This window comes from Chitinophaga sp. XS-30 (genome assembly GCF_008086345.1).
GTDB lineage: Bacteria > Bacteroidota > Bacteroidia > Chitinophagales > Chitinophagaceae > Chitinophaga.
Window position 1 is genome coordinate 5,940,165 of sequence record NZ_CP043006.1, and the last position, 57,671, is coordinate 5,997,835.

Annotated in this window: 54 protein-coding genes and 1 pseudogene (2 of these 55 cut by a window edge); 23 read left to right on the forward strand and 32 right to left on the reverse strand. The window is 52.2% G+C overall.

The annotated features are described in order from the left end of the window. From FW415_RS23885 to FW415_RS23900, 4 genes are all read left to right on the forward strand, one after another. Window positions 1-413, forward strand: partial view of a 1,4-dihydroxy-6-naphthoate synthase gene (locus FW415_RS23885; protein ID WP_148389616.1) — the 3' portion only. The gene continues 400 nt to the left of window position 1, outside the view; the window shows 413 of its 813 coding nt (coding positions 401-813); its start codon lies off the left edge, out of view; the stop codon is at window positions 411-413. A gap of 268 nt (window positions 414-681) precedes the next feature. Beyond that, a complete protein-coding gene (locus FW415_RS23890) occupies window positions 682-1,419 on the forward strand; it encodes a hypothetical protein (RefSeq protein WP_148389617.1) in 738 nt (245 codons plus the stop codon). A 7-nt stretch (window positions 1,420-1,426) separates the two neighbouring features. After that, window positions 1,427-2,464, forward strand: a complete 1,038-nt coding sequence (locus FW415_RS23895) for a hypothetical protein (protein WP_148389618.1) — start codon at window positions 1,427-1,429, stop codon at window positions 2,462-2,464. Between the two features lie 75 nt (window positions 2,465-2,539). Further along, the gene (locus FW415_RS23900; protein ID WP_148389619.1) at window positions 2,540-3,256 is read left to right on the forward strand and encodes a hypothetical protein; all 717 of its coding nucleotides are present in this window, start codon (window positions 2,540-2,542) and stop codon (window positions 3,254-3,256) included. 52 nt (window positions 3,257-3,308) lie between these two features. Here the strand turns inward: FW415_RS23900 and FW415_RS23905 are convergent, their stop codons facing one another. The 9 genes from FW415_RS23905 to FW415_RS23945 form a co-directional block, all read right to left on the reverse strand. Continuing rightward, the gene (locus FW415_RS23905) at window positions 3,309-4,631 is read right to left on the reverse strand and encodes a deoxyribodipyrimidine photo-lyase (RefSeq protein WP_246858850.1); all 1,323 of its coding nucleotides are present in this window, start codon (window positions 4,629-4,631) and stop codon (window positions 3,309-3,311) included. A 19-nt stretch (window positions 4,632-4,650) separates the two neighbouring features. Continuing rightward, window positions 4,651-5,454 carry an aminotransferase class IV gene (locus FW415_RS23910; RefSeq protein ID WP_168208961.1) on the reverse strand — a complete coding sequence of 268 codons (804 nt, stop codon included), beginning with the start codon at window positions 5,452-5,454 and terminating at the stop codon, window positions 4,651-4,653. Window positions 5,455-5,496: 42 nt separating this feature from the next. Next, window positions 5,497-6,153, reverse strand: a complete 657-nt coding sequence (locus FW415_RS23915) for a 3-oxoacid CoA-transferase subunit B (protein ID WP_148389621.1) — start codon at window positions 6,151-6,153, stop codon at window positions 5,497-5,499. Window positions 6,154-6,157: 4 nt separating this feature from the next. After that, window positions 6,158-6,850 (reverse strand): CoA transferase subunit A, encoded by a 693-nt coding sequence (locus tag FW415_RS23920; protein ID WP_148389622.1) that lies wholly within the window; start codon window positions 6,848-6,850, stop codon window positions 6,158-6,160. Between the two features lie 81 nt (window positions 6,851-6,931). Further along, window positions 6,932-7,384 carry a DUF4296 domain-containing protein gene (locus tag FW415_RS23925; RefSeq protein ID WP_148389623.1) on the reverse strand — a complete coding sequence of 151 codons (453 nt, stop codon included), beginning with the start codon at window positions 7,382-7,384 and terminating at the stop codon, window positions 6,932-6,934. An 11-nt stretch (window positions 7,385-7,395) separates the two neighbouring features. Then, window positions 7,396-8,325 (reverse strand): DUF4835 family protein, encoded by a 930-nt coding sequence (locus FW415_RS23930; protein WP_148389624.1) that lies wholly within the window; start codon window positions 8,323-8,325, stop codon window positions 7,396-7,398. Beyond that, window positions 8,318-9,514, reverse strand: coding sequence for a bifunctional phosphopantothenoylcysteine decarboxylase/phosphopantothenate--cysteine ligase CoaBC (coaBC, locus tag FW415_RS23935; protein WP_148389625.1), 1,197 nt, complete (start codon window positions 9,512-9,514; stop codon window positions 8,318-8,320). Before coaBC ends, FW415_RS23930 begins: the two co-directional genes overlap by 8 nt. 67 nt (window positions 9,515-9,581) lie before the next feature. After that, window positions 9,582-9,923: a DNA-directed RNA polymerase subunit omega gene (locus FW415_RS23940; RefSeq protein ID WP_148389626.1), complete on the reverse strand. Its 342-nt coding sequence runs from the start codon at window positions 9,921-9,923 to the stop codon at window positions 9,582-9,584. Further along, a complete protein-coding gene (locus tag FW415_RS23945; protein WP_246858851.1) occupies window positions 9,892-10,695 on the reverse strand; it encodes an outer membrane protein assembly factor BamD in 804 nt (267 codons plus the stop codon). Before FW415_RS23945 ends, FW415_RS23940 begins: the two co-directional genes overlap by 32 nt. Before the next feature lie 389 nt (window positions 10,696-11,084). On the opposite strand from FW415_RS23945, the gene mraZ reads away from it, so the two are divergent. From mraZ to ftsZ, 13 genes are all read left to right on the forward strand, one after another. Then, window positions 11,085-11,555: a division/cell wall cluster transcriptional repressor MraZ gene (mraZ, locus tag FW415_RS23950; protein ID WP_148389628.1), complete on the forward strand. Its 471-nt coding sequence runs from the start codon at window positions 11,085-11,087 to the stop codon at window positions 11,553-11,555. Between the two features lie 9 nt (window positions 11,556-11,564). Continuing rightward, a complete protein-coding gene (gene rsmH, locus FW415_RS23955; RefSeq protein ID WP_148389629.1) occupies window positions 11,565-12,473 on the forward strand; it encodes a 16S rRNA (cytosine(1402)-N(4))-methyltransferase RsmH in 909 nt (302 codons plus the stop codon). Window positions 12,474-12,538: 65 nt separating this feature from the next. Next, window positions 12,539-12,904: an FtsL-like putative cell division protein gene (locus FW415_RS23960; protein WP_246858852.1), complete on the forward strand. Its 366-nt coding sequence runs from the start codon at window positions 12,539-12,541 to the stop codon at window positions 12,902-12,904. A gap of 34 nt (window positions 12,905-12,938) precedes the next feature. Next, window positions 12,939-15,041 (forward strand): penicillin-binding protein, encoded by a 2,103-nt coding sequence (locus tag FW415_RS23965; protein ID WP_148389630.1) that lies wholly within the window; start codon window positions 12,939-12,941, stop codon window positions 15,039-15,041. A gap of 41 nt (window positions 15,042-15,082) precedes the next feature. Continuing rightward, window positions 15,083-16,549: a UDP-N-acetylmuramoyl-L-alanyl-D-glutamate--2,6-diaminopimelate ligase gene (locus FW415_RS23970; protein ID WP_148389631.1), complete on the forward strand. Its 1,467-nt coding sequence runs from the start codon at window positions 15,083-15,085 to the stop codon at window positions 16,547-16,549. Window positions 16,550-16,567: 18 nt separating this feature from the next. After that, entirely contained in the window at window positions 16,568-17,821 is a 1,254-nt protein-coding gene (mraY, locus tag FW415_RS23975) for a phospho-N-acetylmuramoyl-pentapeptide-transferase (protein ID WP_148389632.1), read from the forward strand. Next, window positions 17,821-19,155, forward strand: a complete 1,335-nt coding sequence (gene murD, locus FW415_RS23980) for a UDP-N-acetylmuramoyl-L-alanine--D-glutamate ligase (protein ID WP_148389633.1) — start codon at window positions 17,821-17,823, stop codon at window positions 19,153-19,155. The genes mraY and murD overlap by 1 nt, the downstream gene beginning before the upstream one ends. A gap of 20 nt (window positions 19,156-19,175) precedes the next feature. Beyond that, entirely contained in the window at window positions 19,176-20,342 is a 1,167-nt protein-coding gene (locus FW415_RS23985) for an FtsW/RodA/SpoVE family cell cycle protein (RefSeq protein ID WP_148389634.1), read from the forward strand. 44 nt (window positions 20,343-20,386) lie between these two features. Then, window positions 20,387-21,481 (forward strand): undecaprenyldiphospho-muramoylpentapeptide beta-N-acetylglucosaminyltransferase, encoded by a 1,095-nt coding sequence (murG, locus tag FW415_RS23990; protein ID WP_148389635.1) that lies wholly within the window; start codon window positions 20,387-20,389, stop codon window positions 21,479-21,481. A gap of 27 nt (window positions 21,482-21,508) precedes the next feature. Next, window positions 21,509-22,867, forward strand: a complete 1,359-nt coding sequence (gene murC / locus FW415_RS23995) for a UDP-N-acetylmuramate--L-alanine ligase (protein WP_148389636.1) — start codon at window positions 21,509-21,511, stop codon at window positions 22,865-22,867. Between the two features lie 13 nt (window positions 22,868-22,880). Further along, window positions 22,881-23,918: a cell division protein FtsQ/DivIB gene (locus FW415_RS24000; RefSeq protein WP_148389637.1), complete on the forward strand. Its 1,038-nt coding sequence runs from the start codon at window positions 22,881-22,883 to the stop codon at window positions 23,916-23,918. Window positions 23,919-23,935: 17 nt separating this feature from the next. Further along, window positions 23,936-25,342, forward strand: a complete 1,407-nt coding sequence (ftsA, locus tag FW415_RS24005; RefSeq protein ID WP_148389638.1) for a cell division protein FtsA — start codon at window positions 23,936-23,938, stop codon at window positions 25,340-25,342. A 113-nt stretch (window positions 25,343-25,455) separates the two neighbouring features. Continuing rightward, window positions 25,456-27,216: a cell division protein FtsZ gene (ftsZ, locus tag FW415_RS24010; protein WP_148389639.1), complete on the forward strand. Its 1,761-nt coding sequence runs from the start codon at window positions 25,456-25,458 to the stop codon at window positions 27,214-27,216. A gap of 108 nt (window positions 27,217-27,324) precedes the next feature. Here ftsZ and FW415_RS24015 read toward each other — a convergent pair whose 3' ends face one another. From FW415_RS24015 to FW415_RS24025, 3 genes are all read right to left on the reverse strand, one after another. Further along, entirely contained in the window at window positions 27,325-29,070 is a 1,746-nt protein-coding gene (locus FW415_RS24015; RefSeq protein WP_148389640.1) for a DUF4091 domain-containing protein, read from the reverse strand. A 60-nt stretch (window positions 29,071-29,130) separates the two neighbouring features. After that, window positions 29,131-31,101 (reverse strand): KUP/HAK/KT family potassium transporter, encoded by a 1,971-nt coding sequence (locus FW415_RS24020; protein WP_148389641.1) that lies wholly within the window; start codon window positions 31,099-31,101, stop codon window positions 29,131-29,133. Between the two features lie 177 nt (window positions 31,102-31,278). After that, a complete protein-coding gene (locus FW415_RS24025; protein ID WP_148389642.1) occupies window positions 31,279-32,823 on the reverse strand; it encodes an OmpA family protein in 1,545 nt (514 codons plus the stop codon). Between the two features lie 248 nt (window positions 32,824-33,071). Between FW415_RS24025 and FW415_RS24030 the strand changes: the two genes are divergently transcribed. After that, window positions 33,072-34,037, forward strand: coding sequence for a polyprenyl synthetase family protein (locus tag FW415_RS24030; protein ID WP_148389643.1), 966 nt, complete (start codon window positions 33,072-33,074; stop codon window positions 34,035-34,037). A gap of 96 nt (window positions 34,038-34,133) precedes the next feature. Beyond that, window positions 34,134-35,876, forward strand: coding sequence for a single-stranded-DNA-specific exonuclease RecJ (gene recJ / locus FW415_RS24035; protein WP_246858853.1), 1,743 nt, complete (start codon window positions 34,134-34,136; stop codon window positions 35,874-35,876). A gap of 134 nt (window positions 35,877-36,010) precedes the next feature. On the opposite strand, the gene FW415_RS24040 is transcribed toward recJ, so the two are convergent. Then, the gene (locus tag FW415_RS24040) at window positions 36,011-36,778 is read right to left on the reverse strand and encodes a hypothetical protein (RefSeq protein ID WP_210420785.1); all 768 of its coding nucleotides are present in this window, start codon (window positions 36,776-36,778) and stop codon (window positions 36,011-36,013) included. Between the two features lie 126 nt (window positions 36,779-36,904). Then, window positions 36,905-37,519 carry a DUF2306 domain-containing protein gene (locus FW415_RS24045; protein ID WP_168208962.1) on the reverse strand — a complete coding sequence of 205 codons (615 nt, stop codon included), beginning with the start codon at window positions 37,517-37,519 and terminating at the stop codon, window positions 36,905-36,907. A gap of 151 nt (window positions 37,520-37,670) precedes the next feature. On the opposite strand from FW415_RS24045, the gene FW415_RS24050 reads away from it, so the two are divergent. Then, window positions 37,671-38,108, forward strand: coding sequence for a helix-turn-helix domain-containing protein (locus tag FW415_RS24050; protein ID WP_148389645.1), 438 nt, complete (start codon window positions 37,671-37,673; stop codon window positions 38,106-38,108). A gap of 1 nt (window position 38,109) precedes the next feature. Here the strand turns inward: FW415_RS24050 and htpG are convergent, their stop codons facing one another. Then, the gene (htpG, locus tag FW415_RS24055; protein WP_148389646.1) at window positions 38,110-39,936 is read right to left on the reverse strand and encodes a molecular chaperone HtpG; all 1,827 of its coding nucleotides are present in this window, start codon (window positions 39,934-39,936) and stop codon (window positions 38,110-38,112) included. A gap of 335 nt (window positions 39,937-40,271) precedes the next feature. On the opposite strand from htpG, the gene rpsF reads away from it, so the two are divergent. The 3 genes from rpsF to rplI are packed head-to-tail and all read left to right on the forward strand — an operon-like array spanning window position 40,272 to window position 41,348. Beyond that, window positions 40,272-40,625, forward strand: coding sequence for a 30S ribosomal protein S6 (rpsF, locus tag FW415_RS24060; RefSeq protein WP_148389647.1), 354 nt, complete (start codon window positions 40,272-40,274; stop codon window positions 40,623-40,625). 3 nt (window positions 40,626-40,628) lie between these two features. Further along, window positions 40,629-40,895 carry a 30S ribosomal protein S18 gene (rpsR, locus tag FW415_RS24065; RefSeq protein WP_148389648.1) on the forward strand — a complete coding sequence of 89 codons (267 nt, stop codon included), beginning with the start codon at window positions 40,629-40,631 and terminating at the stop codon, window positions 40,893-40,895. Between the two features lie 6 nt (window positions 40,896-40,901). Then, window positions 40,902-41,348: a 50S ribosomal protein L9 gene (rplI, locus tag FW415_RS24070; RefSeq protein WP_148389649.1), complete on the forward strand. Its 447-nt coding sequence runs from the start codon at window positions 40,902-40,904 to the stop codon at window positions 41,346-41,348. 163 nt (window positions 41,349-41,511) lie between these two features. On the opposite strand, the gene FW415_RS24075 is transcribed toward rplI, so the two are convergent. From FW415_RS24075 to FW415_RS24150, 17 genes and pseudogenes are all read right to left on the reverse strand, one after another. After that, the gene (locus FW415_RS24075; protein ID WP_148389650.1) at window positions 41,512-42,786 is read right to left on the reverse strand and encodes an ABC transporter permease; all 1,275 of its coding nucleotides are present in this window, start codon (window positions 42,784-42,786) and stop codon (window positions 41,512-41,514) included. Window positions 42,787-42,976: 190 nt separating this feature from the next. Continuing rightward, the gene (locus tag FW415_RS25615) at window positions 42,977-43,324 is read right to left on the reverse strand and encodes a proton-conducting transporter membrane subunit (RefSeq protein ID WP_371417067.1); all 348 of its coding nucleotides are present in this window, start codon (window positions 43,322-43,324) and stop codon (window positions 42,977-42,979) included. 76 nt (window positions 43,325-43,400) lie between these two features. Further along, window positions 43,401-44,351, reverse strand: a pseudogene (locus FW415_RS25810) (NADH-quinone oxidoreductase subunit N); the annotation flags it as partial. Between the two features lie 29 nt (window positions 44,352-44,380). Next, window positions 44,381-45,826 (reverse strand): NuoM family protein, encoded by a 1,446-nt coding sequence (locus tag FW415_RS24085; RefSeq protein WP_148389651.1) that lies wholly within the window; start codon window positions 45,824-45,826, stop codon window positions 44,381-44,383. Window positions 45,827-45,850: 24 nt separating this feature from the next. After that, window positions 45,851-47,737, reverse strand: coding sequence for an NADH-quinone oxidoreductase subunit L (nuoL, locus tag FW415_RS24090; protein ID WP_148389652.1), 1,887 nt, complete (start codon window positions 47,735-47,737; stop codon window positions 45,851-45,853). A 24-nt stretch (window positions 47,738-47,761) separates the two neighbouring features. Further along, the gene (nuoK, locus tag FW415_RS24095) at window positions 47,762-48,079 is read right to left on the reverse strand and encodes an NADH-quinone oxidoreductase subunit NuoK (RefSeq protein WP_146861078.1); all 318 of its coding nucleotides are present in this window, start codon (window positions 48,077-48,079) and stop codon (window positions 47,762-47,764) included. Between the two features lie 10 nt (window positions 48,080-48,089). Beyond that, complete coding sequence (locus tag FW415_RS24100; protein ID WP_148389653.1) at window positions 48,090-48,584, reverse strand: NADH-quinone oxidoreductase subunit J; 495 nt, start codon at window positions 48,582-48,584, stop codon at window positions 48,090-48,092. 15 nt (window positions 48,585-48,599) lie between these two features. Continuing rightward, entirely contained in the window at window positions 48,600-49,124 is a 525-nt protein-coding gene (nuoI, locus tag FW415_RS24105) for an NADH-quinone oxidoreductase subunit NuoI (RefSeq protein ID WP_148389654.1), read from the reverse strand. 26 nt (window positions 49,125-49,150) lie between these two features. Next, window positions 49,151-50,200, reverse strand: coding sequence for an NADH-quinone oxidoreductase subunit NuoH (gene nuoH, locus FW415_RS24110; protein WP_210420786.1), 1,050 nt, complete (start codon window positions 50,198-50,200; stop codon window positions 49,151-49,153). A gap of 8 nt (window positions 50,201-50,208) precedes the next feature. Further along, window positions 50,209-51,324: a 2Fe-2S iron-sulfur cluster-binding protein gene (locus tag FW415_RS24115; RefSeq protein WP_246858856.1), complete on the reverse strand. Its 1,116-nt coding sequence runs from the start codon at window positions 51,322-51,324 to the stop codon at window positions 50,209-50,211. Window positions 51,325-51,358: 34 nt separating this feature from the next. Continuing rightward, window positions 51,359-52,726 carry an NADH-quinone oxidoreductase subunit NuoF gene (gene nuoF / locus FW415_RS24120; RefSeq protein ID WP_148389655.1) on the reverse strand — a complete coding sequence of 456 codons (1,368 nt, stop codon included), beginning with the start codon at window positions 52,724-52,726 and terminating at the stop codon, window positions 51,359-51,361. 117 nt (window positions 52,727-52,843) lie between these two features. Beyond that, window positions 52,844-53,338 carry an NAD(P)H-dependent oxidoreductase subunit E gene (nuoE, locus tag FW415_RS24125; protein ID WP_148389656.1) on the reverse strand — a complete coding sequence of 165 codons (495 nt, stop codon included), beginning with the start codon at window positions 53,336-53,338 and terminating at the stop codon, window positions 52,844-52,846. Between the two features lie 71 nt (window positions 53,339-53,409). Further along, entirely contained in the window at window positions 53,410-54,630 is a 1,221-nt protein-coding gene (locus tag FW415_RS24130; protein WP_246858857.1) for an NADH-quinone oxidoreductase subunit D, read from the reverse strand. A gap of 24 nt (window positions 54,631-54,654) precedes the next feature. Next, window positions 54,655-55,176, reverse strand: coding sequence for an NADH-quinone oxidoreductase subunit C (locus FW415_RS24135; RefSeq protein WP_148389657.1), 522 nt, complete (start codon window positions 55,174-55,176; stop codon window positions 54,655-54,657). Between the two features lie 19 nt (window positions 55,177-55,195). Continuing rightward, window positions 55,196-55,759, reverse strand: a complete 564-nt coding sequence (locus FW415_RS24140) for an NADH-quinone oxidoreductase subunit B (protein WP_148389658.1) — start codon at window positions 55,757-55,759, stop codon at window positions 55,196-55,198. A 72-nt stretch (window positions 55,760-55,831) separates the two neighbouring features. After that, entirely contained in the window at window positions 55,832-56,164 is a 333-nt protein-coding gene (locus FW415_RS24145; RefSeq protein WP_246858858.1) for an NADH-quinone oxidoreductase subunit A, read from the reverse strand. A gap of 306 nt (window positions 56,165-56,470) precedes the next feature. Continuing rightward, window positions 56,471-57,671, reverse strand: the 3' portion of a protein-coding gene (locus FW415_RS24150; RefSeq protein ID WP_148389660.1) for a tetratricopeptide repeat protein. It continues 524 nt past the right edge of the window; 1,201 of the gene's 1,725 nt are visible here — the last part of the coding sequence; its start codon lies off the right edge, out of view; the stop codon is at window positions 56,471-56,473.

Below are 57,671 nucleotides of genomic sequence, written 5' to 3' on the forward strand. Positions count from 1 at the left end.
AGGCCGTGCTGAGCGGAGAAGTGGATGCCGGCGTGATCATCCACGAGAACCGTTTCACCTATCAGCAGAAAGGACTGGTAAAACTGATGGACCTGGGCGAGTTCTGGGAAACCAAAACCGGCCAGCCTATCCCGCTCGGCGGCATCTTCATCCGGAAAGACATCCCCGAAAATATCCGCCGGCAGGTGGACCAGCTCATTCACCGCAGCCTGCAGCAGGCATTCGCGCAATACCCCGTATTATCCCCCTACGTCAAAGCGCATGCACAGGAAATGGACGAGGACGTGATGCGCCAGCATATCGATCTCTATGTCAATGCATTCAGCCTGGACCTGGGCGAAGATGGCCGGACGGCTATTGAAAAACTGAAAGAAATGAGCAGCGGCGCCGTTGCGGCAGGCAGCGGTGCCTGACGGCCTTATCCATCCCCACATCATCGTACGGAAGCATAAGCCTTACACAAGGCCATAAGGTGTTGTTCCCGACCTCAACCGCGGAGCACCTGCGAATGTACCCCATTCACCCCCTCTCCCACTTACCACCACACGCCCACTCCTTACCCCAAACGGAGATTTACACCCCGTTTCCCGCTATGGTTCGCATTTCTCCCTTAGTGGTCGGCTGATGTACGCAACTTTGTGCATCATTTATATCACAGACCAAAAATTCTGATAGCAGACAATGAACAAACATCTACGATCCCTGGTGTTGGCATGCAGCTTTGGCATATTGCTGGCAACAGCTTGTACAAAAACCGACACCATTGCCCCGCCGGAGCTTTCGCAAAGCAGGATACTGGAATACAAGATCGTGAACGTGCAGGGCGATCCCATTGCCGGCACCATCGATCATGCGGACAGCAGCATTACCGTGTATATTCCTTTCTATCTGCAACTCGTCACACTGGAACCGCAGATCACCGTTGCCACAGGCGCTACCGTAACACCGGCCAGCGGAACCCTGATAGAAGATCTCATGGATGTATTCCGGAACGGCCGCGATATAAAATATATCGTAACCGGGAAAGACGGGAACAAGAGCACATACACATTGAAAATCGCCGTGCAGCAGCCGCCCGTAGTGCTGAAAGAATTGTCCACTGCAGACAATATCAGGAACTACAATATCCGCGCCGCCGCTACCTCTCTGCGCATTGTGCTGGAAGGTTCGGGTTTTAACGAGAACAGGGATCTGATGAAACTGGAGATGGTGGATGATGAAGGCAATGTCTACCCGCTGGGGATCGCTGCCAATGCTTTCAATGATACTTACAGCATAAACATCACCCTGTCAAAGAACCAGCCGGACGGCGCCGCCGTATTCAACAGCTTCGAGACCACGAAGACCTTCCGCATAAGAGTGTACAACTATGCGCGGCAAGCCATCACACAATATCCCATCCAGATCACCAAAACCTGATTATTACATGCGCACTTATATATCCATCCATATTACTTTACTCGGCATCTGCCTGCTGACCTTCGTTTCCTGCAAAAAGGAAACCGAGTACGCTCCTTATCCCTATAATGACATACAATCGCTGAAGATCACCGCAGCCGACGAAACCATCAGCGCGGCGCTGGTGGGGGACAGCATCGTCATTTACTGGCCCTCTTACCTGGACATGCCGGAAAAGATCAGCCCGCAGATCACCGTATCGGAAAATGCAACCGTAACACCGGCATCCGGCACGGAAGTGGACTTCGCTACCGGTACAAAATTCAGCGTAAAGGCACAGAGCGGAGCGGTAAAGGATTATTTCCTGAAGATCGTGATCAACCAGCCGCCCATCCAGCTGGCACAGGAAACCTATATCACTTACCTCGCTGAAAAAGGCGGCACCTGCACATTCACCAACGGCGTTTATCTCCGCTACGTTATCCCGGACCCGGCCGTCACCCGCTTCTACCTGATAGACAGCAGCGATACGGAACACGAACTGGCTATTGCCTTCACCGAAGAAACGCAGGACCTGGTGGTCACCGTTCCGGATGAAGATCAATTCGGAATGGGAGGATACCGGATCAGGATCGTCAGCGGTACGCAAACACTGGAAACAGCAGATCATATTTTCGGCATCGTGTACCCTTCCTCCATGAAAGGCACGGCGGACGCGCTTACCACCTCGGTTACGGTGAAACGCGGTGAAGAGATCACCTTTTCCGGCGCCAATTTTTTTGACATGAAAGAGGCCATTGTGATGACCTATGATGCGAACGGCAATGAAAGCGAACTCGGCACCCTGGAGCTGGTCAGCTACACCGCTGCTTCCGCTACCTACCGCGTGCCCGCCGGTTTCCCCACAGGTACCCGCACGATGGGCACCTGGGCCGCAGGCAGCGTGAACATCGCACTGCGTACATCAGACTATATCGGCAACTGGAGCTGGTCAGCCGCTACAAAGGTCACCATACCGGTGAATGCGCCTTTTGACGGCAGTGTATCCTTCACCGTTACCGAATAATTATAAACACTTTGCAGCAACATCTGTCCAATGCAATTACTATAAACCCTTTTTTACATTCATTAAACCCTTATTATGAAAAGAAACAACACCTTGACCCGGGCGGCACTGACCATTTGCACAGGCGCTTTGCTGTGCTTTGCATCCTGCTCCAAGAATAATGACGTCATTGCCGATGAAAAGATAACCCTTGAAGACGCCCTTTCACTGACGATCCCTGACGGGGACAGCGCCACACTGAGCAGCAATGGCTCACAAGGCAAGATCTACAACGACGGTGGCATATATACCGTAGCCAATTTCAGGCAGTCCTATTCCTCCGGCCCCGGACAGCCTGCAGACGGCAATTTCTACTGGGATTTCCCGAACAATGATGCGGGCAACCCCGGCGCTCACTCCATCAAATTCAGCGGTATTGCCACAGGTGATATCACTGCCTCAGGCAGCAACGAGATCCGTTTCATTGATGTTTATTTTGATGATGTGGAATACGGTGACTGGTCTTCCGCCAGCACACCTCAGGCTTCACCGGCCGGCAGCGGCGTCATCGGGATGGACGAAGTGACCGGCACAGGTGTTCCTCCTGCAGTAGCGGCTTATGCTAACGGCGCAGGCTGGTATATTTATCAATGGACGCCTTCCCATCACGTGATCCCCGTTCCGGATCGCACCCTGCTCTGGAAAAGCGGCTCCACTATCTACAAATTCGATATCAGTTCTATTTATCAGAATGGCGTAACAGGCGGAGCATTCCCCTATTACAACTTCCGTTATCAGCAGCTGACACCCTGATCTCCCGGATGTTGCTGTACAAATGCGGTTGCCCGGTCTACGGGCAGCCGCATCACTGTTTCAAGGCCTTTCCGTAAGTCTCCAGCGCACGTTTCCGCGCCATGCTATGCTCCACAATGGCAGATGACATGTAATCCAGTTCATCCACCTCCGGCACCCAGCGCCGGATGTAGCGCATGTCCCTGTCAAACTTCTCCGTTTGCAGCGCCGGATTGAATACCCGGAAATAAGGCGCCGCATCACAGCCGCTGCCCGCCGCCCATTGCCAGCCCCCGTTATTGGCCGCCAGATCATAATCCAGCAGTTTCTTCGCAAAATATGCTTCTCCCCATCGCCAGTCGATCAGCAGATGCTTTGTTAAAAAGCTCGCTACGATCATGCGTACCCGGTTATGCATGTACCCGGTGGCATTCAGTTCCCGCATCCCGGCATCCACGATCGGATAACCGGTTTTCCCCTCGCACCAGCGCTGAAACTCCCTTTCATTATTCCGCCAGGCGATCTTGTCGTATTCCGGCCGGAAAGAACCGCCGACCACATGCGGGAAATGCCACAATATCATCTGGTAGAACTCCCGCCAGATCAGTTCTTTCAGGAAGATCTCATTCAACTGCCTTGCCTGCCGCGCCAGCTGGCGGATACCGATGGTGCCAAACCGCAGATGCACACCCAGCCGCGAAGTGCCGTTCATCGCGGGATAATCCCGCGTCTGGTCGTAATGCGCGAGCAGCGCCTGCTCCGGTGTGTTGTCCGGAAAATCCCGCTCCGTTTCCCGGAAACCGATGGACGACAGCGGCGGAACCGGAAGCGCCTGCTGCCGGTGGAAATGCCGGTAGTATTGCGCTACAGGGTATGACTTCAGGAAAAACGCATCCAGCTTTGACAGCCATTTTTTACTGTAGGGCGTAAATACCGTATAGGGCGTACCGTTATCTTTCATGACTTCATCCTTCGCGAATATCACCTGGTCCTTATACCTGTGAAAAGCAATATTGCGCGCTGCCAGCAGCTTCGCCACGGCGGCATCCCGGTCCCGCGCATAAGGCTCATAATCGTCATTGGTATAGACCGCTTTCACGTCATAACGTGCGGTCCAGTGCAGGAAGGCTTCTTCCGGTGTGCCGTGGAATACATCGAGGGTGCTGTTCATTGCCTGCAGTTGCCGCTGCAAGCCGGACAATGCATCGTGAATGAACAGGAGGCGCCTGTCAGCCTTGTCTTCCAGGTCATCGAGAATATTCGTATCAAAAACAAATACCGGCACAACGGGGTATCCGCTGTGCAGGGCGTGATATAAAGCAGCCTGGTCGTCAAGCCTGAGATCGCGGCGAAGCCAGCAGAGAGAGAGCATGGTGGATAAAGTGGTCAGGTTCAAAAATCAGCCAAGGCGCAACTCACAACAAGGCCTCATACAGCAGATCATGCAAAATAGCAACATTGGCGTTGCCGTAACTCGTATCCCGGAACTGACCTACCCAGCGGATGCCGTAGATCGCATTGGTGAGAAAGACCTCGTCTGCATTTTCGATATCCCGTAGGGTCAATGGCTGTTCTTCCAGTTTGTACGGCAGATCGGACATCAGCAGATGCTTGCGCATCACGCCGCAAACGCAGCCTTCCGCCAACGGCGGAGTGATCACCCGTTTGCCCTGTATGATGAAAATATTGGCGATGGTAGTGTCCGCAGCGCGACCGTACTGGTTCAGCAACAGCACTTCGCTGAGCTGATGCTCCTTTGCATACAGCGCACCGAGAACGTAAGGCAGACAGTTGTTGGATTTCAGGTTGGACAGTTTGTCGCCGTTCTTAACGGCATCGGGAAAAACGTCCAAGCTGAGGCCCGATTCATTCAGTTCGAAAATATGCCTGGGTAAAGACCAGCACTGGATCATAAATTCCGGGCGATGGTCCACCGGCCCGTAAAAACCCGTGCCGGAGCGCCAGACCGTCAGCCGGACGCGCGCCAGCTGGCTGACGCCGTTTTCCCGGCAAAGCTCCAGGATCAGCCCTGTAAAATATTCCTTCGTAAAGTGTGCGGGGATATGAAAATGCAGGATATGCATACTGGCGATCAGCCTTTCAAAATGAAGGTCCGCCAACAACAGTTGCCCCTGATATACTTTCATGGTCTCAAAGCATCCATCACCATACCGGAAACTGCGGTTATCCACGGTCAGCAATGGCTTGTCAGCCGCCATGATTTTTCCGTTATAACACAATTGCATACTGTAAGTTACGAATTATAATACCATTTCAGGCACGGCCTCATCCACGATCAGGCGGCCTGCCGTTTTTGCTTTGATCTCCTCTACACTGACGCCCGGAGCGCGTTCCAGCAGACGGAACCCTTCCGGTGTTACATCCAGCACGGCCAGTTCCGTCACGATCTTTTTCACACAGCGCACACCCGTCAACGGCAATGTGCATTGCGGCAGCAGTTTGCTTTCTCCTTTGGGGTTGGTATGCATCATGGCCACAATGATATTCCGTGCGGAAGCCACCAGGTCCATTGCGCCGCCCATGCCTTTTACCATTTTGCCGGGGATCTTCCAGTTGGCAATATCCCCGCTGTCCGATACTTCCATGGCCCCCAGCACGGTAAGGTCCACCTTCCCCGCACGGATCATGCCGAAACTCTCGGCGGAATCAAAGAATGATCCGCCCGGCAATACGGTAACGGTTTCTTTACCGGCATTGATCAGATCGCCGTCTATATCTTCTTCGGCAGGATAAGGGCCCATGCCCAGCATACCGTTTTCCGACTGCAGCATAATGGAAATGCCGGCGGGAACGAAATTGGATACCAGCGTAGGGATGCCGATACCGAGGTTCACATACATGCCGTCCTGCAATTCCTGTGCGATACGTTTTGCTATTCCATATTTATCGAGCGCCATACGATCAGATTTTAACGGTTTTACGTTCAATGCGTTTTTCATAATCCTTTCCCTGGAAGATGCGGTGCACATAGATGCCCGGCACATGTACCTGGTCGGGGTCCAGCTCGCCCGGCTGCACCAGGTGCTCCACCTCCGCAATAGTGATACGGCCTGCTTTGGCCATAGAGGTACTGAAGTTGCGGGTGGTCTTCCGGAAAACGAGATTGCCCATGGTATCGCCCTTCCAGGCTTTTACCAGGGCGAAGTCCGCATGCAGGGCCAATTCCATCAGGTAATCCTTTCCATCGAAATGCCTGGTTTCCTTGCCTTCCGCTATTTCCGTACCGTAACCGGCCGGGGTGAAAAATGCCGGGATACCCATGCCGGCCATCTGAATGCGTGTGGCCAAGGTGCCTTGTGGAATAAGGTCTACTTCCAGCTCGCCGGATAACAGCTGCCGTTCGAATTCGGCATTCTCGCCTACGTAGGAAGACATCATTTTTTTGATCTGGCGGGTCTTCAGCAGCAGGCCCAGTCCGAAATCATCCACACCTGCATTGTTGGAGATACAGGTGAGGGCATCCACGCCCTTGCGCACCAGCGCAGTGATGCAATTCTCCGGGATGCCGCAAAGACCGAAGCCTCCAAGCATCAGCGTGGCGCCACTGGGGATGTCTGCTATGGCAGCATCCGCGTTTGCTACAACTTTTTTCATCTTTTCATCGATTTATAAACGGTCAGACGGAACGGCCGGAAGATCTTTCCCCGCCCGCTCCTCGTTTTGGTGTTCAGTCGGTCAGGGAAGCATCAGTTTTCTGATATCCTTGTTGGGCCAGCGCATCGTATCTTTCTTCACGGGGTCTGTTCTGTTCAGCGCATTCATTTTGACCCGCTCCAGGGAATCCAGTACGGTCTTCTTCCGTTGCACGATCTCCTGCATGGCCTTGTACACGCTTTCCAGCTTGTCAGGATGCGCTTCATAATACCGGTAGCTGTGCATGAATTCCTCGCGCGTCACTTTATGTATCTGAAGGATCTGCACATAATACTGCTTCACCCTTTGCTCCCGGATGGAATCCGGAATATGCACGGTATCGGTCTGTTCCCGGCCGTACACATCCGCAACGTTCATATCCAGCAAAATATCCCGCATTTTCTCTTTGGGCAGCACATCTCCCGGCACCCTGTCCGCCTGCCCGCAGGCGAACAGCAAAGTGAACAGAAGCGCTCCTGCTGTCTTACGCATCATCGTATGTATCTTTATCTTAATTGCTGATATTTATTGGCATTCGGTATATCCAGCTGCGCCATCATCTGGGCCGCCCGGGCTTTTTCCTGTGGCGGCGCACCGGTGAAGATCTTCAGCAGCTCGTCGCTTTTCGCATTGAAGAACACCTGCATCAGCATGGAATTGGGCACATCCTCATGGATGCCCATCAGCATGTTCAGGCAATTCATGATCGCCGCTCTCCCCTTGTTCACATCTTCATACATCACATCCAGGCCCATACGGTGATACTGGTACATGACATCATGAAAACGGCTGAATTTTACATTGAGCAGGTTATCCTGCAGCCAGTAACGGTTCCTGTTTCCCTCAAAGGCTTTCCAACCCGCAATATCCCTGCCATCCGGCGCATTGTTCACGATGTTCAGCGCCTTTCGGAAATACACATCGCCACCGCGCGGGGAGAAGGAATCGTAATCCATACCCAGGATGATATTGATGTAGTAAGCTACCGTAGCGGTAAGGTTGGAGACGAGGGGATCATTCCCCGTGATCCGCTGTTCATTGAATTCCAGCGGCTGGAACTCTACGTATTTGAACACCAGGTTCCCGTCCTGCGTGTTCAGCAGGCTGGAAGCGTAGCTGGCATTGAATACCGGGCGGATGGCCTGTATGGTGAGCGTAGCCTTGTAGGTGTTGTTGCCAAGGGCATCCGTGATATTCAGCAGGAAGTTGCATTCTATCCGTTCCGCTGGTGTAAACGCATCGTCTGACCAGCGACGGTTGTTGATGAATTCGGACAATGCGCCCTGCAGCGTTGTCAGCACTTTCCGGTCGGTATTCGTACTGAGCTTCGGACCGGCCTGAACGGATACATTGGCGCGGAGCTCCTGCGCATGGGCAACGGCAGCGCAGCACAGGCACAGGCAGGATAACAGCAGGGTACGGAGATGTCTAAGCATGTTGCAGTTCAATTATGGCTAAAACTATGTTGCGGGCAACTTCCTGTTTTGACAAGAGCGGAAGGGCCTTTTCGTTTCCGTTGGAGGACAGCAGCGTCACTTTATTGGTATCATGGTTGAATCCGGCGCCGGCATCGTTGAGGGAGTTCAGCACCACCATGTCCATATGCTTGTCCTTTAACTTCTTTAACGCATATTCCCTTTCATTGTTGGTTTCGAGGGAAAAACCGATCAGCAGCTGGCCGTTCTTCTTTTGTTCACCAAGGGTACGGGCAATGTCCGCCGTCCGCTCCAGCGCAATGCTCATATCATCATCCTTCTTCTTGATCTTGATATCCGCCACGGTACGGGGCCGGTAATCCGCCACCGCCGCGGCCATCACCATGATATCCGTTCCGGGCGACAAGCGCAGGCAGTTGTCGTACATCTCGGCGGCGGTCACCACACGGGTGATGCTCACCCCCGCGTGACCGGTGGAAAGCGGTGTAGGGCCCAGCACGAGCTGCACTTTGGCGCCTGCTTCGGCGAGCGCTTCCGCCAGTGCAATCCCCATTTTTCCACTGGAATGATTGCTGATGAAACGCACGGGATCTATCGGCTCCTGTGTGGGGCCCGCGGATACAAGGGCTGTTTTGCCGGCAAGGGGACGGCTGCCGCCCAGGAAATCGCGCACATAGGTCACGATGTCTTCCGGTTCGGCCATTCTGCCTTCCCCGAAAAGACCGCTGGCCAATTCCCCTTTAAACACAGGCAACTGACGATGGCCGTACGAAATAAGTTTGGAGATATTCGCTTTGGTAGCGGGATGCAGCCACATGTCCTCATCCATCGCGGGTGCGAACAATACCGGACAGGTGGCGGAGAGATACACGGCCAGCAACAGGTTATCACAGATGCCGTTGGCCATTTTGGCAATGGTATTCACGGAGGCCGGAGCGATCAGCATGACATCCGCCCAGCGGCCGAGCATCACATGATTGCTCCAGCTGCCGTTCTCGCTGACGTGTACGCCAACCTCGTGCTTCGATAAAGTGGACAGGGTGAGCGGCGTAATGAACTCGCAGGCAGCCGGCGTCATCATCACTTTCACTTCAGCCCCTTCCTTTACCAGCAGCCGCACGAGCAAGGCAGCCTTGTAGGCGGCAATACTGCCGGTAACACCCAGTAGAATTTTTTTCCCTTGTAACATACGAACAAAACAAAAGCGGCAGAATTACAATATTCTGCCGCTATGAAGTTAGTATTTTTAATGAAGATCAGCTATACAGATCATCATCGTTCTTACGGAAATAGATCTTGTTATCCAGGAACTCGTTGGTGGCCTGAATAGCAGAATTGGCCAGTCTTTCGTAGAAACGGGAGATCTCTATCTGCTCTTTGTTCTCGTGCACTTCCTCCAGGTTATCCGTATGGCTGGCGAACTCTTCCAGTTTGGAATGCAGTTCCTCCTTTACGGTAATATTGATCTGGTTTGCCCTTTTGGCAATAATGGCAATGGACTCATACAGGTTACCGGTTCTGTTCTTGATGTCCGTCGTATTCCTGGTCTCTACCCAGGGATTCATGCTACTGGACAGACTTCTTTTTATCTTGCTCATTTTCCAGGGATTTAATGTTATTTTTTGCTAAGTTATAATATTTTTCGGCATCATCCTTCAATTTGCTGGAAGGATAGCGGTCCGTAAACTCCAGGTATTCGTTCACCACGGTCTCGTAACGCTCTTTCTGCCGGGGCAGGATGCTGTTCTTGGCGTACAGGTAGTAGGCTTTGATGGCCATATACTTGTAATTATCGCTTTTATCCGAATCCGGGTAAGACCTCATCAGGCTCTGGAAGGAAACGCCGGCGGATTTGTAGTGCCCGAGGTTGTAATACAGCTCGGCGGCATTGAAATCCTTCTTTTCCAGCTTGCGGCGCAGCAGTTCTATCACCACATTGGCCTCGGCGGTCTTGTCCGAATTGGGATAAGAGTTGATATACGTTTGCATGGCGGAAATCGCCTTCATGGTATTCGTCTGGTCCAGCGGCACCTTCGGGGAGAGCTTGTAATAGCAATATGCCTGCTGGTAGTCTACCTCCATGGCACGGGGACTGCTGGGCAGTGCTTCCAGGTAATTCTTGAAATGGAAGGCCGCCTGCGTATAGTCCCGCAGGTAGAAAGAGCAATAAGCGTACTTGTAATAAAGGCCTTCGAACTTCTCGGTGCCTTTAAAGATAGGAATCAGTTCCTCATACAGCGTCTGCGCCATCTGGTACTTCTTCTTTTCGTACATTTTGTCCGCATACGCCAGTTTCTGTTCCAGGTCGTTGCTTTTTTCGATGCGCCTCAGTTCCCGGTTACAGGAAGCAGCGCCAGCCAGAATAGCCAAAAGGCCAGTGTATAAGAGAATTTTCCTCATAAAAAGAATCGCAAAGGTACGAATTAAACGCAAATATTAATAAAGCGGAAGAAAGCGCCCGTTAAAGTTTTGCAAAAATGGCCGGATGCGGGGTTTATACCGGCAGACCGGCCGAACATCCGGCTGCAAGTCCGCCTGCTAGCACTCGCAGGATTATCAACATTTTTACTCACACTACTAACATTTTATCCACATAACAATATCAACTATCCACATCCCCTTTCACATTCCGACCCTGCAACCCAATATACGCCCCATAATTCTCCTGTGGAAAAAATATATAATGCATTTTTTCGGTTAAAAGTGGGAAAAAGTGTTATTTTGTGTTAGAAAATGGAAATCAAGTACTAATTCGAAACATGACAGGCTTTCTTGGTGAATATGAAGCAACGCTGGACGCAAAAGGACGCTTCCTGCTCCCTGCCGGTTTTAAACGGCAGATAGCAGAAAGTGCGGGCAACCAGTTCGTGCTGAACCGCGGTTTCGAAAAGTGCCTGACACTGTACCCGATGAACGAGTGGCAGCCTATCCAGGAAAAGATCGCCAAGTTGAATGATTTTGATCCGAAAGTTAGGGAATTCCGCCGCTATTTTCTCAATGGTGCAACCATCCTGGAGCTGGACAGCGCCGGCAGGCTCAACATACCGAAGAACCTGATGGCGCATGCAGGGCTGGATAAAGATATCGTGCTGGCATCCGCAAACAACAAGATCGAAATTTGGGATAAAAGTAAGTACCAGGAGTTCTTTGATAATTTTTCACCGGAAGACTTCAGCAGCCTGGCGCAACAGGTTATGTCAGGAGAGTCGCCAATCCCGGGAGGATTGTAAACGAGGCATATGGAAACATCACCATACCATCAGCCCGTCCTGCTCCACGAAGTTGTGGAGCATTTACATATCCGGCCGGACGGCATCTATGTGGATGCCACTTTCGGCGGCGGCGGACATTCCCGCGCCATACTCGCGCAGCTCGGCCCACAGGGCAGGCTGATCGTGTTTGACCAGGACGAGGACGCATGGCGTAACCGGATCGCGGACGACAGGGTAACCTTCATCCGGGAGAACTTCCGCCACCTCCATCGCTTCCTGAAGCTGCACAAAGCCCTGGAAGCGGATGGCATTCTGGCGGACCTCGGCGTTTCCTCCCATCAGTTCGATACCGGTGAGCGGGGATTCTCCACCCGGTTCGATGGCAACCTGGATATGCGCATGGACACCCGCAACGCCCTCACGGCAGCGGACATCCTGCAAACCTATCCGGAAAAGCGCCTGCTGCAACTGTTCCAGGACTACGGGGAAGTCACCAACTCCCGCACCCTGGCCAAAACGATCGTACAGCTGCGCAAGGCACATCCGCTCCGGACCATCAGCGAATTCAAGTCACTGATACAGCCCATCGTAAAAGGCAACCCTGCCAAATACCTGGCCCAGGTGTTCCAGGCCCTCCGCATCGAAGTGAATGACGAACTGGGCGCCCTGAAAGACCTGCTCATACAGGCTCAACAGGCGCTCAAACCGGGAGGCAGACTGGCCATCATCACCTTCCACTCACTGGAAGACAGGCTGGTGAAGAACTATATGAAAGCTGGCAGTTTCGATACCACGGATGAAAATCCCTACAGCTTCGAAACCCCGGCAAAGCTATTCCGGCTGGTGACCAAAAAACCGGTAACCGCCACAGCTGCTGAACTGAAAGCCAACCCGCGGAGCAGAAGCGCAAAACTGCGGGTAGCAGAAAAAATATAGCCGGAAACGTTACGTCCATCCTATACCCTGTTTTACCGAACGCATTAATATTCAAATCTTAGCACGTGTCGCAGGAAGAAGAAAAGGATATAAACGAAACTGCCGCAGCATCTCTGCCCCAGGAACCCAGAAAAGAATGGCGCCTGCGGATCAACTACCGGTTGATCACGCAAAACCTGTCCTTCCTGCTCTTCCTGGCATTCGTGGCCCTGGTGTACATCGCCAACAGCCACCTCGCGGAAAAGAAAGTACGGCGCATCAACAAACTCAGCCGGGAGATCAGGGAACTGAAATGGGAATACCTGAGCGTAAAAAGCGAGCTGATGTTCCGGAGCAAACTGAGCGAAGTCAGCAAAGCGGTGGAACCATTGGGACTGAAAGAGCTGAACACCCCCCCGCAACGGATAGAGGTGAAACAAACGGAGCAATAATTTATAATCAAGATATAAACTGACTAACCCGGCAATGGAGATCAAAAAAGACATACTATGGCGTGCGTACCTGTGCTTTATCGGCATGGCGCTCTTCGCTGTGGCTATCCTTGCCAGGGTCTTCTTCATCCAGCATGTGGAAGGCGATTACTGGCGGAGCATGTCGGACAGTCTGCATACCGCTTATATGGACCTGGATGCGGACCGCGGCACCATCTACTCCGAAGAAGGCCGTATGCTCTCCACCTCCATCCCCTACTTTGATATACGCATCGATTTCAGAGCGGATGGCCTCCTGGACAAAAAAGAAGACGTTTTCAAAAAGAATGTGGATTCGCTTTCCGTTTGCCTCGCCAACCTTTTCCGGGACCGCTCTGCCGCCGCATACAAAAGAACGCTGCAGGAAGGCTACCGCAACCGGGACCGCTATTTCCTCCTGAAGAAAGAAGTGAAGTTCGATGAATACCAGGCCATGCGCAATTTTCCGTTGTTCCGCCTCGGGCGCAACAAAAGCGGGTTCATCGCGGAAACGAAGAACAAGCGCATCAATCCCTTCAAACTGCTCGCCAACCGCACCATCGGCCTCGCCCGTGCAAACGCACAGAACGTAGGCCTGGAAAGGACATACGACGATCAGCTGAACGGCATTACCGGAAAACGCCTCATGCGCCGCATTGCGGGCGGTACCTATATGCCGGTGGAAGGATATGACATCGAACCGGAGAACGGCAAAGACATCATCTCCACCCTGGACGTGAATATGCAGGACATTGCCGAGAACGCGCTTATGAACATGATGGTGCAGAACCAGGCAGAGCACGGCACCTGCATCCTGATGGAAGTAAAGACCGGCAAGATCAAAGCCATCGCCAACCTGGGCCGTCAAAAAGACGGCAGCTACTGGGAAGATATGAACTACGCCCTGCAGGTAGGCGAACCGGGCTCCACCTTCAAGCTGGCTACCATGATCGCCGTGCTGGAAGACGGGTTCGTGACGCCGAACACCACGGTAGACCTGAACTACGGCACCTGGAGAATAGGTCGCAGAACAGTGTATGATTCCGAGCCGCACCGTTTTACCACCGTGTCCGTCAAAAAAGCTTTCGAACGCAGCTCGAACGTAGGCATGGCAAAGCTGGCGTACCAATATTATTACAAGAAGCCGAATGACTTCGCCGCCCATTTCTCCCGGCTGCGCCTGAACGAAAGAACAGGCATCGACCTGGTAGGCGAAGGCAGACCGGTGATCAAGACCACCGAATCCCGCACATGGAGCGCCACCACGCTACCCTGGATGGCTTTCGGGTATGAAGTATTGCAAAGCCCGCTGCAAACAGCCATGCTGTACAACGCAGTGGCCAACAACGGAAAAATGATGCGGCCATACCTCGTGAACGCGATCATGGAATACGGCAAACCGGTGAAAGCATTTGAACCGGTGGTACTGATGGACAGCATCTGCTCTTCCCGCACACTCGCCCAGCTAAGGGATATGCTGGAAGGGGTAGTGCTGAACGGTACGGCCACCAAGCTGCAAACGCCCTACTACCGCATTGCCGGTAAAACAGGCACTGCGCTCGTAGCCAATGGCAACCGGGGGTATGCGGACAAGATCTACCAATCCTCCTTCGCCGGGTACTTCCCTGCCGATGATCCGCAGTACACCTGCGTGGTCGTGATCAAGAACAGGCCGCATGCGGCGAAGTTCTACGGCGGTACAGTAGCCGGACCGGTGTTCCGGGAAGTGGCGGATAAATTATATGCCCTCGCCGTACAAAAGCCCAGGCCCGTTCGCGGCACACCCGGGCTGGATACGCTGATGGCCATGAAAGGCGGCAAGGGCAGCGAATGGAAAAGCATTGTTCAGGCGCTGAACCTGCCCTGGCAGGGGAGTTTGACCAGTTCCAACTGGGTGCGCCCGGAAATAAAAGATAAAAAGGTCAGCTTCCGGAGCCTGGAACAAGGGCCCGGCATTGTACCGGATGTGAAGGGAATGGGGCTGAAGGATGCGCTTTACCTGCTGGAAAACGCAGGCCTGCGCGTTGTGATCAGGGGAGCGGGAAAAGTTTCCGCACAATCCCTGGCCGGTGGAAGCCGTATCAATAAAGAACAAACGATCATCATAGAACTAAGCTGATGGAACGGACAACTCGTTCCTCTGCTCAACAACAATAATGAATGTTATCACTGCGGGAAATATTATATAATGTCAACATCCTGGCCGTGCAGGGCAATACCGATATTGCCGTGCGCGCTTTGAGCATAGACTCCCGGCAGATCCAGGCCGGCGATGCGTTCATTGCCATCCGGGGCGCTGCCGCAGACGGTCACCAGTTCATCGCCAAAGCCATCACACAGGGCGCAGCGGCAGTGATCTGCGAATCCCTGCCGGATACCCTGTCTCCCGAAGTATGTTATGTGCAGGTGAGCAACAGCGCGCAATCCGGCGGCATCATGGCCGGCAACTTCTATGATAACCCCTCCCGGAAACTGCAACTGGTGGGCATTACGGGCACCAACGGCAAAACCACCATCGCCACGCTGATGTTCCGTTTGTTTAGCGGGCTGGGCTATCGCTGCGGCCTGTTATCCACCGTTCAGAACCAGATAGGCGATACCGTTATACCGGCTACCCACACCACACCGGATGCTGTCAGCCTCAACGCGCTGCTGGCGAACATGGTGGAACAGGGATGTACATATGCCTTTATGGAAGTAAGCTCCCATGCCGTGCATCAGCAACGCATAGCGGGCCTGAAATTCTCCGGGGGCATTTTCTCGAATATCACGCATGATCACCTGGACTACCACAAGACCTTCGATGAATACATCCGTGTAAAAAAAGCCTTCTTCGACGGGCTGCCCGCTGATGCATTTGCGCTGGTGAACCTGGACGACAAGCGGGGCAACGTGATGCTGCAGAATACCAAAGCCCGTAAAGCCACTTACAGCCTGCGCAGTATGGCGGATTTCAAGGGAAAGATACTGGAGAACAACCTCACCGGCCTGGTCATGCATATCGCGGAAAGGGAAGTGCATTTCCGCCTCATCGGTGAATTCAACGCATACAACATACTGGCGGTGTACGGCGCGGCTGTGCTGCTGGGTGTGGATAAAGACGAAGCACTGGCTATCCTCAGCGCTAGTCAAGGAGCGGAAGGCCGTTTTGATTACTTCATTTCGCCAAAAGAGCGCGTCATCGGTATTGTTGACTATGCACACACCCCTGACGCATTGCTGAATGTGCTCGCTACGATAAAGAACCTCCGGCAGGGAAATGGCCAGGTGATCACCGTAGTAGGCTGCGGCGGCGACAGGGATACCGCCAAACGGCCGGTAATGGCCGAAGTAGCGGCAGAACACAGCGACAAGGTGATCTTCACCTCGGACAATCCGCGGACCGAAGATCCCGCCGCTATCATCCACCAGATGGAAGCCGGCGTGCCGGTCCATCAACGGAAAAAGACCATTTCCATCGCAGACCGCAGGGAGGCCATCAAGACCGCCTGCAGTTTCGCCGGACAGGAAGATATCATCCTCGTTGCCGGTAAAGGACATGAAAAATACCAGGATATCAACGGTGTCAAACACCCGTTCGACGATAAAAAAGTGCTGGAAGAAATGCTGGTGATGCTGGAAAAATAATCAAGGAGAGATCACGATATGTTATACTACCTGTTCAACTACTTAAAAACGGAATTCAACTACACCGGCACCGGCATGTGGCAGTACATCACATTCCGCGTAACAATGGCCCTGCTGCTGTCGCTCGTGATCTCCCTGCTGCTGGGCAAGACGATCGTGCGATACCTGCAGCGCAAGCAGATCGGTGAAGTGATCCGGGACCTCGGCCTCGCCGGTGAGCACAGCAAGAAGGGCACTCCCACCATGGGCGGCCTTATCATTCTCGCTGCCATGGTGATCCCTACCCTGCTGTTCGCCCGGGTCATGAACGTGTACATTCTGCTGATCCTGCTCTGCACCATCTGGCTGGGCATCATCGGTTTTATCGACGATTATATCAAAGTATTCAAAAAGAATAAAGAAGGGCTGGCCGGCAGGTTCAAGATACTGGGCCAGGTGGGCCTCGGCATTATCGTTGGCTCTACCCTCTACTTTAATGAAAACGTAGTGATCTCCCGGGAAATAATGAACGGCAAAAAGCTCTCCCCATCCGAAGTGGTGGTTCGCAGCAGCGAGCGGGTAACGCAGGACGGACAAAGGTTCGTGGACGTAAAAACGCCTATCACCACCATCCCCTTCGTTAAAAATCACGAGTTCAACTATTCAAAGCTGATTTCCTGGATGGGGCCTGGCGCGGAGAAATACACCTTCATCCTCTACATCCTGATCGTCATCCTGATCATTACCGCCGTATCCAATGGCGCCAATCTCACGGACGGGCTGGATGGTCTGGCAACGGGCGTCTCCGCCGTCATCGGTATCTGTCTTGGCATTTTTACCTATGTGAGCGGCAACATCCAGTTTGCGGAGTACCTGAATATCATGTACATCCCCAATCTGGGCGAGCTGTCCATTTTCATCGCCGCATTTGTGGGCGCATGCGTAGGCTTCCTCTGGTACAATGCCTACCCCGCTCAGGTATTTATGGGCGATACCGGCAGCCTGGCCCTCGGCGGTATCATCGCATCTCTCGCCATTATCATCCGGAAAGAACTGCTGATCCCCATTTTCTGCGGCATCTTCCTGGTAGAGAATTTAAGCGTCATGATACAGGTATCCTATTTCAAATACACGAAAAGAAAATACGGTGAAGGCAGAAGGGTGTTCCTCATGAGCCCCCTCCACCATCACTACCAGAAACTGGGGTATCATGAAAGCAAGATCGCAGTGCGGTTCTGGATCGTGACGGTGATGTGCGCGGTATTTGCCATTGCAACATTAAAAATGCGCTAGTGAAACTCGTTATACTCGGCGCCGGGGAAAGCGGCATTGGTGCGGCCCTTTTAGGGAAAAAAGAAGGATACGACGTGTTTGTATCCGACGGCGGACAGATCAAAGATATTTATAAACAGGAACTGGCGGTACATCACATCCCTTTCGAAGAAGGACGCCACTCCTGGGATATCATACTCGGTGCGGATGAAATTGTGAAGAGCCCGGGCATTCCGGAAAAGTCGGAATTGATGAAAAAGGTGCGGGAATACGGCGTTCCCGTGATCTCGGAGATAGAACTGGCCTGGCGTTTCAGTAAAGACAAAAAGATCATTGCCATCACGGGAAGCAATGGTAAAAGCACCACAACGGCGCTTACTTACCACATCTTTAAAACAGCCGGACTGGATGCCGCGCTGGTGGGCAATATCGGTGTCAGTTACGCCCGCCAGGTAGCCATCCAGCCTGCCGATTATTATATCGTGGAGATCAGCAGCTTTCAGCTGGACGATATACGTGATTTCAAACCGGATGTTGCCATCCTGCTGAATATCACACCGGACCATCTGGACCGCTACGATTATAAAATGGAGAACTATGTGGCGTCAAAATTCCGCATAGCCATGAACCAGACGAAAGAAGATTATTTCATTTACTGTAAAGACGATCCGGAGATCAGGAATTACTTAGAGAAGAAACCCATTTATTCAGAACCAATACCTTTTAGCATTATGGAACATTTGAACGAAGGTGGATTTATTGCGAACGACCAGGTGAATATCCAGGTGAAAGACGAACCGGTTATTATGTCGATGTACGACCTGGCATTAAAAGGTAAGCACAACATGTATAATTCAATGGCAGCAGGAATTGCAGGCCGCACGATGGATATACGGAAGGAAAAGATCCGGGACAGCCTCAGCACCTTCAGCGGGCTGGAGCACCGGATGGAATATGTAGCCACCGTGCGCGGCGTGGACTTCATAAACGACAGCAAGGCTACCAATGTGAACTCCGTATGGTTCGCACTGGAAAGTATGGAACGCCCGGTGGTGCTGATCATGGGCGGAGTGGACAAAGGCAACGACTACAGCGCCATCCGTGAGCTGGTGCGCGAGAAAGTGAAAGCGATCATTTGCCTGGGGGTGGACAACCGCCCGATACACGAAGCCTTGTCCAAAGACATGGAGGTAATGGTGAATACGGACAATATGAAAGATGCCGTGGCGGCTGCTTTCCAGATGGCCGAAAAAGGTGACGTAGTACTGCTCTCCCCTGCCTGCGCAAGCTTCGACCTCTTCAGGAATTATGAAGAAAGAGGCCGCATGTTCAAGGAAACAGTAAGAGAACTTTAATCAAACAAACAACAACGCCCGTGAACAACTTACTCCATAGGACGAAAGGTGACAAGGTGATCTGGACGATCGTGTTCTTCCTGTCTGCAGTAAGTTTGCTGGCGGTGTACAGTTCAACAGGCTCTTTGGCATACCGGGTGTACAGCGGGCATACCGAGTACTACCTTTTCAAACAACTGTCCGTACTCATTCTCGGATTGATGATCATCTATTTTGCGCACCGCGTGAACTATACGATCTATTCGAGGGTGGCGCAGATCGGCTTCCTGGTATCTATCCCGCTGCTGATGTACACACTGGCCTTTGGCTCCAATCTGAATGACGCCAGCCGCTGGATCCGGCTTCCGGTCATTAACCTGACCTTCCAGACCTCGGACATTGCGAAGCTTGCCCTGTTCATGTACGTGTCCAGGCAACTATCCCGCAAACAGCAGATGATCACGGATTTCAGGAAAGGATTTTTGCCGATCATCGTACCGATCGTCATTATCTGTGCGCTGATCATGCCGGCCAATATGAGTACGGCATTGCTGCTGGGCGCCAGCTGCATGCTGGTTTGCTTTATCGGCCGTGTACCGTTGAAATACCTGGCGGCAATGGTCGCAGGCGTAGTGGTGCTGGTGCTGCTGATGTTCTTCATTGCCAGCATATCCGGCAACAAGGGCCGTACGGCCACATGGGAAAAAAGGGTGGAAAGCTTCTTCAGCAAAGAAGACAGCGATGTGCCTTACCAGGTGCAGCAGGCCAATATCGCCATAGCCGGTGGAGGCACACTGGGCAAAGGACCGGGCAACAGTACGGCGCGGAATTTTTTACCGCATCCGTATTCCGATTTTATATATGCCATTATTCTGGAGGAGTATGGTATCTTTGGCGCCTTTTTGGTGTTGAGCGCCTACCTCCTGCTGTTGCTGAGAAGCATCCGGATATTCAAGAAATGCCCGTTTGCATTCGGGGCATTCCTCTCGCTCGGGCTTAGCGTTACACTGGTCATACAGGCGTTGATGCATATGGCGGTAAATGTGCAGTTGCTGCCGGTAACCGGTCTCACCCTTCCGCTGGTAAGCATGGGAGGCTCGTCCGTGATCTTTACCAGCCTGGCGATCGGAATTATCCTCAGCGTATCCCGGCATGTGGAAGAAACAGAAGGAAAGCAGGAGATGGCCAATGTGGCCGTAGCGGCATAAAAAAAGCGTGTAAACGTTCGCGTTAATATATAAATGAATTTGATTTGGCACACAAAGTGATCATAGCAGGCGGCGGTACAGGAGGACATATCTTCCCGGCCATTGCTATTGCCAACGCGCTCCGCAAGCTGGAGCCGGATGTGGATATTCTCTTTGTGGGCGCCAAAGGAAAAATGGAGATGGAGAAAGTGCCGCAGGCAGGATATCCGATAGAAGGCCTGGAGATCGCCGGTTTTAACCGCAGCAATATGCTGAAGAATCTCCTGCTGCCGTTCAAGCTGCTGAAAAGCCTGCGTCATGCAGGAAAGGTGCTGGACAAATTTCAACCGGATGTAGCCGTAGGCGTAGGCGGATATGCCAGTTTCCCCATACTGAAGCAGGCACAGCGCCGCGGTATTCCCACCCTCATACAGGAACAAAATTCCTGGGCAGGGAAAAGCAACAAGATACTGGGCCGTAAGGCGCAGCAGATATGTGTGGCATACGACGGGATGGAAAAATTCTTTCCTCCTGAAAAGATACTGCAGACCGGCAACCCCGTCCGCGGCGCCATCACACAAAGCGCCGTATCCCGGGAAGAAGCCCTGCTGCATTTCGGCCTGGCGAAAGGCAAACCTACTTTGTTTGCCGTTGGCGGCAGCCTGGGCGCCAGGTCCATCAACGAAGCATTGCTGCCTCACCTGGCTGATTTTGTGAATAAGGACATACAGCTGATCTGGCAAACCGGCAAGCTGTATTACGATACCGCCAAAGCAGCGGCCGCGCAATATGCCACGCATGTGAAGGTCCACGATTTTATCAATGTGATGGACTTTGCCTACAAAGCGGCGGATGCGGTGATCTCCCGCGCGGGAGCCCTCGCCATCGCAGAGATCTGTGTGGTGAAAAAACCGGTGATCTTCGTGCCTTATCCTTTTGCGGCGGAAGACCATCAGACACAGAACGCGCTCAGCCTCGTCAATAAACAGGCCGCGCTGATGATAAAGGATAGTGAAGCCGGCGCACGGCTTGCCAATGAAGCGCTCAGCCTTGTACAGAACAAGGCGCTGATGCAGCAGCTGGAAGCGAATATTGCGCCGCTGGGAAATATGAATGCGGATATGACCATCGCCCGGGCAGTGCTGGGGCTGATCAAATAATACAGTTCCCCTTTCGGGAACGGATATATGGAACTGAGTAACATACATAGGGTTTATTTTGTAGGTATCGGCGGCATCGGTATGAGCGCCATTGCCCGCTTCTTTAACGAGAAGAGCGTGGCCGTGAGCGGTTATGACAAAACGCCTACCCAGCTCACGCAGCAACTGGAAACAGAAGGCATCGGCATTCACTATGCGGAGGACCTGGCGCTGATCGACAAGGCTGCGGACCTGGTGGTGTACACACCCGCCATACCCGCCACACATAAAGAACTGGTGTACTTCCGGGAAAACGGGTATGAAGTGGTGAAACGCAGTGACGTACTGCAGGAGATCACCCGGGAGCTGTTTGCCATCACTGTGGCCGGCACGCACGGCAAAACCACCGTATCCACCATGATCGCACACCTGCTGCGGCATACCGGCTACGGATGCAATGCTTTCCTCGGCGGCATCAGCTCCAATTATGGCAAGAACTTCTGGAGCAGCGACAAACCGGTTGCCGTGATAGAGGCCGATGAATATGACCGCTCTTTCCTGAAACTGAGCCCGGACATCGCTGTACTGACGGCCATGGACCCGGACCACCTGGATATCTATGGCACCGCGGAAGAAGTGGAAGCCGCATTTATCCGGTACACCGCCAATATCAAACCGAACGGCACCTTGCTGGCACGGCACGGCCTTCCACGGGGAACAGATCTGCACGGCGACAACAAGCTCAGCTACAGCCTGCAGAATGATGCTGCAGACATCTATGCCGTTAACATCCGGATGGAGAACGGCGGGTATGAATTTGATGTGATGCAGCAGGACTGGATAATCGATAACCTGAAGCTCTATATCGGCGGCATGCACAATGTGGAGAATATGGTAGCCGCTGTCAGCGTGGCTCACCTGCTCGGTATCAGCAGTGAAAAAATAAGGGCTGCGGTGGCTGATTTCAAAGGCATCCGCCGCCGGTTCGAATACCTGGTGAAAAATGAAAAGGCGGTGTATATAGACGACTATGCACATCATCCCGAAGAGCTGAGAGCGCTGATCACCAGTGCAAAAACTTTGTTCAGCGGCCGGAAATGCACGGTGGTTTTTCAGCCGCACCTTTACTCCCGCACCAGGGATTTTGCGGAAGGGTTCGGAGAAGTGCTGTCCATGGCGGATGAAGTAGTGCTGCTACCCATTTATCCGGCCAGGGAACTGCCCATCGAAGGGGTGAGCAGCGAAATGATCGCCGCCCGGATCAGCGGACCGGAAGTGAAGATCATCAGTCGTGATGAAGTACCGGCATACCTTTCCGGAAATGCTCCGGAAATGCTGATCACGGCCGGGGCGGGAGATATTGACCGGTTACGTGAACCGTTACAGACATTATTGAACAACAAATAAAGTATTCATAATTATGGCACCAAAAACTGCAACAATCCTCAGGCGCATTTTCACTCTCCTTCTCTGGAGCGGTGTGCTGGCGGGTTTTGTGGTACTGCTCGCCGCAGCGGTGCAGGAAAAGGATACCGCAAGATGCAAGGGCATCCGGGTACAGCTCAGGGGAGATGACCGGAATGCGTTCATCGATGAAAATGATATCAAGGCCCTGGTCCTTAAAGACAAGAGCCGCAATCCCGTTGGCACTCCGGTTAGCGAACTGGATATCAATAACCTGGAACAGATCGTGGAAGCAGATCCATGGGTACGCTCCGCCGAACTGTACGTCGATAACCGGCAGATACTGAATATCGATGTGGTGCAGCGGGACCCGCTGGCCCGGGTGTTCACCTTCTCCGGAAACAGCTTTTACCTGGATGAGCAGAATGAGCGCATCCCGGTATCAGACCGCTTCACTGCAAGAGTGCCGGTATTCACCGGTTTCCCTACGGAAGCGGAAAAACTGAGGAAAGAAGACAGCCTGCTCTACAAACAGATCGGCAACATGGCGCGCTTCATCGCCACGGACACCTTCTGGAATGCACAGGTAGAACAGGTAGTGATCACCGGGGACCGGAAATTCGAGATCATTCCCAAGCTCGGCGATCATGTGATCGTTTTCGGAGAAGGGAACGATATCGAAAAAAAGTTCAACAAACTGCTGCTGTTCTACCGCGAAGGACTGAGCAAAGCAGGATGGAACACCTATTCGCGCATCAACATTGCCTACCATGAAGAAGTGATCGGAACGAGAAGAGATGGCAAAAGCGCACCGCCACCGCCCATGTACAGAGATACCACCGACGCCGATGTGGCGATGGACGAAGATCTCCGGGCAACGGTAGCGGCCGTCGATCCGAAACCAGCGGACAACCCCGTACCGGTCAAAAAACCGAAAACGGACAAACCCGCTTCCAGCAAAACCGTCAAGCCAGCCGCCAAAAAGCCTGCAAAGGCCGGCAGCCAGAAGCCCAAAGCGGTATATCCAGGTAACAATCGTAATAATCGCAACTAAAAAATAAACATCACACCATGAATCAGGAAGCTCCCATCATTGTAGGTCTCGACATTGGAACCACGAAGATAGCTGCCATCGCAGGAAGGAAGAATGAATACGGGAAACTGGAAATCCTCGGATTCGGGAAAGCCCCATCATTTGGCGTACAGCACGGAATGGTGCTGAATATCGACCAGACGATCAAGGCCATTCGTCAGGCCCTGGAAAACTGTTATGCCTCCAACCCCAACCTTGAGATCAACGAAGTATATGTCGGCATTGCCGGTCATCATATCAAAAGTCTCCAGACCCGCGGCGATATCGTACGCAGCGACACCGATGCGGAGATATCCCAGAAGGATATCGACCAGCTGATCAACGATCAGTATAAAACGGTAATCCCTGCCAGCGATCAGATCATTGATGTGATCCCGCAGCAATATATTGTGGACAGCCTGCAGAACATCACGTATCCCATCGGCATGAGCGGTGTGAAAGTGGGCGCCAACTTCCATATCATTACGGGAGACAAGAATGCGATCAGGAATATCAACCGCAGTGTGGAAAAATCCGGGCTGCGCATCAAAGACCTCGTACTGCAGCCCCTGGCCTCTGCCGCGGCGGTAATGTGCGATATGGACTTTGAAGCCGGCGTGGCGATTGTAGATATTGGTGGCGGTACAACGGACCTCGCCGTATTCTATGAAGGCATCCTGAAACATACCGCGGTGATCCCCTACGGCGGTGAGAATATCACCAACGATATCAAGAACGGCCTCGGGGTATTGAAAACACAGGCGGAACAAATGAAGGTACAGTTCGGCTATGCGCTGGCGGATGAAGCCAAGAACAACGCCTACATCACCATACCCGGCCTCCGCGGGCAAAGCCCGAAAGAGATATCCGTGAAGAACCTGGCCCATATCATCCAGGCCAGGATGAGCGAGATACTGGACTTCGTGGTGTATCACCTGAAACAGATCGGGATGGACAACAAAATGCTCAACGGCGGCATCATCCTGACGGGCGGCGGCTCACAACTCAAACATCTCATACAATTAACCGAATACACCACTGGCGTCAGCGCACGCATCGGCTACCCCAATGAGCATCTTGCCAGCGGGCATACCGACGAGCTGACGAAACCGATGTACGCAACCTGCGTAGGCCTGATACTGAAAGGCTATAATGATTACGAGAATGACAAAAGAGCGCTGGAAGAAAATTATGTAAAGATCAACACCAGCTATTTCGCGAAAGAACAAGCGGCACGAACGACCGAAGAAGAATGGATGGATGAAGACGAAGACGCCGCAGAAACGGCCGGTGAAAGGCAGGAAAGAAAAGCAAAAGAACGCAACGCCTCTCTCAAGGGTTTCCTGGACAGGATGAAAACAAAGATCATCGACATGTTCACCGAAGAAGAGGACGCCAAACTGTAATGCAGTTCTATGGCGTGATTGTTGCAAGTAAAAACAGTTTTAAAAAATAACGATCAAAACAGTAGCGTAGGAAAACGGTACGTTAATACTAACCCAAAAAAAGAGTAAGAGTCATGATACATTTTGATCTTCCAAAGGAAAAATCCTCCATCATCAAAGTCATTGGCATTGGTGGCGGTGGTAGCAACGCGGTGAACCACATGTTCAGCCAGAACATCGAAGGGGTGAACTTCATTATATGCAATACCGATGCACAAGCTATTGCAAACAGCCCGGTGCCCAACAAGGTACAGCTGGGGCCACACCTCACGCAGGGACTGGGAGCGGGCGCCAACCCTAGGATCGGAGAGCAGGCAACGGAGGAATCCTTTGAAGAAATCAAAAAGATACTGGAGGTGAATACCAAAATGGCATTCATCACCGCAGGCATGGGCGGCGGCACCGGCACCGGAGGCGCTCCCATCATCGCCCGCATCTGTAAAGAGCTGGGTATTCTCACCGTCGGCATCGTAACCACCCCCTTCTCTTACGAAGGGAAGAAACGCATGCTACAGGCGGAAGAAGGCATCAACCGCCTGAAAGATTTTGTAGATACCCTGCTGATCATCTCGAATGACAAGCTGCGCCAGAAATTCGGGGACCTGAAGTTCAAGGCCGCATTCGAGAAAGCAGATAATGTGCTGGCCACCGCAGCCAAATGTATCACCGATGTGATCAACTCCACCGGTCAGATCAATGTGGACTTTGCGGACGTTTGCACCGTGATGCGCAATGGTGGTGTGGCTATCCTCGGCGCCGCCGTAGCAGAAGGTGAGAGCCGTGCGCAGAAAGCGATCGAAGAAGCGCTGACTTCTCCGTTGCTGAACGACAACGATATCAAGGGCGCCAAATGGATCCTGATCAATATTTCCTCCGCCGAAGGCGAGTTCGAGCATACGCTGGATGAAATGGATACCATCCAGGCTTATGTGCAGAGCATGGCTGGGGAAGATTGCGACGTGATCCTCGGTGTGGGATACGACCAGTCGCTGGAGCGCAACCTTGGGGTGACGATCATTGCCACCGGCTTTGAGCAGAACCCTATCCAGCAGATAAAACCCGCCAATACAGATGCCGGACAGAAGGACGAGCCGAAGATCGTGATGACGCTGGGCGCCGAAGGCGAAGAGAAGAAAATGAACAACCAGGGCATGCTCTTCTCCGACGAAGAACCCGCCGAAGCGAAAGATATGATGGCGCCTATGCTGGTAGAACCACAGGTCACCTACCCCGCTCCCGCCGCAAACTTCGTTCCGCCGGTGGAAGAAAAAGAGACCTTTGTACTGAACATATCACCGGTTGAGCCGGAGCCTGCGCCCCCTGTTCCACCCGCTCCACCGGTGCAGCCACCGGTTCAGCAAATGCCGCAACAGGTGCAGCCGCAAAAACCCGCTGCCCAGGCCCCTTCTGCTACTTCCGGAGGTTACCTGAACCGGCCCTCCAACATTTATGTGGAACCGGTGAACAATCAGCAGGACGACAAGCCTGAAATGAAGATGGTGCTACGGGAAGAGCCAGCCACACCGGAACAGCCGCAGCAGCCGCAACAGCCGGAAGCGCCGCAACAGCTCCACGACGAGCAGCAGGATGAACTGAAGCGCAAACAGATGGAACGTGTGGCAAAGCTGCGCAGCATCAGCTTCAACGTGAAGAATATGGAGAACAACCAGGAAATAGAGAACGTACCTGCTTATCTCCGCAGGAATGTCGGGCTGGATAACGGGTCCGGATCAGCCGAGAACTTCTACTCCGGCTACGCAGTAGGCAGCAATGGCGAGAACCAGGCAGAGATCAATACCATCAATACTTTTCTGGACGGCAAAAAACCGGATTAAGATATATTACGTTTGATTGTTTTTTTAGTTGTGTTAAAAAAATCCTCCGATTCCTCGGAGGATTTTTTATGTCTGCTTTTCCGCAGGGCATCAGCAAATGCCCTGTGCTTATATACCGTTCAGCATATCGTTTGCCGCTGTCACCATCTCTCCGGCCTTCCTTGTTTTCAAAGCATCCAGGTTAAATTCCGCCAGTATCTTTTCAACTTCCGCGCCTTTGCCTTCGGCCTTCAGCATGCGGATCTTTTCGTAAGCCTGAATGCCTTCCACCAGCCTTTCAAAACGAATGGAAGAGCGCGGCCCTGGATATACGAGATAAGTGTCCCCGGCCGCCCAGGAGCGGAAGCGGGAATCCTGCAGCGGCGCCTTTACCCAGCAGTTATAGGCCCAGCGCAGGTAACCTGAGTAATCTTTCGCGGCAGCATGCCATCCCAGCCAGGCGGACTCTGCCGGTGGGGAGAAAGTGAAAGTGTTCGGGAACCCTTCCGTACAGCAGGTATAATAAGTGGTGGGCCAGCCTTTCTCCGCTCTCCATTTCCTTTCTTCAGCCGTGAATTCCTGCCCCGAGGCCACGCAATAATCAAAAATATCATTCACCAGCTCCTTATGATAGTTGCCGGCCAGCGAAACCTTCAGGTCCTTATCCACACTGCGGATCAGCTTGATAGCGCTCTGCATGGCTTCCATGGGGCGTTCGTCCATCGCAATGCAGGTGATATCGAACCAGCCCTTTTCCTTCAGATGGCTGGAAAAATCCGCCAGCATCGGGCGCCAGTGATTATCGTATTCTGGCGTGCCGGGCTTGGCAACGATGAACGTGTCCCTCCCTGCCGCTTCATCGAAATAATAGAATTTCAGGTTCCAGGGGATCATGCTGTAGCAGGCCACCTGTTTGGTGACGCCCATGTCCTGCATGAAAGACACCCATTTGTCGAATACCGTATAATCGAAATTCCAGGAACCGTCTTTTTTCTTCGTCCATTTCACCATATCGCCATAGATATCTTCGGTCTGGCTGTTCCAGGGATCATAGATGATGCTGGTGGTGATCACTTTCTGACCGGCTTTGGCAAGCATTTGCATATAAGGTTTCATCGCAGCGAAATGCTCTTCGCTCCACGGAGCCACGTTGTACACCCTTGCTATCGCATATGGACTTTGCCACAGGTCCAGGTGAAAGTCCCAGTTTTCCGGTTGGGGCAGCGTGCGTTCCCCTACGGTGATTTCGTATGCCAGTTTTGCCGGGTCTTTCTTTTCTCCCATCATCACCGTCACCTGTCCCTTATACGTACCCGCAGGTGTATTGGCAGGCACAGCAACGCTGAGCCATACCGGCTGGGTGGTACGGGCGGCGATATTAATAGCGGGAATGATGTCGATGGCGTCCGCCACCAGGGAAGAATCAAAATCTTCCGGTTTGCGATGCCCACATCCCGAGCCATCTTTATTCAGCTCATCCGTCATCACATACCGTACAAAACCGGTATTCACTGCGGACGCCGGGATGCTGTTGCCCTGATCATCTTTCAGGTCGGATTTTTCGATGCTGACTGCCTCCAGGGCGTCTGTGGTGTAGATCAGGAACTGGGTATGAATTTTTTCGCCTTTCCAGGCGCGGGTGTTCCAGCTGGCTTTCAGGGAAGCGGGATCGGGGGCATTACGTTTTTCATAACGGATGTCGGCACTGCCGAATCCCGCATGTGAGCCGGGTGTTACGGCTGCCCAGGTGGCCTCGTCTACCGGCCGGGGATCGGGCAGTTCCTGGTATTGTTGCGGTTGCTGTTCCTGCTGCTGTACGTTTACATTGCAGGAAATTGCCAGCAGCAATGCTGCGGCATAAAAGAGCTTCATCATACAAGACATGTTTTAGAGTAGAGACCCTAAATATAATACCTGTCCTGTTTTCCAGCAACACTAATCCTCCTCCCGGTATCTTTCGTGTATCCTTTTCAGTTGAAGATTGGTCACCGGCGCCACCACCAGCGGGAATTTTTCCAGGGTCACGTAGCTCGAGTCCAGCCCGAAGCCTCTTTCCTCGGACAATCCGATCCTTTTCAGCAGGAAATACAGGCGCATGATGATGCGCTCATGCAGCGGAAGATCGTTATCGTGCGAAAGGAATTTTTCCATGACGATGAACTGGAAATCGCCGACTACATTATTCTTGCTGAGCGACTCGTAGCGGCTGGTGATGTTCACCTCCTTGTTGCGCACCATATCCTCCACTACCATCCTGAACATCAGGTTGATGCGCTGCTCCACCCTGAAACCCAGGCGGAATTCCACGCGGATCACCTCATTCGGAATGATGGTCTGCACCGAATACTCGCTCATGTACGGTTCATCCACCACATCCACATGCACGAACCAGTAAATATCCGCGCGTTTGGGCTTTTTATTGAGGATGGAGTAAATGACCTTGTGCTCGATCTCCTTCGGATTGTCGGCACTGCTCATATACACGAGGTGGGTGGCATATTTGGGGATGGTGGTATCGTTGCTCAGTTCCTGCAGGATAGGCAGGTAATCTTCCAGCTTCACGAACTCCACATAACGGTTCTTGATCTTGCGGGAACGGAACCAGGCGTACATCACGAGGAACAAGGCCCCGGCCACGATCACGGTCACATAGCCGCCATGCATGAATTTCACCAGGTTGGCGAAAAGGAACGAGAATTCTATGGAAAGATAGACCACCAGGTACAGGGCGATCCACATCAGCTTTACCCTGCGGGTATATAGATAAAAGGCAAAAAGGCAGGAGGTCATCAACATACAGATGGTGATAGACAGGCCATAGGCTGCCTCCATCTTCCCGGATTCGCGGAAGATCAGCACAATAGCTGTACATCCGACGAATAACATCAGGTTAATGCCGGGGATATACAGCTGCCCCCTTAATTCGGTGGGGTAGTTGATTTTCAGCTTGGGCCACAGGTTCATCCGCATGGCTTCGGAGATAAGGGTAAAAGATCCGGAGATCAGCGCCTGGCTGGCAATGATGGAGGCAATGGTAGCGATCAGTACCCCGAAAATGACGAACCATTCCGGCATGATGCTGAAAAAGGGATTGATACCGCCCGCCAGTGTCTGCCCTTTCTGGGTGAGCAGCCATGCACCCTGACCGAGATAGTTGAGTATGAGGGATGATTTTACGAATATCCAGGAAATACGGATATTGCCCCGTCCGCAGTGCCCGAGATCGGAATACAGGGCTTCCGCCCCCGTAGTACAAAGGAAGACCGCCCCGAGGATCAGAAAGCCCTGGGGGTAAAGGGTCAATAATTCAATGCCGTAGTAGGGATTAAAGGCTTTCAATACAGAGAGGTCATCCGCAATATGGGAAACGCCGAGTACTGCCAGCATACCGAACCACACGACCATAATGGGCCCGAACATCTTTCCGATGGACATGGTGCCGAACTGCTGCATGAAGAACATGCCGCTGATAATGGCCAGTACGATCTTCACGATGGTCCATTCCCCCAGGTCCCGGAAGACCTGCAGGGTACGCAAACCTTCAATGGCCGAGGTAACGGTAATAGGCGGGGTAATGATGCCGTCAGCCAGCAAAGCCGCTCCCCCGATCATCCCGAAGATGACGGTCCACTTGCCATGCCTTCGCACCAGCGCGTATAGAGAGAATATCCCGCCCTCGCCCTTGTTATCCGCTTTCAAGGTCAGGATCACATATTTTACCGTCGTCTGGAGGGTGAGCGTCCATATAATGCAGGAAATCCCCCCGATCACCAGCAGTTCACTGATCTCGTTAGGTCCGACAATGGCTTTGAACACATAGAGCGGAGAGGTACCGATATCGCCGTAGATGATCCCCAGGGCCACGATCAGGCCGGCCAGGGTAGCTTTATTGAAATCTTTTACCACGCTTAATAATATAAGATGAAACTGCGGTTACATCTGGTCATGAAAGAAATGGCAGATGAAAGGCAGGTTCAAATTTAGTGATAATTACGAATTATCCATGTGAATAAAACGGCTATAAAAAAAGAGAGGCCCTGCGGTTAGCAGGACCTCTCGGAAATATTTACCTATGATGTGGTATTAGTTGGCAGGAGCCAGATCTACAGTACCTGCATCACCAGGAGTGTTTTGTTTGATGAAGCGACCGCGGTCGATACCTTGTTTTTCAGCCAGGTAATCGATCACAGCGTCCACACGGCGGGAGCTCAGGTCAACACCACCTTTCTTGCCTTTGGCACCAGCGTGGCCGGTAACCAGTACATTACAGGAAGGATTCTGACGCAGTGTGTTTGCTACGCTACCCAGAACAGCTTCGAAATCGCTGGAGATACGGGTAGAGCTACCTTTGAAAGATACGCTGGGCAGTACCAGGCTGGCGCAGGAGAACGTCTGGATGTTCTTGCAGCACTCAGGATCCGGGCATTTACCAACACCATCGGCATCAACCGGCTGGCAATAAGTAGGTGTGATCAGTTCTTTGTCTTTGTAGTCAGGAACACCGTCACCGTCAGTATCTTTAGCTACACCGTGAGAATCAACGGGAGCACCTGCAGGTGTGTTAGGCTCGCGGTCGAACTGGTCTGTTACACCGTCACCGTCAGCATCAGGCAGTACCGGAGTCGGCAGCTTCATGCGGCGGGGGCTGTTCAGCTCGTTGTAAGCGAAGTCCATCGGATTAACCCACCAAAGCGGTTCAACACGTTTGTTGGGGTTACCCAGGTTGAAGTTCAGACGCAGGCTGGTGTAAGAGATGATGTCTTTGCTGGCATCATATACACCGGAATTGTAGCCATCCATGTAATCATCGAAAGGCATGGTAACTTTCTGTTCAACGCCGATGTTGAAGCGTTTAGACACTTTGAATGCGATACCGGTACCCAGGTTCAGTGCGTGACGGAGCAACTGGTTGTCGTCGTTACGGCCGATCTGGATCCTGTTGCCCTGAGAAGGAGCATTTTGCTCGTAATCTTTGTCATTCAGGTCTTTCAGCGCGTCGCGGATGTCTTTCTTTTTACCACCGAAGTTGATACCGCTGTAGTCATAAGCAGCAGTACCATTCAGGGCGTCCACGTCTACGTCAGCAGCCAGGATGCTGTAACCGGCCAATACGTACCAGTTAACTTTAGGCTGTGATTTGTAGAACAGGATGTTGCTCAGGGAGGCGATCATGTCCAAAGACAGTGCGTGGGTAGCTGACTTGTAATTGGGAACGATGTTGCCGCTGTTATTGCCTGCGGTTGCAGCCCATGCATTGGAGTTTGCATAGTTTGCAGGTTTCAACTGGTAATCCAGACCATAGTCAAAAGAACCAGTGTACTCACCTCTGATAGAGAAAGTATGACCGAGAGCTTTTCTTAAAGAGAAACCGCCGCCAAAACCGGGCAGAGCAGCTACATCACCTTTGATGAAGTGGTAACCGCCGTGGAAACCAAGTTCCCACATATTTCTTGGTTTGGCCGGGTAGTCGGATTGGTTGTTTCTGAAGCTGTTAAACTGCTCCATATTACGAGCCGAAACTTTGGAGGAGTCCAGGGCATCATAATTGGGTTTAACCTGCGCAAAACCAGGAGATGCAGCCAGAAGGGTCATTGCACCTGCCAGTAGTAAGTACTTTTTGCTTGCCATAATTGTTTTTTTATTTAAAAACTGTTAAAGATTTTACAATTAACGCGTTTTTTACCAAGCAAAGGTAAAAATCCTAAATGAATATACAAATTTTTCTTGCGATTTTATTTGCATTGGTAAGTGCCTCAAAATTAGGGTATAATTAAAACATCCTTAAAAGAACTTCCGGGGCTTAACTACAAATTCGGGGCCAAATTATCGAAATATGATATTTTAGGGCTAGCTTAGCGAACCTTTTTATTTAACACATGGAGGAAATTAAACAACTGATCGGGAAGGAATTACAGGATTTCGAAGGAAAGTTCGCAGACGCGGTGAAAAGTGATGTTCCCTTGCTGGACAGGATCATGCACTACATCGTTAAACGAAAGGGTAAACAGATCAGGCCCATGTTCGTCATCCTGTCCGCACGCCTGTTCAATGACAGCATTAATGAGGACACTTACCGTGCCGCCGCCCTCGTGGAGCTCCTCCACACCGCTACCCTCGTGCATGATGACGTGGTGGACGACTCCCTGGAACGCCGTGGCTTCTTTTCCGTGAACGCCCTCTGGAAGAACAAGATCGCCGTACTGGTCGGGGACTACCTGCTGACCAAAGGCCTGTTGCTGTCCCTCAATAATAACGACTACCGCACCCTCCAGATACTTTCCATGGCCGTAAAGGAAATGAGCGAAGGCGAACTGTTGCAGATCGAAAAGACCCGCCGCCTGGATATCAAGGAAGATATCTATTTCGAGATCATACGCCGCAAAACGGCCTCCCTCCTCGCCTCCGCCTGCGCCGCCGGCGCCTGGAGCACCTCCGCCTCGGAAGATCATACCGAAAAAATGCGCCTCTTCGGCGAAAAAGTAGGGATCGCCTTCCAGATCAAGGACGACCTGTTCGATTACGGCGCCGCCAACATCGGCAAACCCACCGGCATCGATATCAGGGAAAAGAAAATGACATTGCCGCTGATCTACACCCTCCAGCACGCCCCCCGGGAACAGAAAAGATATATCATTAATATAGTCAGGAACCACAATAAGGATAAAGACAAAGTCAACGAAGTGATCGAAATGGTGAAGGAAAGCGGCGGTATAGCCTATACACAGCAAAAAATGCTGGAATACCGCGACGAAGCCCTGACCATTCTGCACCAGCTTCCCGGCAGCGAGGTCCGCTCCGGGCTGGAGTCCCTGGTCCGCTTTACCACGGACCGGAAGTTTTGACCTGCTTGCAGAGCAGGATAATTCCACGTTTTGGCGTAAAGTATCCCCCGGAAAGGGATAATATGCCAATCATCCTTATATTACAACCGAGACTGATTGAACATTGGAAGCATCTTCCGCAAGCAAGAATTCATGCAGAAACGCTGGACCGTTAAGAAATATCAACCACGAGAAGAACAACTGCTGCAGGCAGCTTTGCGCATTCATCCCTTACTTTGCAGATTACTGGTACAACGCGGTATCAGGAAATTCGATGAAGCCAAACAATTTTTCCGCCCTACACTGGACGATCTCCACGATCCCTGGCTGATGAAAGACATGGACCGGGCCATCTCCCGCCTGGAACTGGCCTTTTTCCGGCAGGAAAAAATTCTCGTTTACGGGGATTATGATGTGGATGGCACCACCGCCGTAGCCACCGTCTACAGTTTCCTGCACTCCATATATAATAACCTGGAATTTTATGTGCCGCACCGTTACCGGGAAGGATACGGCGTATCCATGCAGGGCATTACCTATGCCCATGAGCATGATTTCAGCCTCATAGTGGCGCTGGACTGCGGTATCAAATCCGTGGAGCATATCGCCTATGCCCGGTCCCTCGGCATCGATTTTATCGTCTGCGACCACCATTTGCCGGATACCACGCTGCCGGATGCCGTGGCCATCCTCAACCCGAAACAGGATGACTGCCCCTATCCCTACAAGGAACTGAGCGGATGCGGTATCGGCTTCAAACTGATCTCCGCCCTGGCACAGAAAAAAGGCATCCCGATGACGGAGGTGTATCAGTATCTGGACCTGGTGGCCACCAGCATTGCCGCGGACATCGTGCCGATGACCGGCGAAAACCGGGTACTGGCCTACCATGGCATCAAACAGGTGAATGAATCCCCCAGCTCCGGCATCAAGGCGCTCATCGACCTCAGCAACCTGAAAGAAAAAATGACCACCTCCAACCTGGTGTTCGTCATCGCTCCCCGCGTGAATGCCGCCGGCAGGATGGATGATGCCCGCAAGGCCGTGAACCTCTTCATTGAAAAGGATGTGGACAAAGCCAAGGCCTTCGCGGAAATGCTGCATGCCGACAATTTCGACCGCAAGGAGATAGATATGACCATCACCCAGGAGGCCGTGGCCATTATACAGAACGATGTGGCGCAGCTGGACCGCAAATCCACCGTGCTTTTTCAGCCGCACTGGCATAAGGGGGTAGTGGGCATCGTAGCTTCCCGGCTGATCGACAAATATTATTACCGCCCTACCGTCATCCTCACTCAGAGCAATGACAAGGTTGCAGGTTCCGCCCGCTCCGTTTCAGGGTTCAATGTATATGAAGCGATCCACCAGTGCAAGGAACTGCTCGAAAATTATGGCGGGCACTTTTACGCGGCGGGGATGACCCTGCTGCCGGAAAACGTCACCGCCTTCCAGGAAAAGTTCGAAGCCGTGGTTGCGGCCACCATCCATCCGGACATGCTGGTGCCCGAGATCGTCATCGACACAGAAATTTCCTTTGCGGACATTACGCCCGCTTTCTACAATATCATGCGGCAATTCGAGCCCCTCGGCCCCGAGAACCTGCGGCCCATATTCCTCGCCCGGAACATCATGGACACCGGGTATTCCAAAATTGTAAAAGACGAACATCTGAAACTCTCGGTGAAACAAAGAGGTTATTCCTTCTCCGGCATCGGGTTCTTCATGGCGGATAAATTCGGGATCGTCGCCAGCAAACAGCCTTTTGATATGGTATTCACCATCGAGGAAAATGAATGGAACGGGAATACCTCGCTCCAGCTGAAAGTGATCGACATCCGGGCAGCTGCGGGAAGCTGAATCGCGGCGGCGGGGCTTCCGGTGCCTTGCCCCTGAGACGCCATTTTACCGCCCGAAGCAGCATCACAGCCGCGCGCAGCAAAACGGCGCGAAATATTCCGCGCCGCAGCATATCATGGTTTCCGTTTTCACGCTTACAGTTTTTGCGCCTTCATCCACTCGAACAAAGCCGGGTCCTTATACGCCTTCGTCCACGCATCATGCCCGCCGGTGGGATGTTCTGTGTATTTCACCAGCGTGCCGCCGCAATCCTGAATGGCCTTTACCATATCCCGGGACAACTGCACGCTCACTGTGGGATCATCGGCATTATGAAACACCCAGACCGGCTTGCTTTTCAGCACACAGGCTTTTGACGGCGTACCGCCCCCGCATACCGGCGCCACAGCCGCAAAGTTCTGCGGCGCATACTGTGCCCAGTCCCAGGCGCCGTAACCGCCCATACTAAGTCCTGTCAGGTAAATGCGGGAAGAATCAACATTGTATTTTTCCAGCACCTCTTTATACAAAATATTCAGACTGGGCGCATCCCACCACCCGTTTTCCCTGCATTGCGGCGCGATCAGCACGAACGGAAAGTCAGGGTCCTGACCCGCGATCCCCGCCAGCCCGGCCCGCTTCACCTGGTTCAGGTCACTGCCCCGCTCACCGATGCCGTGCAGGAAAATGATAACCGGCCATTTCGTGGTTTTCTTTTCGTTATAGGAAGCCGGGATCTGCAGCACGTAATCCGTTACGTCCTTCGGATGGTTCACTTTCTGAAAAGAAACGCCCACCGGCTGCGGGATGAAACCGGTCGTATCGGTATCCTCGCCGGAAGGGAGGGTGTCTGTGCTGTTTCTGGAGCAGGAGACCGCTGCCAGGAGTATGGCCAGCATCCATAAAGAAATGGTTAAGCGCATATGGTTTTGCTATTGTCAGGCAAGGTGCAAGTTCCATACCAAAAAACTGACAACTATCCGAAAAGCCGCCACCAGCTTACGATTATTTATAATCCTTGAAATAGATGCATGTATAACAGCTTGCCTTCATCTGCTTTTCTTCCCGAAAGACCGGTAAATGTCAAACAAAACGAATGGCACGCTCCAGGAAAGCCATATGACCGAAGGTGCGGTCTCCGCAAAGCTTCCAAGCCCCTGCACAAGCGGATGGTACATCAGAAAATTCTGTGCGATGAAGGCTACCGTAACGATGTAGCTCCTTTTTGTCCAATCTTCATGCAGGCGCATCTTCCGCATGCGCACAAAATACCAGGCCAGTCCCGCTGCCGTCACCCAAAGGCCGGCCAGCACATACAGGGAAAGCACATAGGCCCAGCCTTCAGACCAGGCTGTGGTGGACGTAAGATAGAGGGCGCAACTGCCACCGATCAGGATTGCCATAATATACACCTTGCCCATGGCACGGTGCACGTGCAGATACCTGTTCCTGAATTTCGCCCATAACAGCAGAGGGCCGGTGAGCAGGGCTACAGCCCCGCCGGCAATGTGCCCGATGATCAGCCACTTCACGTCCAGGTATTTGCCCAGCGCTTCCGGTGTCAGCGTATAGAATTTTCTGTTCAGCCAGATGAAGTATGCGGAGGCAAGAAACAGGAGCGTTCCTGCCACCAGCTTTACTGTGGATGTAATGCGCGTGTTCATGTTTTTCATGTTTCCTTCTTGTTGTCTACAAAGTTGGAACATTGCTTCCGCACCGGAAATAACCGAAAACCGATTCGGGTACGGAATAATTTTTCGGTATGGGCCGTTCCCGGGCCGTGCCGTATATTTGAATGGAATAAACACGCAGGTTATGTACAAGAGAAAAACACCCGAAGATCTCGAATGCGGTATCACTGTGGCCATGAAAGTATTTGGCGCGAAGTGGAAACCCTGTATCATTGATGCCATCCACCGGGGAATACATCGTCCGAGCAGACTGCACAGGGAGATACCCTCGGCAACGCCCCGTGTGATAGATATGCAGCTGCGGGAACTGGAGGAATCAGGTGTGCTGTTCAGGATCGCTCACCCGGGCGCTTTATTAAAAGTGGAATATTATCTGACCGAATTGGGCAAGTCTATTTTGCCCATTATCGAAAGCCTGGATCAGTGGGGGTATAAGAACAGGCATATTTTGCAGCAAAAGGAAAACGCCGGGACGGAGCATTTTAAAGAAAAATTCCCGCCGGGAGCGGATCATAAAAATCCAGATGCCCGGCAGGAATATATCATGACATGCAGGAAATAAGCTATGCTTTTCCTAACAGTTCTACGCTGCGGTTCACAAAGGCGGTCAGGTCCGCCCCCGTCAGCAGGTTCTGGGAAAGCAGCGCCAGATCGGCCAGGTTGCGTACCAGCTTCTGTTGCTTATCTCCATTCCCCTCCTGGAGGATGTTCAGATAGATCGGATGATTTGCATTTACGGTCATAGTGATCTCATCCGGCATATTGGCGTACCAGCTGGCCGCAGAGCCACCCATCGCCGCCATATCCTTCATGCGGCGCATGAATTCGGAACGTGTTACGATCACCGGCTGCTCCTGCGCATTCAATCCTTTCAACTCCACTTTGATGTTGGGCTGCTGCAATTGCGCACCGAACAGCTCTTTCAGTTTACCTTCCTGCTCTTCGCTCAATACGCTCTGTGTTTGCGCTTCCGCATTGATGAGGTTATCTGCGATATCGGCATCCACGCGAGTGAATTGCACGTTCTCCCATTTTACCTCCATCTGGTTGATGAAAGCCGCGTCCACCATCGTATCCAGCTTCACGACCTTGTACCCTTTGGCCTGTGCGGCCTGTACATAGCTGTCCTGCTGCACGGGATTGGTGGCGTAGAGGATCACCAGTTTATTGTCTTTGTTGGTTTGCAGCGCTGCAGTGGCGGTGCGGTATTCTTCCAGGGTATAAAACGCATTGTCCGCCACGTCTGAGAAGATGTGGAATTTGTTGGCTTTGTCCAGGAACTTGTCGTCCGTCATCATTCCGTATTTCACGAACAGGCCGGTGTGCTCCCATTTTTCTTCGAATGCTTTGCGGTCGTTCCGGAACATTTCATCCAGTTTGTCCGCCACTTTTTTGGTGATGTGGGCGTTGATCTTTTTTACGTTCGGATCGCCCTGGAGGTAACTGCGGCTTACGTTCAACGGAATATCCGGCGAATCGATCACACCATGCAGGAGCATGAGGAATTCCGGTACGATATCTTTCACTTCGTCCGTTACATATACCTGGTTGCTGTACAGGTTGATCTTGTCTTTCTGAATCTCGTAGGACTTGGTGATCTTCGGGAAGTAGAGGATGCCGGTGAGGTTGAACGGATAGTCCACATTCAGGTGTATCCAGAACAGCGGCGGCTCCGCGAAGGGGTACAGCTCCTTGTAAAAGTTCTGATAGTCTTCCGCGTTCAGGTCGCTGGGTTTCTTTACCCAGGCCGGTGTGGTATTGTTGATCTGCTTGTCTTCAAAACGGATGGGCACAGGCAGGAAGCGGCAGAATTTTTCGAGGATGGTGCGGATGCGGTGTTCGTCCAGGAATTCTTCGCTTTCTTCATTGATATGCAATACGATGTCCGTACCGCGTGATGCTTTTTCAGTTTCCTCCAGCTGGTATTCAGGGCTGCCGTCGCATTCCCACCTTACGGCTTTTGCATCAGGGCGCCAGGAGCGGGTGAAGATCTCCACCTGGCTGCTCACCATGAAAGAGGAGTAAAAACCAAGACCGAAATGCCCGATGATATTGGCGCCATCGCCCTGGCCCTTGTATTTCTTGACGAATTCCTCGGCGCCGGAGAACGCTACCTGGTTGATGTATTTGTCCACTTCTTCGGCTGTCATGCCCACGCCCTGGTCTGAAATGGTGATGGTCTTTTTTTCTTTGTCCAGCGTGACGGTAACGTCGATGCTGCCCAGATCGCCCTTGAATTCTCCTACACTGGCCAGTGTTTTCAGCTTCTGCGTGGCGTCCACGGCATTGCTGACCAGTTCACGCAGGAAAATGTCGTGATCGGAGTACAGGAACTTCTTGATAATGGGGAAGATATTTTCTGTTTGTACACGAATGGCACCTTTCTGCATAGTATTATCAGTTTTTAGAACGAGGATCACTTTCAAAGGGTATGCCATCGGAAAGGCTGCTGACAAGATGACGGATTCCGGTGGTTTATCGCGGCTTGTCACAGGGCAACCATCAGACATTTAAAATATCTGTTATTCATTCCGGCGGCATATCTTTCTATAATAAATTAATACTCAATATTTTGCGGTAAATATAGGTTAATGTACCCGCTCCCCCTCCGGAATCTTTGAAAATTTGCTGAAATTCGCGCCAGTAAAGCGAAAGAATCAGAAAAATACCCCTATCTTTGCACTCCAAATTTTATTTTAAATTAAATCACAAACAAGGGAAAATTATGTCAAACTACGAATTGATGGTGATCTTTACCCCTGTGCTTTCTGAGGAAGACTACAAAGCTGCCCAGAAAAAATTCGCTGATCTTGTGAAAGACAATGGCGGCGAAATAGTGCACGAAAATCCCTGGGGTCTAAAATCACTGGCGTACCCTATCCAGAAGAAAACCACGGGCATGTACCTGGTTCTGGAATACAGTGCGCCATCCGACTTCAATGAGAAGCTGAAGATCCAGCTCAACCGCGATGAAAATGTATTGCGCTACATGTTTACCAAACTTGACAAGCACGCCCTGGCGTACAACACCAAGAAGAGAGGTAACTATGAGGCTGAACCTAAACCTGTAGAAGCTTAAGTTATGGCAGTTAAACAAGAGATCAAGTACTTAACCGCGGTTAAGCAAGAGAAGCGCCAGAAAAAATACTGCCGCTTCAAGAAATTGGGTATCAAGTATATAGATTACAAGGATGCCGAGTTTCTGAAAAAATTCCTGAACGATCAGGGCAAGATGCTGCCTCGCCGTATCACCGGCAACTCGCTGAAATTCCAGCGCAAGGTAGCCGAGGCTATCAAAAAAGCCCGTCAAATGGCTTTATTGCCTTATGTTACTGACCTTTTAAAGTAAGAAACGATGCAAGTAATCTTAATACAAGACGTAGATAATCTGGGCCAGAAGAATGAACTGGTAAGCGTGAAGAACGGTTACGCCAGGAATTTCCTGATCCCTCAGAAGTTTGCCGTTGAAGCAAGCAATTCCAACCTGAAGCAGCTGGACGAGCGCCTGAAAGTTGCCAAGGTGAAGGAAGAGAAAATGTTGGCCGAGATCGCGAAAGTGGTGGAAGTCCTCAAAGCTGCTCCGTTAACGATCGGTGCCAAAACCGGTACTTCCGGCAAGATCTTCGGTAGTGTTACCGGCGTACAGATCGCCCGTGCTATCAAAGAACAAAAAGGATATGAGATCGACCGTCGTCGCATCCATATTCTCGGAGATGTTAAAGAACTGGGTACTTACAAAGCCCGCCTCGATTTCGGCAAAGGCAATGAAACTGAGCTGGAATTTGAAGTAGTGGCCGAGTAATCAGCCTGCTGATAATTTAATGAAAGAGGGTGTATCAAATCTGATACACCCTCTTTTTATTTGATATCCAATGGTTTATGGAATGCCCGGGATTCATTGAAATACTTTTTAGCGCTTTCTTCTGCCTGACAGTGACACAACTTTAGTCACCCCGCCGGCGTGTTTACTCATACCGCAATGCCACGATCGGGTCCAGCTTCGAAGCCTTCACCGCCGGGTAGATCCCGGATACCAGGCCTACAAAGGCGCAGGACAGGATACCCACCGTGATCCAGACCCAGGGGATCACAAAACTGGAACCCAGCAGTAACGACATCAGGTTACCCACCATCATGCCCAGGAATGTCCCCAGGATACCGCCCAGCACACTGATAATGATCGCCTCGAAAACGAACTGCTGCCGGATAGTGGGAGCCGTAGCCCCCAATGCCTTGTTCACCCCTATCTCCCGCGTACGCTCCGCCACAGATACCAGCATGATATTCATGAGCCCTATTGCCGAACCAAAAAGCGTGATCAGCCCGATCAGCGCAGCAGCGGCGGTGATCGTACCCAGACTGTTGAACAGCATTTCCGCTACACTGTCGCTGCGGCTCATATAAAAATTATTCTCTTCATCGGTGGTCATCTTCCGGATAATGCGGAAAGTGCCCGTAGCTTCCCCGATGGCCGCATCGATAAGGGATATGTCATCAACATTCACATTTACCTGGTAGGTGGCATTCGGCCGGTTGAATACCCTGCGGGTGTTGGTCACCGTTGTCACCACCACATTATCCGCACTGAACAGATTACTGGCGCCTTTTGTCTTCAGGACCCCGATCACCCGGTACCGTACATTTCCTACCCGGACGTTGGCCCCCAGCGCGTCCTCTGGGCGGTCGGGAAATATTTTCTTGACCACGTCGTTCCCCAGGATGGCTACATTCCGGGCAGATTCTATGTCTACCTGGTTAAAATTCCGCCCCATGGACAACTCGTAATTTGATAATTGCAGATAATTCTCATCCCCGCCGACCACCTGTACCGTTGGATTGGTTTTCCTGTTCTCCCGGTACACCGTCATCCCTCCACCGGCACGGAATTGCACGCCTACGGTAGCCGGGAAATCATACCTTTTCTTGAAGGCCATCGCCTCATCGAATGTGATCACGGCGTTGCGGTTGGAGGTGCGCACCCGTTTTTTGCGGTTGGAGCCACGGGTAGCATTGCCCTGACCGCCGATCCGGATATTCAGTTCCCGGTTGCGGATGGAGAATCCATTGGCGCCCATGCTGGCAAAGCTGTCGTATATCTTGCTTTTCATGGTGTCAATAGCCGTGAGAATACCCACCAGGGCCATAATGCCGAAGGCTATAATAGAAACGGTCAGCCCTGTGCGCAGGCGGTTGGCGCTGATGGAGCGCAGAGCGAGGGAAAAGGTATCTCTTAATTGCATAACTACGGTTATCGTAAAGTTAATGTAATTCCGCTTTCAAAAGCACGGGGCGGGGCCAAAAGTGATCAGCGGGGTATTCGCTCCGCAAGCTGCGGGAAAACCCACATAAACCGGTCCGGTTGCAGGAACTGCACCAAAAAAAGCCGCCCGGGTACTTCCGGGCGGCCTCATATATCAAAATACCTGAAAATCAAAGGAACTGCAACAGCAGGTTCGGGAACACGCCCAGCAGGATGATCACTGCGGCACCGATCACCAGTACACTGCGGAAACCGCCGGTAATGGGCAGCGTCTCCGCATCCCCTGCCTTGAAATACATGGCAATGATCACCCGGAAATAATAATAAGCGCTGATCGCCGCGCATAAAACCGCCAGGATCACCAGCCACAACAGCTCTCCCTGCTGCACAGCGGCAGTCAGCACAAAATATTTGGCAAAGAACCCGGCCGTCAGCGGAATACCGGCAAGCGACAGGAGGAAGACCGTATTCACCAGCGCCAGCAGCGGCTGCCGGCGGGCAAGACCCATTGTAGCCATCAAAAGTATAATCCTTCATCTTCAGCAGAATGGCGAAGATGCCGATCGTTGCTACGCTGTAGGCAACCGAATATAAAATGATGCCCTGAACAGCGGTCTCATTGGCGGAAACGATGGCGAACAGCATAAATCCGGCCTGGGCGATACTGGAATAAGCCAGCATCCGCTTCACGCTTTGCTGGAAAACGGCGGTGAAATTACCGATCAGCAAAGTGGCCGCTGTAATAATGGCGATGATAAGCTGCCAGTGATGCTCCAGTCCCCCGCCGGTAAAAGCGGTATGGAACAGCCGGAGAAAGGCGATGAACCCGGCGGCTTTCACCACGGTGGCCATAAATGCGGTGAAAACAGTGGGTGAGCCGTCATATACATCCGGCGTCCAGAAGTGGAAGGGAACGGCGGATACTTTGAAGGCAAGCGCAAAACCCAGCAGGATAATGCCGCAAAGCGCCAACGGAGAAAGATCTCCCGTGCCAAGCCCCATTTCACGGATATTGAAAGTACCGGTAGCGCCATAGATCAGGGCAATGCCCATCAGCAGGATACCGGTGGTAAAGGCACCCATCAGGAAATATTTCAATGAGGCTTCATTGCTCTTCAGGTTCCTTTTATCTGCGCCCGCCAGGATATACTGCGGAATGGAAATGATCTCGATGGAAAGGAACAGCATCAGCAGATTGCTGAAAGAGGCGGTAAGCGTGATCCCCGCGAGGATAAAGAACACCAGCGCAAAATAATCCGCCACATCCTCCCCCACTTTCTCAAATGCGCTGCCGCATAATACAAAGTACAGGAATGTGGAACCGATGGCTACTGCATTGAACAGCACGGAGAAGCGGCTTACTTCGATCATGCCGTGCAGGATCACGCTGCTTCCGCCGGCCAGTTGCCCGTCATACCAGTTGGCCATGAAAGCGATGAGCGTGCCGGCAATAGCAACATATTTGATGTACTGCTTATTCTTCACAAACAGTCCCGTGAACATCATTACAATCCCAAATACAGCAGTAGAAATTAATGCATTCATATCTTAGCGTTACAGAATCTCTATTTAAATTATTTCACCCATGCAGCGGCATTCACTATCGCTGTTGTACTGTTCACCAGTTCCAGCAGCGGCTTCGGATACACGCCCAGTACAAAAATGATCACGATCACCAGGCCTGTTGCCAGCAACTCCCCTGTTTTCAGATCGGCCGTACCGGAAGTCAGCGTATTGGCTTCCCCGAAGATCACCTTTTGCAGCATCTTCAGCATATACACCGCGGCCAGGATGATGGCAAGACCGGCAATGGCGGCAAACCAGCCGTTATACTGGAACAGACCGCTGAACATCAGGAACTCGCCGATGAACCCGTTGGTCAGCGGCAAGGCGATGTTAGCGAGACTGATGATCACCAGCACGATAGCCAGCTTCGGCGCATGGGTGGCAATACCGCCCATTTCCTGCATATTTCTGGTATTGAGCCTGTTTTGTATCACTTCCACGATCATCCACAGGCCAATGATATTGATACCATGATTGAACATCTGCACCTGTACGCCCTGCATGCTTTGCTCGTTGTTCACAAAGATGGCGGCGCTCATCAGGCCGATGTGCGCAATGGAAGAATAGGCGATCAGCCGTTTGATATCTGTTTGCATGATAGCGATGCAGGAGGCGTAAATGATACCGATCACACTCAGGATGATGGCGGCTTCCTGCCACATGTACACACCCTGCGGCAATACGGGCAGCAGCCAGCGTACAACGCCGAACAAACCCATCTTTACCATGATGCCGCTCAGCACCATCGTTACCGGGGTAGGTGATTGCTCATACGTATCCGGCTGCCAGGTGTGGAAGGGGAATACGGGCATTTTGATGGCAAAGGCCACAAAGAACAGCCAGAAGAGCCAGGATTGCTCCGCTGCCCCGGGCTGCAGCGCCGTAAAGGCCGTCCAGCTGAATGAATGGTCCGGCGTCTGCGTGTAGATATAGATGATACCGGTGAGCATCAGCAATGAACCGGCGAAAGTATATACAAAGAACTTGAAGGTAACCGGGATGGCTCTTTCTCCGCCCCACATGGAGCAGAGGAAATATACCGGTATCAGCGCCAGTTCCCAGAATACATAGAACAGGAGGGCGTCATATGCGGTAAAAACGCCGATCAGCCCGGCCTGGGATAACAGCAGCAGGCCGTAAAAGGCACCGGGCCGGTCGTAATCCCGGTTGTACACGGTGATAAAGATCAGCGGAAAAGAAACGGCGGTGAGCAGGCATAACATGGCGCCCATTCCATCCAGTCCTATATTAAATTGACTGCCGAGCTGGGGTATCCATGCCGCGGTGAACTGCAGCGTTTCCGGTGCGGTCCCCACCTGCTGCCAGGCAATAACCGCAATCACCAGCGTGGCTAATGATGACAACAGGCTCAGCGCTTTCGCTCCGGCGCCTTTCAGCCCGAAGGTGATCAGGCCTGTTATCAAAGGAATCAATATGAGTAATACTGTCAACATATCTTTATCTTAATCCGCTATCGATTATAAAAACAAACTGATCACAAACAATACGATCATCCCGATCACCATGGCAAAGATGTAGAAACCCACCTGCCCGTTCTGCAGCAACCGGATACGGCCGCCGCCCCATTTTACGCCTCTGCCTACACCATTCACCAGCGCATCGATACCTGATCTTTCAATTCCTTCCTGGAAGAACCGGCTGAGCACCATCAGCGGTTTTACGATGATGGCATCGTACAGTTCATCCACATACCACTTGTTCTCCAGCACTTTTGCCAGCCCGGTACTTTCCGCACCATTATCCGTATAGTTGCTGAATTTGCTGCGGGCGATGAAGATCATCACGATCACCAGCGCGGTGCTCAGCCCCATCAGTCCCCATTCAAGGGCATGGTCCAGATGATGCGTATGCTCCGATACCAGTACGGGAGAAAGGTATTCGTGTAGCAGGTGCGGTGCGCCGAATACTGCGGGCAGCCCCACATAACCGCCGATCACCGACAGTACCGCCAGTATGATCAGGGGCAGGGTGATGGCAGCGGGACTTTCGTGCAGGTGATGTTCCTGCTCATGCGTACCACGGAATTTGCCGCTGAAGGTGATGTAGTATAAACGGAACATATAGAATGCGGTCATCAGTGCGCCGATCAGTGCCAGGGCATAGATCACTTTGCTGTAGCCGAATGCGTTGGCCAGTATCTCGTCTTTCGAAAAGAAACCCGAGAGGCCGGGAATCCCCGCGATGGCCAGGCACCCGATCAGGAAGGTAATATTGGTCACAGGCATCCATTTTTTGAGGCCGCCCATTTTACGGATATCCTGCTCTCCGCCCATGGCATGGATCACGGAACCCGAGCCCAGGAACAGCAGCGCTTTGAAGAAAGCGTGCGTCATCACATGGAATACCGCGGCGGTATAAGCTCCTGTACCGAGGGCGAGGAACATATAACCGAGCTGGCTTACGGTGGAGTAGGCCAGCACTTTTTTGATATCGTTCTGTTTCAGCGCTATGGAAGCGGCGAGCAATGCCGTTACCAGTCCCACTACGACAATAATGGCCTGGATGTATGGTGCGAGGGAATAGATCACGTTGCTGCGGGCCACCATATAGATACCAGCGGTCACCATTGTGGCGGCGTGGATCAGGGCGGACACCGGCGTTGGACCGGCCATGGCATCGGGCAGCCAGGTGTACAGCGGCACCTGTGCGGATTTACCCATGGCGCCAATAAAAAGCAGCATGGCGATGCCGAACAGGATGACATTCTGCTCACCAAGCCCGGGCACCTGCGCAAATACTTCGGAAAAAGTAACGGAACCGAATTGCTGTATCATCAGGAAGATGCCGAGCAGGAACCCGAGATCCCCGATGCGGTTCATGATGAATGCCTTGTTGGCCGCTTTGTTGAAGTTGATATTCTTGAACCAGAACCCGATCAGCAGGTAAGAGCAAAGCCCCACGCCTTCCCATCCGATGAACATCATCACATAGTTGGCGCCCAGCACCAGGATGAGCATGGAGAATACGAAGAGGTTGAGATAGGCGAAATAACGGGCGAAGCCTTCGTTACTCTCCTCATGCATATATGAGGTAGAGTAAATATGAATGAGGGAGCCAACACCGGTAATGATCAGCAGGAACAAAGCGCTCAGCTGATCTACCTGGAAGGCGAAGGGAATATGAAGGGAACCCACACTGATGAAATCGAACAGCGTGATGACCTGCGGGACAAAACCCGGCTGCCTTACTTCAAAGAAGATGAGGAGGCTGATCACAAATGCCGCCAGCACACTACCGCTGCCTACAACGCCTGTCAGTGATTTGGGCAAATATTTTCTGCCCAGTCCATTGATCAGGAATCCTAATAATGGTAAGAACGGAACCAGCCATACAAGATGTATCATCGATCTATACTATTTTTTAAATCCTTAGTTTTTCAGCCTGCTGAGAATGTTGATATCCACCGAATGGGTATTGCGGTACATCATCACGATGATCGCCAGCCCCACGGATACTTCTGCAGCCGCTACCACCATTACAAAGAACACAAAGAGCTGTGCGGCATCCGCATCTATTCTTCCTGCATCCACCCACATTTTTGAGAAAGCTACCAGCAAAAGGTTCACGGCATTCAGCATCAGCTCTATGCACATGAAAATGATGATCGCATTCCTGCGCATTAATACGCCCATGACACCTATGCAGAAAAGGGCGATACTCAAGAAAATGTAATATTGAACCGGCATGAAAATGATTTTATTTTTTACCAATGACCACTGCGCCTACCATTGCGCTGAGGAACAGCACGCTGCTCAGCTCGAAAGGCACTACATAGCTGGTGAATAATGTTTTACCCAGGTTGGCGATCAATCCTATATCCGTGGGATTGCCTGCCTGCACGGCGGGAAGGCTTGCTTCGCGGAGCGCGCCTACCAGCACCAGCAACAGTGCGCCGCCGCTGATAGCTCCCGCATATTTCAGCCAGTTGCGTTTCTGCGGCTCGATATCGGCATTGAGGTTCATCATCATCAGTACGAAAAGGAACAGCACCATAATGGCGCCGGTGTACACGATGAGGTGTACCACGAACAGGAATTGCGCGTTCAGCATGATGTAATGCCCGGCGATGGCCACAAAGCAAACGATCATGTTCAATACGCTGTTGACGGGATTCTTGCTCAGGATCACCCCCAATGCAGAAGCAATGGCGATAGCCGAAAGCAGGATGAAGATTATCAGTTCAGTACTCATTGGTCCCATTGCTGTCTATTGTTCTTTCTTGTTTACAGTTACCGGATGCTTGGGATCGGGGATCAGCAGATCGTCTTTTCCATAGATAAAGCTTTTGCGCTGGTAATTGGCCGGCGCAAATGTTTCTGTCATATAAATAGCCTCCTTGGGGCAAGCTTCTTCACAAAAACCGCAGAATATGCAGCGCAGCATATTGATCTCGTAACGGGCGGCATATTTCTCTTCACGATAGAGATGCTCTTCTCCGTCTTTACGTTCCGCCGCTTCCATGGTAATGGCTTCAGCGGGACAAGCCACAGCGCACAGACCACAGGCTGTGCAGCGCTCCCTTCCTTCTTCATCCCGGTTCAGCACGTGCAGGCCGCGGAATACCGGGCTGAACGGCCGGGTCTCTTCCGGGTAATTCACCGTTGCTTTCTTTTTAAATATATGCGAAAGGGTGATGCCCATGCCTTTTGCGATGGCCGGCAGGTACATCTTCTCCCAGAATGTCATGGGCCTTCTGTCTACCGGCTGCGCCCTGTTCGTTAATGTTTGCATATATAATGAGTTTCTTCGTTTAAAAATCAGCCCTGGCGGTACAATACAATTGCTCCTGTAATGAGCATGTTCACCAATGCCAGGGGTATCAGCACTTTCCATCCGAGCTTCATCAGCTGGTCATACCGGAAACGCGGCAGCGTCCAGCGGACCCACATGAAAAAGAAGATGAAAGCAAATGTTTTCAGGAATAATGCACCAATGCCCAGGATGGTCACCAGATTGGGACTAAGCCCCAGGCTGTCCATATACGGGAAGCTGTACCCGCCGAAATACAGGGTGGCCATCAGCGCGGAGCTGATGAACATGTTGATGTATTCGGCAAACAGGTAGAAGCCGAGCTTCATGGAGGAATACTCCAGGTGATAACCGCCGTTCAGTTCGTTCTCCGCTTCCGGAAGGTCGAAGGGGGTACGGTTACATTCCGCGAATGCGCAGATCAGGAAAATGAAAAAACCTACGGGCTGCAGTACTACATACCAGAGGCCTTCCCGTTGCTGCTCCACAATATCCTTCAGGCTCAGGGAGCCGCTGAGCATGAACAGTGCGATCAGGGACAACCCCATGGGCAGCTCGTAGGAGATCACCTGCGAGGCGCCGCGGCAGGCGGCCATCAGCGAGAATTTATTGTTGGATGCCCATCCGCCGATCATAATACCGTAAACACCCATACCTACAACGGCGATGATCCACAGTACACCGATGTTCACATCTGCGATCTGCAGGCTGATATCTTTACCACCGATGTTCAGCACATCTCCCCAGGGGATTACGGCGCTGGTGAGGCAGGCGGTGAGCATGGCCATGGAAGGGCCGAGCACAAAAAGGAAATGGTTGGCTGTGGCGGGGATGATCTCTTCCTTGAAGAAGAGCTTGCCACCATCGGCCAGCGGTTGCAGCAGGCCGAAGGGGCCTGCGCGGTTGGGGCCGCGGCGGTCCTGGATCCAGGCTGCCACTTTACGCTCTCCCCAGGTAGAATACATCGCAATTACCAACGAAACAACCAATACCGCCGATATGAGCAGTAGCTTTTCGATTATAAATAACCAGTCAATTGCTAATAAATGTACAGTCATATCTCGCTTTATTGAGCTCCATTGTTTTTAGGAAAATCATTAGAATGCGCGGGGCCGTCTATCTTGCTCAGGTCAACCACCGGCATGTTCACTTCACTGACGGTATGAATGTCCATCAGCAATCTTGGGGCGCGGCCGTCCATCACGTTCGCGATGGTTTCCTGCGGTTTGTGCACACCTACATAATGCCCCTGGGAGATCACGCTGTGGCGGGATATATTGCGGGGGCCTTCAATCACCCAGTCCTTCACATCCTTCCGCTCAAAACGGCAGGTATCGCAGATGAATTCCTCCACTTCCCCATATTTGTCTTTCCGTGCGGTCACGCGGAATATCTCGTCTCCCCGCATCCAAAGCACGGCTTTGCCGGAACATTTATCGCAGCTGCAATGTGCGTCCACCGGCTTGAGGAACCATACGCGGTTCTTGAAGCGTGCGGTACGGTCGGTCAGTGCGCCAACGGGACAAACATCTATCACATTGCCGATAAAGTCGCTGTCCAGCGAGTTCTGGATATAGGTGCTGATCTCGGAAGCATCGCCGCGGCCAAGGATACCGTGGTCGCGTTTGTTCGTCAGCTGGTCAGCCGTGAATACGCAGCGGTAGCAAAGGATGCAGCGGGTCATATGCAGTTTGATATGATCTCCGATATCGATCTTGTCGAAAGTTCTTCTTTTGAATTCGTAGCGGGTGGAAGATACGCCGTGCTCGTAGCTGAGGTCCTGCAGGTCGCATTCACCGGCCTGGTCGCAAACGGGACAGTCCAGCGGATGATTCAGCAGCAGGAATTCCACCACGCCTTTACGGGCATCCAGCACTTCAGGGGAAGTGATGTTGGCCACTTCCATGCCGTCCATTACGGTGGTGCGGCAGCTGGCCACCAGCTTTGGCATGGGGCGGGGGTCCGCATCCGAGCCTTTGCTGACCTTTACGAGGCAGGTACGGCATTTACCGCCGCTGCCCTGCAGCTTGGAATAATAACACATCGCAGGCGGCACCACATCGCCTCCGATCATACGGGCAGCGTTCAGGATCGTAGTGCCCGGCTCCACCTCTACGGGGATGTTATCGATCGTAACCTTGAATAATTTCTTTTCTTCCGCCATTGTTCTGAAACTTTGCATTCACCGGAAAAGCCTGTCCGGCGAAAATTATTTATTAAGCCGTAGCAACCGGGGCTGCTTCGGGCAAGGGATCTGCGTAATGCGCAAGTCCGAAGTTACGTTTCACCGCTTCTTCAGGATAGCGCACATGCCATTCGAACTCGTCACGGAAATGACGGATGGCAGCGGCTACCGGCCATGCTGCGGCATCTCCGAGGGGGCAGATGGTGTTGCCTTCGATCCTGCGCTGGATATCCCACAGCAGGTCGATGTCGCTTTCCTTGCCTTTACCGTTCTCTATATTGAGCAGCACTTTTTTCATCCAGCCGGTGCCTTCACGGCAGGGGCTGCACTGGCCGCAGCTTTCGTGATGGTAGAAACGCGCGAGCGACATGGTATGGCGCACCACGCATTGATCTTCATCCAGCACAATAAAACCGCCGGAACCCATCATGGAGCCGGAGGCAAATCCGCCATCGTTCAGGCTTTCGTACGTCATCATGCGCTGTTCGCCTTTGGCTGTTTTCAGCAGCAGGTTGGCCGGCAGGATGGGTACGGAAGAACCGCCCGGGATGCATGCCTTCAGGCGTTTGCCGTTCGGGATGCCGCCGCAGTATTCGTCTGAGTAGATGAATTCCTCCACGGAAATGTTCATATCTATTTCGTACACGCCTGGTTTGTTGAGATTGCCGCAGGCGGAAATGAGCTTGGTGCCGGTGGATTTACCGGTGCCGTACTTCGCATATTCATCGCCGCCAATATTGATGATCGGCACTACGGCGGCGAGTGTTTCCACATTGTTCACCACGGTAGGGCATTGCCATAGCCCCTTTACAGCGGGGAATGGCGGTTTGATGCGCGGGTTGCCCCGTTTGCCTTCCAGTGATTCGATCAATGCGGTCTCTTCTCCGCAGATGTAAGCGCCGGCGCCGCGTTGCACATATATCTCCAGGTCAAAGCCGGAGCCCTGGATGTTCTTGCCCAGCCAGCCGTTCTTGCGGGCGTCGCTGATCGCTTCTTCGAGGATATCGGGGATCCAGGCGTATTCGCCACGGATGTAGATGTAGGTGGTGTTTGCGCCGAGGGCAAAGCTGGAGATCAGCAGCCCTTCAATGAGCAGGTGGGGAATGAATTCCATCAGGTAACGGTCCTTGAAGGTCCCTGGCTCCGATTCGTCCGCATTACAAACGAGGTAGCGGGGCACACCTTCCGGTTTTGCCAGGAAGCTCCATTTCAGGCCGGTAGGGAATCCCGCGCCACCACGGCCGCGCAGGCCGCTTTTCTTCACTTCTTCGGTCACCAGGTCCGGGCTCATGCTCTTCAGGGCCTTTTCAGCTGCGGCATACCCGCCGTTCTTCCGGTACACATCGTAGTACCGGATGCCTTCTATGTGCGCCTTGTCTAACAGTAATTTACGTCCCATTGTCTCGCTTTATAAAATGCTCCCGATGGCGGGAACGGTATAGTTTTTTCAGCTTTTTCTACTTTGGTCAGCCGCCGTTGTGTCACTCACTTCAGCTGCTGTGCCTTGTTGTGCGGCCTAATTCGATTTTGCCCGGCATTCCGCGATGATCTCATCCACTCTTGCCTTTGTCAGGTGCTCTTTATAGAACTTGCCCAACTGCATCATCGGCGCATAACCGCAGGCGCCGAGGCACTCCACCGTCTTTAAAGAAAAAAGGCCATCTGCGGTGGTTTCACCCACGTTGATGCCCAATCTCTCTTTGATATATTCAATGATATTGTCCGAACCACTCAACATACACGGACCGGTATGGCATACCTCGAAGAGATACTTGCCCACCGGCTTGAGGTTGTACATGGAGTAAAAGGTCGCCACTTCATACACCTCGATGGGCGCTATCTGCAGCAGGGATGCCACATAATCCATCGTTTCCGCACTGAGCCAGCCGCCGAACGATTCCTGGGCCAGGTGCAGCACCGGAATCAGGGCGCTTTTCTGCTTCCCTTCCGGGTAGCGCGCAATGATCTCTTTTACTTTATTCAGCTTCTCTTCAGAAAATTGAACGGCCATTTATAAATCTTGCTTTATGATTATTCTTCAAATATCCGCTGCGGTCATTTTGCAGCAGCGAATGGTATCCGTTATGCATCCAGTTCCCCGGCGATCAGGTTCAGGGAGCTCATACAGATGATCGCGTCACTGAGCATTGCACCCTGCACCAGTTCCGGATAGGCCTGGTAATAAATGAAACATGGCCTGCGGAAGTGCAGCCGGTATGGTGAGCGGCCACCGTCACTGATCAGGTAGAAGCCCAGCTCTCCGTTGGCGCCTTCCACCGGGTTGTACAGTTCTCCCGGTAAAATATCGGTTTCCCCCATCACAATTTTGAAGTGATAGATGAGCGCTTCCATTTTTGTATATACATCATCCTTGTCAGGCAGGTAATAGGCGGGAACATCGGCATGGAAAACATCTTCCGGCAATGTTTTCAGCTTTTCCATAGCCTGGCGGATGATGCTGAGGCTTTGCCACATTTCCGCATTGCGTACCAGGAAACGGTCGTACGTGTCGCCGGTAGTGCCTACGGGAATAGTGAATTCAAAATCTTCATAAGAGCAGTATGGGCTGGCCACGCGAACATCGTAATCTACACCCGTCGCTCTCAGGTTGGGGCCGGTGAAGCCGTAGTTCATCGCTCTCTCCGCGGTGATCGCCCCAACGCCCTGCGTACGCTCCATGAAGATGCGGTTACGGGTGAAGAGGTTTTCGAACTCTTTCAGCACGGCAGGGTATTCTGCCAGGAATTTCTCGATCTTCCGGAACGCTTCCGGCGTGAAATTCCTTTCGAAACCGCCTACGCGGCCGATATTGGTGGTAAGCCTGGAGCCGCAGATCTCTTCATAGATCTCGTACACCAGCTCACGGTATTGCATGACATACAGGAACCCGGTGAATGCGCCGCTGTCTACCCCGATCACGGAGTTGCAGATCAGGTGGTCTGTAATACGGGCCAGTTCCATAATGACCACCCGCAGGTAATCCACACGCTTCGGGGTTTGAATGCCCAGCAGCTTTTCCACGGTCAGATGCCAGCCCATGTTATTGATGGGGGCGGAGCAGTAATTCAGGCGGTCCGTCAGCGGTGTGATCTGGTAATATGGCCGGCGCTCCGCGATCTTTTCGAATGCACGGTGGATATACCCTACCGTAGGTACGGTGGATACAATGCGCTCTCCATCCATTTCCATCACGTTCTGGAATACACCATGGGTCGCAGGGTGTGTCGGTCCCAGGTTGAGGGTACTGGTCTGCTTCTCTATGGAGCCATCCGGCAGTGTAATATGTTTATGCTCAGACATCATATCTAGCTGAATAAAAAGTAAAAATTAAATCCCGGTGATCCCTCCGCGGCCAAACATCTCGTCATCCTTGTCTACGCGTGACTGGTCTTCCAGCGGAAATTCCTTGCGCATGGGGAAGTAATCCATTTCATCCACATTCAGGATACGCACCAGGTTCGGATGGCCTACAAAATCAACTCCGTAGAAATCGTATGTTTCCCGTTCCATCCAGTTCGCGGTCGCGAATATCTGTGTGGCGGTGAATACCTGCGGTGAATTGATATCGGTGAATACCTTGAAGCGCAGACGCACATTGTCTGCAAAATTGTGCAGGTGGTAAACCACTGCCAGTTCCTCTCCTGTCCGGTCGGGATAATGCACCGCGGTGAGATCGGTCAGAAAGCGGAAACGCAGGTCCTCTTCATCGAACAGGAACTGCATTACTTTAAGGTTCAGGTCTTTCGGTGCGTGAAAGGACATCATGCCGAAGGATTCCTCAAAATTCGTCAATGCATCCCCAAACTTCTCTGCCAGCCTGTTTTTTATGTGCTCGTTCGTCAAAGACATGTATAAGCTATTATCGTTTCTATTGGATTCCGTAGGAGTTCATCAGGTCTTTATACCGTTCGGAGTGCCGGCGGCGGAGGCTTTCCTCGCCCACGATGTCCTGGATGCGCATAACGCCGTCCAGGATCGCTTCCGGACGGGGAGGGCAACCCGGTACATAAACATCCACAGGTATCACCTGGTCTATTCCCTGCAGAACGGAGTAGGTGTCAAAAATACCGCCGCTGCTGGCGCAGGCGCCAACGGCAATTACCCAGCGCGGTTCCGCCATCTGCAGGTACACCTGACGCAGTACGGGGGCCATCTTTTTGGCAATGGTGCCCATGACCATCAAAAGGTCGCACTGACGCGGGGTAAACCCGAGACGCTCAGAGCCGAAACGGGCAAGATCATAATGCGCGGCCATCGTGGCCATGAATTCGATACCGCAGCAGGACGTTGCAAAAGGCAGCGGCCAGATGGAATTTTTCCTGGCCAGACCGATCACCTTATCGAAAGAAGTGGCAAAAAAACCTTCACCGGAATACCCTTCCGGCATTTCCACCAGCTTGACCTTGTTGTTGAACTGAACGGGACGAGACATATCTAAACCCTCCTTATCCTCTTCCCTGTAAACCGGGAAAAGGTATTTTATTAATAGTTAGTTACTTTCTTATTAATCTTCCCATCTCAGGGCGCCCTTTTTGATGATGTAGTAGAAGCCACCCATGAAAAATGCGACGAATGCCAGCATTGCCAGGAATCCTTCCCATCCCAGCTCCTTGAAATTCACAGCATAAGGATAGAAAAAGATCACTTCCACATCGAACAGTACAAACAGGATTGCGGTCAGGAAATATTTTACCGCAACGGGTTGGCGGGCATTTCCCATCTGCTCGATACCACTTTCGAAATTGACCAGTTTATCGCTGGTTTTACGCTTTGGACCCAGAAAATGGGTAGCGATCATCGTAACACCAACAAATCCCAAAGCTACAATCAGTTGCAAAACAATAGGGAAATAACTGAAAGGCGTGTTGCTGGCAGTCAAAAATTCAGAGGCAAAAAACATAAGCTTCCCAATATAATTGTCCGAAAGCGCAAAAATACTGCAAGTAAAGCACAATTCAAATCGATGACGATGGAAAATCTAATCTTTTTTTTGTATATGTAATATAATAAGATATGATAGATTGGGTTTCCGGGGTTTCCAAAGAAGCGGGTTTTGAGCTTAAACAATTGAAGATAAGGTACTTTTGACACAAAGACCCGGCCAAAGGGCCAGGTCTTTGAAAAATAAAATATTGAGATCTAGCTATTTGGTACTATTCTGCTGTGCGGACCGGGCGCTCATGTTTTCCTTAATCGCCCTTACCGGTTCGCTGTTCGGGTCCAGCGGTTCCAGTTTGCTCATATATTTCTGGAGGTTGGCATTGTCCTCCTTGTTATAATAATATACCATCAGGTAGGTGTACGCCTTGATGAGGCCGATCTTGTTCCTTTCCACATCGCTTTCCGCCATGGCAATGTATTTTTCGAAGTAAGGCAGCGCCACGCCGGTTTTGGCTTCCACATCCTTCCCTGCGGCGGTCATACCCTGCCAGTAGTGGCCGGTGGTGAGGTCGGGGAAGTTCGTGGAGATCTGACCGAAGGCGGAATCGGCCTTATTGAGCATCACGGTGTCTGTCATGCCCTCTCCGGCGGATGCCCTGTAGTAATTCAGGCCGATATTATAGTAATCGAGGGCGGAGGGTTTTTCCTTCATTTCCACTTTCAGCTCCGCGAACTTCTTGTACCAGTCGGCTGCCCTGTCGAATACCCTGGCCTCCTGATAGGCCTTGGCCACACTTTCGTACCGGTCCAGGTCCTTCACCGTATCCGCTGTAGCATACTTTTCCAGGTATTCCAGCGCCTTATTGTCGATCTCTACCTGGGAGGCGGAATCCTGGTACTTGATGCGGCCGTAGATCTCGCTGCCGAGTTTGTAGTCAAGCGGTTCCAGCTTGGCTTCCCCCACTTTCTGCACGTAATCATCATACACCTTTCTGGCCGTCAGGGAATCCCCTTTCTGGAGGTGCGCGTCAGCGATCAGGCGGTGCAGCTTCATCTTGTAGGAATCATTCGCCTGCGGGATCAGGCTCTGCGCTTTGGCGATGGCGCTATCGTAATCTCTGTCAAAGAACATGATAGAAGCCAGGTAGTATTCATTTTTCACTTTGTCGGACGGGTCTGACAAGGACAGATACTTCTGCAGGTTCTCTTTGGCCTTGGCCAGGGAGAACTGCCTGGGGCGGGGGGTGTAGTAGAATTGATACAGTTCGTAGAAAACAGGAGCGTAATTCGGGTCCAGGGAAGCAGCCCGGGCATAGTCGCCTACAGCCTGTTCCAGCAGTTTGGCATTGTAATTCACATGCCCCTGTTTCATCACCGCCTCCGCGTTATTGGCATCCAGTTCCAGCGCCCTTTCATATGCGGTGATGGCTTTACCGCCGTTTTCACCACCCAGAGCGCGGTAT

Bases quoted from the DNA above. Each gene is read 5' to 3' on its own strand.
- rplI (WP_148389649.1), top strand. From the start codon at position 40,902: ATGCAAGTAATCTTAATACAAGACGTAGATAATCTGGGCCAGAAGAAT.
- FW415_RS24085 (WP_148389651.1), bottom strand. From the start codon at position 45,826: ATGTTGACAGTATTACTCATATTGATTCCTTTGATAACAGGCCTGATC.
- FW415_RS23920 (WP_148389622.1), bottom strand. From the start codon at position 6,850: ATGAAAAAAGTTGTAGCAAACGCGGATGCTGCCATAGCAGACATCCCC.
- FW415_RS23910 (WP_168208961.1), bottom strand. From the start codon at position 5,454: ATGGCGGCTGACAAGCCATTGCTGACCGTGGATAACCGCAGTTTCCGG.
- mraZ (WP_148389628.1), top strand. From the start codon at position 11,085: ATGACAGGCTTTCTTGGTGAATATGAAGCAACGCTGGACGCAAAAGGA.
- nuoI (WP_148389654.1), bottom strand. From the start codon at position 49,124: ATGCAAACATTAACGAACAGGGCGCAGCCGGTAGACAGAAGGCCCATG.
- nuoE (WP_148389656.1), bottom strand. From the start codon at position 53,338: ATGGCCGTTCAATTTTCTGAAGAGAAGCTGAATAAAGTAAAAGAGATC.
- htpG (WP_148389646.1), bottom strand. From the start codon at position 39,936: ATGCAGAAAGGTGCCATTCGTGTACAAACAGAAAATATCTTCCCCATT.
- murC (WP_148389636.1), top strand. From the start codon at position 21,509: ATGGAACTGAGTAACATACATAGGGTTTATTTTGTAGGTATCGGCGGC.
- rsmH (WP_148389629.1), top strand. From the start codon at position 11,565: ATGGAAACATCACCATACCATCAGCCCGTCCTGCTCCACGAAGTTGTG.
- mraY (WP_148389632.1), top strand. From the start codon at position 16,568: ATGTTATACTACCTGTTCAACTACTTAAAAACGGAATTCAACTACACC.
- FW415_RS24115 (WP_246858856.1), bottom strand. From the start codon at position 51,324: ATGCAAAGTTTCAGAACAATGGCGGAAGAAAAGAAATTATTCAAGGTT.
- FW415_RS24045 (WP_168208962.1), bottom strand. From the start codon at position 37,519: ATGAACACGCGCATTACATCCACAGTAAAGCTGGTGGCAGGAACGCTC.
- nuoF (WP_148389655.1), bottom strand. From the start codon at position 52,726: ATGGGACGTAAATTACTGTTAGACAAGGCGCACATAGAAGGCATCCGG.
- FW415_RS24015 (WP_148389640.1), bottom strand. From the start codon at position 29,070: ATGATGAAGCTCTTTTATGCCGCAGCATTGCTGCTGGCAATTTCCTGC.
- FW415_RS23965 (WP_148389630.1), top strand. From the start codon at position 12,939: ATGGAGATCAAAAAAGACATACTATGGCGTGCGTACCTGTGCTTTATC.
- FW415_RS24040 (WP_210420785.1), bottom strand. From the start codon at position 36,778: ATGCGCTTAACCATTTCTTTATGGATGCTGGCCATACTCCTGGCAGCG.
- FW415_RS23915 (WP_148389621.1), bottom strand. From the start codon at position 6,153: ATGGCGCTCGATAAATATGGAATAGCAAAACGTATCGCACAGGAATTG.
- FW415_RS23890 (WP_148389617.1), top strand. From the start codon at position 682: ATGAACAAACATCTACGATCCCTGGTGTTGGCATGCAGCTTTGGCATA.
- FW415_RS24000 (WP_148389637.1), top strand. From the start codon at position 22,881: ATGGCACCAAAAACTGCAACAATCCTCAGGCGCATTTTCACTCTCCTT.
- FW415_RS24140 (WP_148389658.1), bottom strand. From the start codon at position 55,759: ATGTCTCGTCCCGTTCAGTTCAACAACAAGGTCAAGCTGGTGGAAATG.
- FW415_RS23940 (WP_148389626.1), bottom strand. From the start codon at position 9,923: ATGAGCAAGATAAAAAGAAGTCTGTCCAGTAGCATGAATCCCTGGGTA.
- ftsA (WP_148389638.1), top strand. From the start codon at position 23,936: ATGAATCAGGAAGCTCCCATCATTGTAGGTCTCGACATTGGAACCACG.
- FW415_RS24025 (WP_148389642.1), bottom strand. From the start codon at position 32,823: ATGGCAAGCAAAAAGTACTTACTACTGGCAGGTGCAATGACCCTTCTG.
- rpsR (WP_148389648.1), top strand. From the start codon at position 40,629: ATGGCAGTTAAACAAGAGATCAAGTACTTAACCGCGGTTAAGCAAGAG.
- nuoL (WP_148389652.1), bottom strand. From the start codon at position 47,737: ATGATACATCTTGTATGGCTGGTTCCGTTCTTACCATTATTAGGATTC.
- FW415_RS24075 (WP_148389650.1), bottom strand. From the start codon at position 42,786: ATGCAATTAAGAGATACCTTTTCCCTCGCTCTGCGCTCCATCAGCGCC.
- FW415_RS23970 (WP_148389631.1), top strand. From the start codon at position 15,083: ATGTTATCACTGCGGGAAATATTATATAATGTCAACATCCTGGCCGTG.
- FW415_RS24135 (WP_148389657.1), bottom strand. From the start codon at position 55,176: ATGTCTTTGACGAACGAGCACATAAAAAACAGGCTGGCAGAGAAGTTT.
- FW415_RS24030 (WP_148389643.1), top strand. From the start codon at position 33,072: ATGGAGGAAATTAAACAACTGATCGGGAAGGAATTACAGGATTTCGAA.
- FW415_RS23895 (WP_148389618.1), top strand. From the start codon at position 1,427: ATGCGCACTTATATATCCATCCATATTACTTTACTCGGCATCTGCCTG.
- nuoK (WP_146861078.1), bottom strand. From the start codon at position 48,079: ATGCCGGTTCAATATTACATTTTCTTGAGTATCGCCCTTTTCTGCATA.
- FW415_RS24100 (WP_148389653.1), bottom strand. From the start codon at position 48,584: ATGAGTACTGAACTGATAATCTTCATCCTGCTTTCGGCTATCGCCATT.
- ftsZ (WP_148389639.1), top strand. From the start codon at position 25,456: ATGATACATTTTGATCTTCCAAAGGAAAAATCCTCCATCATCAAAGTC.
- FW415_RS24130 (WP_246858857.1), bottom strand. From the start codon at position 54,630: ATGATGTCTGAGCATAAACATATTACACTGCCGGATGGCTCCATAGAG.
- coaBC (WP_148389625.1), bottom strand. From the start codon at position 9,514: ATGTTACAAGGGAAAAAAATTCTACTGGGTGTTACCGGCAGTATTGCC.
- FW415_RS24050 (WP_148389645.1), top strand. From the start codon at position 37,671: ATGTACAAGAGAAAAACACCCGAAGATCTCGAATGCGGTATCACTGTG.
- rpsF (WP_148389647.1), top strand. From the start codon at position 40,272: ATGTCAAACTACGAATTGATGGTGATCTTTACCCCTGTGCTTTCTGAG.
- FW415_RS23930 (WP_148389624.1), bottom strand. From the start codon at position 8,325: ATGCTTAGACATCTCCGTACCCTGCTGTTATCCTGCCTGTGCCTGTGC.
- FW415_RS23900 (WP_148389619.1), top strand. From the start codon at position 2,540: ATGAAAAGAAACAACACCTTGACCCGGGCGGCACTGACCATTTGCACA.
- FW415_RS23925 (WP_148389623.1), bottom strand. From the start codon at position 7,384: ATGATGCGTAAGACAGCAGGAGCGCTTCTGTTCACTTTGCTGTTCGCC.
- nuoH (WP_210420786.1), bottom strand. From the start codon at position 50,200: ATGACTGTACATTTATTAGCAATTGACTGGTTATTTATAATCGAAAAG.
- FW415_RS25615 (WP_371417067.1), bottom strand. From the start codon at position 43,324: ATGGCTACAATGGGTCTTGCCCGCCGGCAGCCGCTGCTGGCGCTGGTG.